The organism is Photobacterium alginatilyticum (genome assembly GCF_009910675.1).
In the GTDB taxonomy this organism is placed as follows: Bacteria; Pseudomonadota; Gammaproteobacteria; order Enterobacterales; family Vibrionaceae; genus Photobacterium; species Photobacterium alginatilyticum.
The window spans coordinates 57672-115342 of the sequence record NZ_RSEJ01000017.1; the positions used below are offsets into that span (position 1 = coordinate 57672).

At 45.8% G+C, this 57671-nt stretch carries 59 protein-coding genes and 1 tRNA gene (2 of these 60 cut by a window edge); 28 read left to right on the forward strand and 32 right to left on the reverse strand.

The window, feature by feature from the left end:
- The 5 genes in view from EIZ48_RS16055 to EIZ48_RS16075 are tightly spaced (at most 54 nt apart) and all read right to left on the reverse strand, a layout consistent with a single transcriptional unit that may run on beyond the window.
- A protein-coding gene (locus EIZ48_RS16055; RefSeq protein WP_160653422.1) for an ABC transporter ATP-binding protein crosses the window boundary here: on the reverse strand, positions 1–908 show its 5' portion. It extends 70 nt beyond the left edge of the window; the window shows 908 of its 978 coding nt (coding positions 1–908); it begins with the start codon at positions 906–908; its stop codon lies off the left edge, out of view.
- Positions 909–919: 11 nt separating this feature from the next.
- Positions 920–1876 carry an ABC transporter ATP-binding protein gene (locus tag EIZ48_RS16060; protein WP_160653425.1) on the reverse strand — a complete coding sequence of 319 codons (957 nt, stop codon included), beginning with the start codon at positions 1874–1876 and terminating at the stop codon, positions 920–922.
- Positions 1873–2820 carry an ABC transporter permease gene (locus EIZ48_RS16065; protein ID WP_240152993.1) on the reverse strand — a complete coding sequence of 316 codons (948 nt, stop codon included), beginning with the start codon at positions 2818–2820 and terminating at the stop codon, positions 1873–1875. The genes EIZ48_RS16060 and EIZ48_RS16065 overlap by 4 nt, the downstream gene beginning before the upstream one ends.
- Positions 2821–2862: 42 nt before the next feature.
- On the reverse strand, positions 2863–3837 hold the full coding sequence (locus EIZ48_RS16070; RefSeq protein WP_160653431.1) for an ABC transporter permease: 975 nt from the start codon (positions 3835–3837) through the stop codon (positions 2863–2865).
- A 54-nt stretch (positions 3838–3891) separates the two neighbouring features.
- A complete protein-coding gene (locus EIZ48_RS16075; RefSeq protein ID WP_160653434.1) occupies positions 3892–5529 on the reverse strand; it encodes an ABC transporter substrate-binding protein in 1638 nt (545 codons plus the stop codon).
- Positions 5530–5914: 385 nt separating this feature from the next.
- Here EIZ48_RS16075 and EIZ48_RS16080 point away from each other — a divergent pair, with 385 nt between their 5' ends.
- Positions 5915–7048 (forward strand): ISAs1 family transposase, encoded by a 1134-nt coding sequence (locus EIZ48_RS16080; protein ID WP_160653436.1) that lies wholly within the window; start codon positions 5915–5917, stop codon positions 7046–7048.
- A gap of 269 nt (positions 7049–7317) precedes the next feature.
- On the opposite strand, the gene EIZ48_RS16085 is transcribed toward EIZ48_RS16080, so the two are convergent.
- The 4 genes from EIZ48_RS16085 to EIZ48_RS16100 all read right to left on the reverse strand — a co-directional run bounded on the left by EIZ48_RS16085 (position 7318) and on the right by EIZ48_RS16100 (position 12011).
- Positions 7318–8508, reverse strand: a complete 1191-nt coding sequence (locus tag EIZ48_RS16085) for an MFS transporter (RefSeq protein ID WP_160653439.1) — start codon at positions 8506–8508, stop codon at positions 7318–7320.
- Between the two features lie 665 nt (positions 8509–9173).
- Positions 9174–9248, reverse strand: a tRNA-Gly gene (locus EIZ48_RS16090).
- Positions 9249–9471: 223 nt separating this feature from the next.
- Complete coding sequence (locus tag EIZ48_RS16095) at positions 9472–9654, reverse strand: hypothetical protein (protein WP_075767743.1); 183 nt, start codon at positions 9652–9654, stop codon at positions 9472–9474.
- A 158-nt stretch (positions 9655–9812) separates the two neighbouring features.
- Complete coding sequence (locus EIZ48_RS16100; protein WP_160653442.1) at positions 9813–12011, reverse strand: glycosyl hydrolase family 18 protein; 2199 nt, start codon at positions 12009–12011, stop codon at positions 9813–9815.
- 571 nt (positions 12012–12582) lie between these two features.
- Here EIZ48_RS16100 and EIZ48_RS16105 point away from each other — a divergent pair.
- From EIZ48_RS16105 to EIZ48_RS16115, 3 genes are all read left to right on the forward strand, one after another.
- A complete protein-coding gene (locus EIZ48_RS16105) occupies positions 12583–13482 on the forward strand; it encodes a chemotaxis protein (RefSeq protein WP_089153720.1) in 900 nt (299 codons plus the stop codon).
- 130 nt (positions 13483–13612) lie between these two features.
- Positions 13613–15094, forward strand: a complete 1482-nt coding sequence (locus tag EIZ48_RS16110) for an FMN-binding glutamate synthase family protein (RefSeq protein WP_160653445.1) — start codon at positions 13613–13615, stop codon at positions 15092–15094.
- Positions 15078–15488 (forward strand): hypothetical protein, encoded by a 411-nt coding sequence (locus EIZ48_RS16115; protein ID WP_240152990.1) that lies wholly within the window; start codon positions 15078–15080, stop codon positions 15486–15488. The genes EIZ48_RS16110 and EIZ48_RS16115 overlap by 17 nt, the downstream gene beginning before the upstream one ends.
- 63 nt (positions 15489–15551) lie before the next feature.
- On the opposite strand, the gene EIZ48_RS16120 is transcribed toward EIZ48_RS16115, so the two are convergent.
- Complete coding sequence (locus EIZ48_RS16120; RefSeq protein ID WP_160653448.1) at positions 15552–17987, reverse strand: response regulator; 2436 nt, start codon at positions 17985–17987, stop codon at positions 15552–15554.
- 79 nt (positions 17988–18066) lie between these two features.
- Here EIZ48_RS16120 and EIZ48_RS16125 point away from each other — a divergent pair, with 79 nt between their 5' ends.
- Complete coding sequence (locus EIZ48_RS16125; RefSeq protein ID WP_160653451.1) at positions 18067–18825, forward strand: substrate-binding periplasmic protein; 759 nt, start codon at positions 18067–18069, stop codon at positions 18823–18825.
- Between the two features lie 76 nt (positions 18826–18901).
- On the opposite strand, the gene ribA is transcribed toward EIZ48_RS16125, so the two are convergent.
- Positions 18902–19954: a GTP cyclohydrolase II gene (gene ribA / locus EIZ48_RS16130; RefSeq protein WP_160653453.1), complete on the reverse strand. Its 1053-nt coding sequence runs from the start codon at positions 19952–19954 to the stop codon at positions 18902–18904.
- A gap of 290 nt (positions 19955–20244) precedes the next feature.
- Between ribA and yjjG the strand changes: the two genes are divergently transcribed.
- Both yjjG and brnQ read left to right on the forward strand, forming a co-directional pair.
- Complete coding sequence (gene yjjG / locus EIZ48_RS16135) at positions 20245–20928, forward strand: pyrimidine 5'-nucleotidase (protein ID WP_160653456.1); 684 nt, start codon at positions 20245–20247, stop codon at positions 20926–20928.
- Between the two features lie 399 nt (positions 20929–21327).
- Positions 21328–22620, forward strand: a complete 1293-nt coding sequence (brnQ, locus tag EIZ48_RS16140; protein WP_160653459.1) for a branched-chain amino acid transport system II carrier protein — start codon at positions 21328–21330, stop codon at positions 22618–22620.
- Positions 22621–22713: 93 nt separating this feature from the next.
- Here brnQ and EIZ48_RS16145 read toward each other — a convergent pair whose 3' ends face one another.
- From EIZ48_RS16145 to hdfR, 3 genes are all read right to left on the reverse strand, one after another.
- A complete protein-coding gene (locus EIZ48_RS16145; RefSeq protein WP_160653461.1) occupies positions 22714–22896 on the reverse strand; it encodes a restriction endonuclease subunit S domain-containing protein in 183 nt (60 codons plus the stop codon).
- Positions 22897–22957: 61 nt separating this feature from the next.
- The gene (locus EIZ48_RS29080) at positions 22958–23119 is read right to left on the reverse strand and encodes a hypothetical protein (RefSeq protein ID WP_192928598.1); all 162 of its coding nucleotides are present in this window, start codon (positions 23117–23119) and stop codon (positions 22958–22960) included.
- Between the two features lie 276 nt (positions 23120–23395).
- Positions 23396–24256: an HTH-type transcriptional regulator HdfR gene (hdfR, locus tag EIZ48_RS16150; protein ID WP_160653464.1), complete on the reverse strand. Its 861-nt coding sequence runs from the start codon at positions 24254–24256 to the stop codon at positions 23396–23398.
- 159 nt (positions 24257–24415) lie between these two features.
- Between hdfR and EIZ48_RS16155 the strand changes: the two genes are divergently transcribed.
- The 6 genes from EIZ48_RS16155 to EIZ48_RS16180 all read left to right on the forward strand — a co-directional run bounded on the left by EIZ48_RS16155 (position 24416) and on the right by EIZ48_RS16180 (position 31177).
- Positions 24416–24763, forward strand: a complete 348-nt coding sequence (locus tag EIZ48_RS16155; protein ID WP_160653467.1) for a MaoP family protein — start codon at positions 24416–24418, stop codon at positions 24761–24763.
- Positions 24764–24898: 135 nt separating this feature from the next.
- The gene (gene gshB, locus EIZ48_RS16160) at positions 24899–25927 is read left to right on the forward strand and encodes a glutathione synthase (protein WP_160653470.1); all 1029 of its coding nucleotides are present in this window, start codon (positions 24899–24901) and stop codon (positions 25925–25927) included.
- Positions 25911–27893, forward strand: coding sequence for a flavohemoglobin expression-modulating QEGLA motif protein (locus EIZ48_RS16165; RefSeq protein ID WP_160653473.1), 1983 nt, complete (start codon positions 25911–25913; stop codon positions 27891–27893). The genes gshB and EIZ48_RS16165 overlap by 17 nt, the downstream gene beginning before the upstream one ends.
- 208 nt (positions 27894–28101) lie before the next feature.
- Positions 28102–28467, forward strand: a complete 366-nt coding sequence (locus EIZ48_RS16170) for a hypothetical protein (RefSeq protein WP_160653475.1) — start codon at positions 28102–28104, stop codon at positions 28465–28467.
- Between the two features lie 64 nt (positions 28468–28531).
- Positions 28532–30634, forward strand: coding sequence for a protein-disulfide reductase DsbD family protein (locus EIZ48_RS16175; protein ID WP_192928599.1), 2103 nt, complete (start codon positions 28532–28534; stop codon positions 30632–30634).
- A 3-nt stretch (positions 30635–30637) separates the two neighbouring features.
- The gene (locus EIZ48_RS16180; RefSeq protein WP_160653478.1) at positions 30638–31177 is read left to right on the forward strand and encodes a protein disulfide oxidoreductase; all 540 of its coding nucleotides are present in this window, start codon (positions 30638–30640) and stop codon (positions 31175–31177) included.
- 96 nt (positions 31178–31273) lie between these two features.
- On the opposite strand, the gene EIZ48_RS16185 is transcribed toward EIZ48_RS16180, so the two are convergent.
- A complete protein-coding gene (locus EIZ48_RS16185; protein ID WP_160653481.1) occupies positions 31274–31795 on the reverse strand; it encodes an aminoacyl-tRNA deacylase in 522 nt (173 codons plus the stop codon).
- Positions 31796–31891: 96 nt separating this feature from the next.
- Positions 31892–32419, reverse strand: a complete 528-nt coding sequence (locus EIZ48_RS16190; protein WP_338046925.1) for an NlpC/P60 family protein — start codon at positions 32417–32419, stop codon at positions 31892–31894.
- Between the two features lie 204 nt (positions 32420–32623).
- Here EIZ48_RS16190 and EIZ48_RS16195 point away from each other — a divergent pair, with 204 nt between their 5' ends.
- Together EIZ48_RS16195 and EIZ48_RS16200 are read left to right on the forward strand one after the other, a co-directional pair.
- On the forward strand, positions 32624–33106 hold the full coding sequence (locus EIZ48_RS16195; RefSeq protein ID WP_160653484.1) for a GNAT family N-acetyltransferase: 483 nt from the start codon (positions 32624–32626) through the stop codon (positions 33104–33106).
- 464 nt (positions 33107–33570) lie between these two features.
- Complete coding sequence (locus EIZ48_RS16200; protein ID WP_075767725.1) at positions 33571–34326, forward strand: 1-acylglycerol-3-phosphate O-acyltransferase; 756 nt, start codon at positions 33571–33573, stop codon at positions 34324–34326.
- A 76-nt stretch (positions 34327–34402) separates the two neighbouring features.
- Here EIZ48_RS16200 and EIZ48_RS16205 read toward each other — a convergent pair whose 3' ends face one another.
- The 3 genes from EIZ48_RS16205 to EIZ48_RS16215 all read right to left on the reverse strand — a co-directional run bounded on the left by EIZ48_RS16205 (position 34403) and on the right by EIZ48_RS16215 (position 36789).
- Entirely contained in the window at positions 34403–35248 is an 846-nt protein-coding gene (locus tag EIZ48_RS16205) for an alpha/beta hydrolase (RefSeq protein ID WP_160653487.1), read from the reverse strand.
- A gap of 65 nt (positions 35249–35313) precedes the next feature.
- Entirely contained in the window at positions 35314–35904 is a 591-nt protein-coding gene (locus EIZ48_RS16210) for a TetR/AcrR family transcriptional regulator (protein WP_160653490.1), read from the reverse strand.
- Positions 35905–36435: 531 nt separating this feature from the next.
- Positions 36436–36789, reverse strand: coding sequence for a DUF2750 domain-containing protein (locus EIZ48_RS16215; protein ID WP_160653492.1), 354 nt, complete (start codon positions 36787–36789; stop codon positions 36436–36438).
- A gap of 256 nt (positions 36790–37045) precedes the next feature.
- Between EIZ48_RS16215 and EIZ48_RS16220 the strand changes: the two genes are divergently transcribed.
- From EIZ48_RS16220 to EIZ48_RS16240, 5 genes are all read left to right on the forward strand, one after another.
- Positions 37046–37642: a class I SAM-dependent methyltransferase gene (locus EIZ48_RS16220; RefSeq protein ID WP_160653495.1), complete on the forward strand. Its 597-nt coding sequence runs from the start codon at positions 37046–37048 to the stop codon at positions 37640–37642.
- 123 nt (positions 37643–37765) lie between these two features.
- A complete protein-coding gene (gene rarD / locus EIZ48_RS16225) occupies positions 37766–38677 on the forward strand; it encodes an EamA family transporter RarD (RefSeq protein WP_160653498.1) in 912 nt (303 codons plus the stop codon).
- A gap of 87 nt (positions 38678–38764) precedes the next feature.
- Positions 38765–39115, forward strand: coding sequence for a nucleotide pyrophosphohydrolase (locus tag EIZ48_RS16230; RefSeq protein WP_160653501.1), 351 nt, complete (start codon positions 38765–38767; stop codon positions 39113–39115).
- Between the two features lie 114 nt (positions 39116–39229).
- Positions 39230–39631 (forward strand): globin, encoded by a 402-nt coding sequence (locus EIZ48_RS16235; protein WP_160653503.1) that lies wholly within the window; start codon positions 39230–39232, stop codon positions 39629–39631.
- Positions 39628–40413 carry a ceramidase domain-containing protein gene (locus EIZ48_RS16240; protein WP_160653506.1) on the forward strand — a complete coding sequence of 262 codons (786 nt, stop codon included), beginning with the start codon at positions 39628–39630 and terminating at the stop codon, positions 40411–40413. Before EIZ48_RS16235 ends, EIZ48_RS16240 begins: the two co-directional genes overlap by 4 nt.
- 42 nt (positions 40414–40455) lie before the next feature.
- Here the strand turns inward: EIZ48_RS16240 and EIZ48_RS16245 are convergent, their stop codons facing one another.
- The 3 genes from EIZ48_RS16245 to nrdD form a co-directional block, all read right to left on the reverse strand.
- The gene (locus tag EIZ48_RS16245; protein WP_160653509.1) at positions 40456–40719 is read right to left on the reverse strand and encodes a DUF2960 domain-containing protein; all 264 of its coding nucleotides are present in this window, start codon (positions 40717–40719) and stop codon (positions 40456–40458) included.
- A gap of 207 nt (positions 40720–40926) precedes the next feature.
- A complete protein-coding gene (nrdG, locus tag EIZ48_RS16250; protein ID WP_160653512.1) occupies positions 40927–41409 on the reverse strand; it encodes an anaerobic ribonucleoside-triphosphate reductase-activating protein in 483 nt (160 codons plus the stop codon).
- An 86-nt stretch (positions 41410–41495) separates the two neighbouring features.
- Positions 41496–43616 carry an anaerobic ribonucleoside-triphosphate reductase gene (nrdD, locus tag EIZ48_RS16255; RefSeq protein WP_160653515.1) on the reverse strand — a complete coding sequence of 707 codons (2121 nt, stop codon included), beginning with the start codon at positions 43614–43616 and terminating at the stop codon, positions 41496–41498.
- A 465-nt stretch (positions 43617–44081) separates the two neighbouring features.
- On the opposite strand from nrdD, the gene EIZ48_RS16260 reads away from it, so the two are divergent.
- Positions 44082–45071 carry an endonuclease/exonuclease/phosphatase family protein gene (locus EIZ48_RS16260; protein WP_160653517.1) on the forward strand — a complete coding sequence of 330 codons (990 nt, stop codon included), beginning with the start codon at positions 44082–44084 and terminating at the stop codon, positions 45069–45071.
- 133 nt (positions 45072–45204) lie between these two features.
- On the forward strand, positions 45205–45339 hold the full coding sequence (locus EIZ48_RS29760; protein ID WP_275690375.1) for a hypothetical protein: 135 nt from the start codon (positions 45205–45207) through the stop codon (positions 45337–45339).
- 70 nt (positions 45340–45409) lie between these two features.
- Here the strand turns inward: EIZ48_RS29760 and EIZ48_RS16265 are convergent, their stop codons facing one another.
- From EIZ48_RS16265 to EIZ48_RS16290, 6 genes are all read right to left on the reverse strand, one after another.
- Entirely contained in the window at positions 45410–46753 is a 1344-nt protein-coding gene (locus EIZ48_RS16265) for a sigma-54-dependent transcriptional regulator (protein WP_160653520.1), read from the reverse strand.
- A 277-nt stretch (positions 46754–47030) separates the two neighbouring features.
- A complete protein-coding gene (locus EIZ48_RS16270; RefSeq protein WP_240152992.1) occupies positions 47031–47486 on the reverse strand; it encodes a hypothetical protein in 456 nt (151 codons plus the stop codon).
- A 62-nt stretch (positions 47487–47548) separates the two neighbouring features.
- Entirely contained in the window at positions 47549–48223 is a 675-nt protein-coding gene (locus EIZ48_RS16275; protein WP_160653526.1) for a C39 family peptidase, read from the reverse strand.
- A 159-nt stretch (positions 48224–48382) separates the two neighbouring features.
- Complete coding sequence (locus EIZ48_RS16280) at positions 48383–48955, reverse strand: hypothetical protein (protein ID WP_160653529.1); 573 nt, start codon at positions 48953–48955, stop codon at positions 48383–48385.
- A 213-nt stretch (positions 48956–49168) separates the two neighbouring features.
- Entirely contained in the window at positions 49169–49501 is a 333-nt protein-coding gene (locus EIZ48_RS16285; protein ID WP_075767707.1) for a carbon storage regulator, read from the reverse strand.
- A gap of 41 nt (positions 49502–49542) precedes the next feature.
- Entirely contained in the window at positions 49543–50142 is a 600-nt protein-coding gene (locus EIZ48_RS16290; RefSeq protein WP_160653531.1) for a hypothetical protein, read from the reverse strand.
- 416 nt (positions 50143–50558) lie between these two features.
- Between EIZ48_RS16290 and EIZ48_RS16295 the strand changes: the two genes are divergently transcribed.
- The 3 genes from EIZ48_RS16295 to EIZ48_RS16305 all read left to right on the forward strand — a co-directional run bounded on the left by EIZ48_RS16295 (position 50559) and on the right by EIZ48_RS16305 (position 52606).
- On the forward strand, positions 50559–51596 hold the full coding sequence (locus EIZ48_RS16295) for a transporter (protein WP_338046927.1): 1038 nt from the start codon (positions 50559–50561) through the stop codon (positions 51594–51596).
- 113 nt (positions 51597–51709) lie between these two features.
- Positions 51710–52108 (forward strand): DUF2750 domain-containing protein, encoded by a 399-nt coding sequence (locus EIZ48_RS16300; RefSeq protein WP_160653534.1) that lies wholly within the window; start codon positions 51710–51712, stop codon positions 52106–52108.
- Between the two features lie 147 nt (positions 52109–52255).
- A complete protein-coding gene (locus EIZ48_RS16305; protein ID WP_160653537.1) occupies positions 52256–52606 on the forward strand; it encodes a HopJ type III effector protein in 351 nt (116 codons plus the stop codon).
- Positions 52607–52668: 62 nt separating this feature from the next.
- Here EIZ48_RS16305 and EIZ48_RS16310 read toward each other — a convergent pair whose 3' ends face one another.
- Positions 52669–52986 carry a hypothetical protein gene (locus tag EIZ48_RS16310; RefSeq protein WP_338046926.1) on the reverse strand — a complete coding sequence of 106 codons (318 nt, stop codon included), beginning with the start codon at positions 52984–52986 and terminating at the stop codon, positions 52669–52671.
- A gap of 297 nt (positions 52987–53283) precedes the next feature.
- Between EIZ48_RS16310 and EIZ48_RS16315 the strand changes: the two genes are divergently transcribed.
- From EIZ48_RS16315 to EIZ48_RS16325, 3 genes are all read left to right on the forward strand, one after another.
- Positions 53284–54066, forward strand: a complete 783-nt coding sequence (locus EIZ48_RS16315) for a RelA/SpoT domain-containing protein (RefSeq protein WP_160653543.1) — start codon at positions 53284–53286, stop codon at positions 54064–54066.
- Positions 54067–54304: 238 nt separating this feature from the next.
- Positions 54305–55084, forward strand: a complete 780-nt coding sequence (locus tag EIZ48_RS16320) for a nucleotidyltransferase family protein (protein WP_192928604.1) — start codon at positions 54305–54307, stop codon at positions 55082–55084.
- A gap of 201 nt (positions 55085–55285) precedes the next feature.
- On the forward strand, positions 55286–55546 hold the full coding sequence (locus EIZ48_RS16325; RefSeq protein ID WP_160653549.1) for a Rho-binding antiterminator: 261 nt from the start codon (positions 55286–55288) through the stop codon (positions 55544–55546).
- A 71-nt stretch (positions 55547–55617) separates the two neighbouring features.
- On the opposite strand, the gene EIZ48_RS16330 is transcribed toward EIZ48_RS16325, so the two are convergent.
- The 3 genes from EIZ48_RS16330 to EIZ48_RS16340 all read right to left on the reverse strand — a co-directional run.
- Complete coding sequence (locus EIZ48_RS16330; protein WP_160653551.1) at positions 55618–56904, reverse strand: L-cysteine desulfidase family protein; 1287 nt, start codon at positions 56902–56904, stop codon at positions 55618–55620.
- 162 nt (positions 56905–57066) lie between these two features.
- A complete protein-coding gene (locus EIZ48_RS16335; RefSeq protein WP_160653553.1) occupies positions 57067–57399 on the reverse strand; it encodes a PM0253 family protein in 333 nt (110 codons plus the stop codon).
- A gap of 148 nt (positions 57400–57547) precedes the next feature.
- Positions 57548–57671, reverse strand: partial view of a methyltransferase family protein gene (locus EIZ48_RS16340; protein ID WP_160653555.1) — the end only. It continues 329 nt past the right edge of the window; the window shows 124 of its 453 coding nt (coding positions 330–453); the start codon falls outside the window, past its right edge — the gene reads right to left on this strand; the stop codon is at positions 57548–57550.

The window sequence follows — 57671 nt, forward strand, 5'->3', positions numbered from 1 at the left end:
CGTTCGCTTGCCCGAGGACAGCGCGCTGCAAACGGACAGCCATAACTATCAGGTTTCCAAAGCGGAATTTCGCCCTTCTTGGCGCTCAACTCACGACGACCAGACTTTCCAGCTTCTGGTACTGCAGACAAAAGCAACTGGGTATACGGGTGCTGCGGAGTCTGGGTAACCTTATCGCTATTCCCCCACTCCACCATATGACCAACATACATCACCGCTGTTTTTTCAGCGAAATAACGGGCTGTCGCAATGTCATGGGTAATGTACATAAAGGAGATACCGTGCTTGTCTTTCAGATCTGACATCAAGTTCAGAATCCCGAGCCGAACAGACACATCAAGCATCGAAATCGGTTCATCGGCCAAAATGACTTCCGGTGAAACTGCAATCGCACGAGCAATTGCCACCCGCTGGCGTTGCCCGCCGCTAAGCTGATGCGGGTACTTTTCTGATGTTTCTACCGCCGGGTTCAGCCCTACCATTTCCAGCAGTTCATAAACCAGTTTCTGCACATCTTTCTTGCCTACTCGATTATGAATAAGCAGAGGTCGGGCGATATGATGATAGATATTATGTACGGGGTTAAGGGAACCAAACGGGTCCTGGAAAATCATCTGAACCTGACGGGCGTATTCAAGGCTACCATGCTCATCGGTATACTCATGTAACGGCTGGCCTTTGAAATAAATGTCACCGTCGGTTTGATCATAAATGCGTGTTAAGATACGGGCTCCCGTACTTTTACCTGATCCTGACTCACCTACAATCGCCAATGCTTCTCCTTTGCACAGTTCAAAAGAAACATCATTTACGGCCCGCATGTACTGATCTTTACCACTTCCGATCGGAAAATCTTTAACCATATTTCGTACAGAGAGTACGACTTCTTTATTCTCTATCGTATCCATCACTTAATTCCTTATAACCGGTGGCATGCAGCCTGGTGGCGTTCGTTTAGCTGCAGCAACTGAGGCTCCTGCTGCTTACACTTAGCAAAGCACTGGCTGCAACGCTCTTGAAAATTACAACCGACAGGGATTCGGAGCAGATCAACCGGATTACCCGGAATACCGTAAAGTCGCTCTTTAGGGCCATGGATAGTAGGGAACGAGGCAATCAAGCCTTGTGTATAAGGATGCGATGGTTTGCCAAATACCGTCTCTGCGTCACCAATTTCAATCATGTTACCTGCGTACATCACACCAATGCGGTCTGCGATCTCACCCATCAGACTCAAATCGTGGCTAATAAACAGAATTGAAAACCCAAACTTCTCCTTTAAGTCGTATAACTCATTGAGAATTTCCCGCTCAACCACAACATCAAGTGCTGTTGTCGGTTCATCCATAATGATCAGCTTAGGCTCAAGGGCCAGTGCTACAGCAATAACAACTCGCTGTCTCATTCCCCCGCTCAGCTGATGGGGAAAGCTCGCCATTCGATCACCATGAATACCAACAATCGCCAATAGCTCAACGGCTTTCTGATGGGCCTCATCGTACTTCACTTTTTTATGAGCAATAATCACATCCACCAGCTGCTCACCGATAGTGATGACCGGGTTTAAAGAGTTCATGGCGCTCTGGAACACAACTGAAACATCTTTCCAGCGGTAATCTCGTAGTTCCCGGTCCGACATTTTCAGCACATCACGCCCTTTATATAGGATCTCGCCTTCTGAAATGAGTGCGGGAGCCTTGTGCAAACGCGAGATAGCAAAGGCCAGAGTACTTTTACCGCAACCTGACTCACCGGCTATACCGAGTGTTTCACCGGGGGCGATACTTAGGCTGACATTGTTAACAGCGCGGGCTACTCCGTTAGGGGAAACATAATCGACACACAGATCATTAATCTCTAACAGCACATCTTTCATAACAAACCTCGGCGTTGATCAGCTTCTTTTTTCAGTTTTTTCCACAGCTTCATGTGTGGGCCCGTTTTAAGTTTTGGATTGCTCACCTGATCAATCGACATATTGACCAATGCCAACGCTCCCCCTGTTACCGCCAGAGCAGCGGCAGGCACAATCATTTCCCACCATGCGCCGGTATAAAGTGACGATGAAGTCTGTGCCCAATAAAGCATCGATCCCCAGCTCACTTCGGTAGCATCACCCAGGCCAAGAATACCCAAGCCTGCTTCAGATCCCATGGCATAAATGACCGTTCCCAGGAAGCCACCAAATACGATTGAGACAAGGTTTGGCAGAATTTCGACAAGAATAATCCTGATCTTTGATTCACCCATAACTTCTGCTGAAATTATGAATTCTTTATTTCTGATTGCCATGGTTTGCGACCGGATCACTCGCGCTCCCCAAGGCCAGGAGGTAACCCCAAGCAATATTGTTATCACAACAGAGCCGACCTGCCCCAGAAATGCAGCCAAGACAATAAGTAATGGGAGTTGAGGGAAAACCAGAAACACATTAGTGACAAAGTTTAGCCACTCATCGACTTTGCCTCCCATATACCCTGATGTCACACCAATTGCTACCGCTAATGTCATTGCGATAAGACCGGCTGAAAGGGCTACAGTCAGTGACTTACGCGCTCCATATAACACCTGACTATAGACATCGCGACCACTTCGGGTGGTACCCAGAACATGCTCGGCATTAGGGGCGACATGTGGACGTGCAACACGCTTGTTCGGATCATGGCTGGCCAGTACCGGGGCCATGAGGGCTCCAATCAATACTAGCGAAATCAGCAAACTACCAATAATTGCTGGAGGATTACCATGAAAAAAAGCGTGCAACGTAGAAGCAATGTTTTTGCAGCTCTTCAAAAATGAATTTGATTTCTGAACAGACATATTATTGTCCATCGATTCAATTAACTTGCTCATATTCAAACCTTATTTAGAAATCCGAGGGTCAAGCCAGACATAAAGAAGGTCTGCTACGAAGTTGGCAGTCAGTACCGCAGTTACCAGAATCAGCAAGATGGCCTGAATTAACGGGTAATCCCGGGCAATGATGCCTTTCAGAAGAATATTCCCCAATCCCTGATAGTTAAATACGACCTCGGTCATAATGGACCCAGCAAAGGAAAAACCGATGGCCATTGCAATGGCGGTTGCGACAGGAAGAATAGCGTTTCTTCCGGCATAGCGGTACATAACACGGAAGCTACTCAACCCCTTGGCTTCGGCCATTGTGACGTAGTCTTCACCAAGGACATTGATCATCGCGTTACGCATATTAAAGACCCAGGTCGCAATACCGACGACAATCATTGAGCCCATTGGCAACACAGCGTGTTTAGCTACACTGCCAATAAATTCCATGTTGAACCCCGGATCCAGAGCAGGATCGTAAGTATAGGCAAGCGGAAGCACTTCAAGCTGCAAACCAAAGAAGTAAAATAGCAATAGTGCCGTTACGATATAAGGAAAGTTGCTGATGAAGGCCAGTGTTGGCGGAACAATCTGGCCAAAAAGACCTTCACGACGATATGACGCATAGGTACCGATAGAAACCCCGATAATCAAGGCAACAATCAGAGAGCCCAATGCAAGAAACATTGTCCATGGCAGAGCCTGACCAATGACCTCAGTAACGCTCACAGGGAACATTAATACTGAGGGCCCGAGATCCAATGTAAATACACTTTTTATATAAGCAATATATTGTTCAAATACAGAGCCATCCACAAAACCGTACATCTCTCGAACTGCATCCATCTGAGCTGGATCCATACGGCCTTGAGCGGCAGCAAATAAGGCGTCGACCGGGTCTCCTGGCATCAACCTTGGAAGTATAAAATTAAAAGAGATTGCTATAATGAAAGCAACAAAATAAAAACTGAGTCTGCGTAATAAAAAGCTCATAATAAGTCCCAGAATTTAAAGAGCCATAAACTGGCTCTTTAAATTGATTTGCAATTACTTAAGGTGAAGATTATTGAGAATTAATACTCGCTTACCGCCATCATACCAAACAGGCTGAACATACGGATTCTCTTCACTCGGCCAGCCTGCAATTTTCGAACTGTTATACTGGAACCATGTTGGATTAGAGAATAGCGGAATAAACGGCAGATTTTCGGCAGTAAAAACCTGAAGCTCATCGAGGATCTTCTTCTGCTCAGCCGGAACCTTTGTCTTACCGAAACTATCGATCAGGTTATCAATGTCTGGAGAATTCACCCCATGTCCTGCGTGCCAGGTTTTACCGATACGGGATGTCGAGAAGTACTCCTGATAAGCAAGAATCGGGTTCGTCGCAACCATCGACCAGTTAATTGACATCTTGTATTCACTATCCTTTAAGGACTTGTCATATACAGCCCAGTCAACTGTCTTAACATTCGCTTTAATACCGATTTCTTCATAGTACTCAGTGACCATCTGAACTACCTGAATCCAGTCGGTCCAACCATTCACAACCTCGATATCAAATTCAATGGTTTTGCCATCAGACATATCCCTGAAACCATCACCATTAAGATCTTTGTAGCCTGCGGCATCAAGCAACTGTTTCGCTTTGTCTGGATTGTATTGGGTTAGCGCCTTGTACTTGTCTGTAACGCCTTGGCTGATATGGGTACTATATAGCTCTCCGATACCACCGGCATTAAAGTTAGGTGTCGGATAACCGTACGCGGCTATGTCGACAATAGCTTCACGGTCTAGTGCCATGGACAGCGCTTTGCGAACTTTCAGGTCATCAAACGGCTTTTCTTTCGTATTCACATAAAGGTGAATCGCATCATTTGCAGGATACCAATAGTGGTTATTTTTAGGATCTGCGGCAACAAATGTATTATCAATATCAGCGATAAAGTTTGAGCCCCATTCAATCTCACCTTTCATTAATGCAGGTTGAATTTGAGAGTTATCGTTATAAGAACGATAAGTCAAACAATCGAGATATGGGCGATTCTCAATATAATAATGCGGGTTACGGCAAAGCTCCATTTGCTGTGACTTCACATATTTTATCGTGGTCATAGGACCACTACCGATAGGACTAGGGTTAGTAAACGTTGTTAGGTCTTCAACCTTACTCCATACTTTCTCTGGCACCACGTGATAGGCAGGTAGCGACCAGATAAATGTTGAGTCAGGCTTCTTGAGATCGAAGACAACTGTCGTCGCATCTTTGGCAGTTACACTTGTCAGGTTCCCACCACTCCAGATTCCCTTCTGGTCAAATGCAGGCGCATCTTTGGTCATATTAAAACTGAAAGCCACGTCTATGGCTGTCAAAGGGGAACCATCTGACCACTTAAGCCCATCGCGAAGCTTTACCGTAATACTCTTCAGGTCATCAGAATATTCAACTGACTCAGCTAAACGATACTCCGTTTTACCTGTCATGTTGTTAAATACTAACAAGGGTTCAAACATCACCCCATGAAGCAAGTCTTTGGTCGTATATGGGTTAAAGTTATCAACAAAACCCGTACCGATAATTGGCACTGTCAATGTTCCACCTTGCTTGATCTCGTCAGCAACTGCAGCATTTGCGCCTAACATCAAGCCGCATACTAAGGAAGCTAATACCTTTCTACTATGCATTACATAATCCTTCACATTTGGAAAATTCAAAACAGAAAGCGCTTTCTTTTCTGGTAGACAGTGTTTAATTGGGACATTCTTATAAAAACCATCACGGTAAATCACCCAAGAAAGCGCTTTCTTTGGTGGATACTATGTCAGTGAGGCATGGCGAACAACAGGATTAAGTTGAAAGCTATACCTCGATCACATTTACACTATAGATGAGGAATTTCCGTGCTAGGAGACTTTTTAAAGTGATTTTATAAAGTCATTGCTAATCAACAAGATAGCCTATAACCCAAAAAGGGCAGGGTGAGATCGCGAACGTTATTTGACCAATTCCATCTTATTTGACCTGCAGATCGAGTTGTGATCTTATACTCTCTTTTTCGAGAGTATCACAATGAGCATCGATGCCTTTTCTCTTCATTTTGGCGATCTAAAAGACCCTCGTCAGTCAGCGAAAATCAGTTATCCATTATTTGATGTTCTATTCCTGACTATTTGTGCAGCGATAGCCGGTGCAGAAGGATGGGAAGACATTGAGGATTTTGGAGAAATCCATCTTGACTGGTTTCAAGATAAGGGCTTATTCAAAGATGGTTTACCTGTTCACGATACCATTGCCAGGATCGTCTCGCGCCTTGACCCTACCGAGTTTCAGCAGTGTTTCATCAGCTGGATGGAAGCAGTATCAGCTCGCTCTGAAGGCGAACTGATCGCTATTGATGGCAAAGTCTTGCGTGGCTCCTATGATCGTGAATCCCGACAATCGACCATTCACATGGTCAGCGCATTCGGCACTACAAATGGTGTTGTTCTCGGCCAGCTAAAAACAGATGCTAAGTCGAACGAAATCACGGCTATCCCGGAGCTCATTAAGCTACTGGATATCAAAGGCTGTTTGGTATCTATTGATGCCATTGCATGCCAGAAAAATATCGCTTCAACCATCGTCGATAGCGGTGGTGATTATCTGCTTGCAGTTAAAGGTAACCAAGAGACACTGGCTAAATCCATTCAACAAGCACTGTTAGAAAGCGTAAAAGCTTCGAGCTTACGGAATAACGTCACTATCGAACAGGGCCATGGGCGTGTTGAAGTCCGTGAATATCATGTACTTCCTGCAGGTGAACTTATCCAACAGTTTCCAGACTGGAAAGGCTTAAAAAGTATCGGGGTTGCTATTGGTTATCGCATTGATAAAGCAGGTAAAGAATCACTCGATTATCGCTATTATATTTGTTCTGCAGAACTCGGTCTGGAACGTTTCGCAGCTGCTGTTCGTGGTCACTGGGGCATAGAAAACAGTCTACACTGGGTTCTGGATGCATCTATGAATGAAGACGCTTGCCAGATTTACCGTGGCAACGCGGCTGAGATCATGGCTTGTATGCGCCATATAGCTATAAACATGCTGCGTGCAGAAACGACTAGAAAAGCCAGCATCCGACGTAAACAGAAAATTGCAGCTATGAGTAGTGGCTATTTGGATAAGGTGCTGCTGGCTGGTTTCAAAGGGATGAGTAAAAAGTGAGCATTCATGCTCTCACCCTGCCAAAAAGGGTGATCATTATTCGCCTTTCATGGAAGAAGTTGATTACTCTTTAAAGGGAGCTATAGCGGCAAAACTCTTCAGATCATTCCATTGGTATTCAAAGCTATTTTTGCTCCATCCTAATTGAATTTAAATGCCAAGCCTGAATACAATTTGAAACTAACCTATAAGCATTTTTAATAAAAAGGAAGATAAGAACATCAATCACACCATCAATCTTTTTATTCACAAGTTCTCAAAACGCCAGGCTATACCAGCTCTTCAACGACATTTTCCCGGCTAAACCTGACGTAAATTAACGCGATAACAAGGAGTAATAACAACACGCTGTAGACCCAGCTACCAATCTCAGCATACAGTCCGGCTCCGATAAGCGGCCCGGCAATGAACCCCAGTGACATGGCGGCCTGAAGAGCGGCTGTCACCTGCCCCTGAAACTCTGCTGAAAACGCTAGGGAGGCTTTGCTGATAATGCCCGGATAAGCAAAACCAAAACCGACACCCAGCACAGCGAAGGCAACCATTACCCCAACCAGACCTTTGGCCAGGAAGAAGATAGCCAAAGCCACCAGTATCGAAGATAAACCTATCGTAATTAACTGGCTGCCACTGAACGTCCACTTCTGGATAACGACACCTTGGCAAATAACCGAGGTAATCGCACAAATCATGAAGGCAATACCGACCCACTGCGCCGTGGTTACAGCATCAAATGCGAGCAAATCCTGAAGCGAGAAGGCAATGGTTTGCTGAATTGCCGAGAATATCGCGTAAACAGTCACCATTAAGATAAAATATGACCGTATCTTAACGTCGGTAAAGCGGAGTTGCTCTATCGGGCCAGGCTGGCGTTGCTGCAGTGGTGTCCCGCAAATCTGACGAGCCGCAAACGGAAGCGGCAGCAGCATAATAAGCGCACTAAATACAATCGGAACCAGTATTCCTGCCGATACCATTGCACTCCCCGCGGCGGGGCCAATAATCATACCGAGACCAAACATCATCCCTATCATTGCCATTTTCGCAGGCCGCTCTTCGGCACTGGTATGGGAGATCAAATAGGTCTGTGCTGCTGGCATTATCGCAGCGGTAAAAAAAGCAAACAGGCATCGTGTTAATACCAACAACAAGAAAATCGTTATTACTGATATTTCTGAATCAATCGCCGCCCATAGCACATAGGCAAACGCCATGTTGAAAATGGCATAACCTGCCACCCCGAGCACTAATGATTGCTTACTGCCAGCCTTATCGACACGACGCCCCCAAAAAGGCGAGGAAATAAACGAAACAAACGCAGCCGCACTGATCACCAGTCCGGTTTGCAATTCTGTCATCATCAATTCGCGGGCCAATGCCGGAAAGATTGCAAAGACAATAGACTGCCCGGCACCGACCATTAATAAAAAGAAATATATAAAACCAAATTTATTACGCATATATCTAGCCTTAACTATGAGTTAATTTGTTTATGGCCTGACTGATCACATTGCTTCGCTGACTCATCAACCTTCCACCGGCACTAGTGTCTACAGGTTCAAGAGACGCAAATTTTGATAAGCGGTGCGTGAATAATATTTGGATAATTCATCATAGGCCTACTGAAGGCATTGCATACTAGCATCGCACCAACAACAAGACTCTACATGATAATGGTTTGCATTTACAGAATGAGTAATAGGAATACTTCGTGTTACTGGTTCTTTATTACATAAACGAGAACTTGTTCTCAAATATATAGTCTGAAGTTATCTTAATTCCGTCTGCAATTAACATTTTGTTAATTAATGATAATTCTATTTTTATTCACCATCCTGTATTACTTAGAGATTTTATTCTTGTTTCAGCATCTCTTTTTCGTAGCTTTTCGAAGAAAAAACCACTAATAAAGTTTTGTACTATTAAATACTGAAAAACTTTTTTAGGGATGATTATAATATGAGCCTTATCAATTAATAGCGATTCAACCTTTTCCTTTGCATTAGATGATATATTGATAAATCCAAGCTACCTCAAGATGCAGGATTCATCACTTCTGAGCTGTTGCACAAACTTAGATACAGAAAAGCCCACACCGAAGTGTGGGCTTTTCTTGAAGAATTCTTGGAGCGGGCAGCGGGAATCGAACCCGCATCATCAGCTTGGAAGGCTGAGGTAATAGCCATTATACGATGCCCGCTTTATTGATATCACTAAACTAAGTGTAGTGATGTTCTGCATCGAACATGTTCATAATGTCCAGAATGCGCTTTGAAATAAAGCATTGATTTTTAAAATTTGACACTCATCACAAAACACCTTGCCAGATGCTTATTAAACAACCACATAGCTTCATTTTTACTATCGTGCTAACCAACAAAAGCTGGCATGAGGCCAGCTTTTGTAAATACATTTCTGTTCATCTATTTACTTGAAGGGTATTCGCCTTCTTTGCCCTTTTGTGCCTTGTTGCTTACTGTCCAGTGCTCATTAGGATCATAGCTCTCGTCGCAGATATCCAGAGAGAACCCCATATCAACAATCTCTTTTAATGTCAGGTTATCAGCAAGCTTAGCAATATCTCCTGACTTGTTACGTAGCTCCATAGTCGCCTACCTTCATCAAGTGTCCAACGCCCAAGTGACATCTTAAATATAGTGCTGCCTATTACATTTGTCCTGCCGTCGGTAGTTCAGGCAATGCAAATAGCCCTGCATTTGCAGGGCTATCATCGGTTAGTGACTATTTACTTTAGAGATTGGCTTCAGATTTGCTGCCAAACCATGCTTTGATCCGGGCGCTCACCTTTTGTCCACCACTTGGCTTTATATTTCACGCCATTGTAGGTAACAATATCGCCACCAACGTAGACGGCATTAGGATCCCAAGTCGTTGCTGCATCTACCGTTACTTTCACAGCAATCGTTTTACTTGATTCTGCCTGACCGTCAGACACAGTCACAACAAGATTAACCACGGTCTCTGCTGATACTGTTGGAGCTACGAAGGTAATATCAGCACCTGTTGCAGTCGTGGCCACTGTGCCACTTGAAACTGTATACGACAACGCGTCACCTTCAGCATCATCTGCCGCAACAGAGATCACGACTTGTTGGCCACTGGCTACTGTAGCCGTTGCTGGTGCCGTCAGTACAGGAGCAGTATTACCACCCACTCCGGTTCCTTTCACATTCACCGCCACATTCTTCGTTACACTCTTACGGCCATCTGTCACTTTGACGGCTACGACTTCTTGCAAATCGGTGGCCGTATTTGGTGCCTGGTAGGTAACCGTTGCACTACCATCGCCATTATCGACAACGGTGGCATTTGTCGCACTGAAGGTCAGCTTATCACCGACATCCGCATCTGTTGCAGAAACAACAAAACTGATCACCTGGCCGGAGTTGGCTGACTGGGCAGCAGGGACAGTTAGTACTGGTGCGTTATTTGGTACTGTACCAGCGCTGAATACACGATCCACAGCCTCGGCAAGTGGCGAGCTTAACTTAGTACACTCCTTAAGGTTGGCGCCATGATTAATAAAGGAGCCCTCACACTTAATATCGCCATGGACCTGCCAGACAATCACCCCGCCCAAGTTGTTATCGACAATGTACTGGGCTTTCTTCTCGATAGCAGGTACATCATCGTAGCTCAGGAAGTATTTGCCTTTCACCGCATACGGTACTTCGGCATTGACATCCCACTTATGCTCCCAGCCAGGCTTGTTCATGATGTAGTTATAGTTCGGCTGCCCTTCGAAAGCTTTCCAGTTATCCATGTCTGCCGCTGAGTTAGTCGGACCATCGACACTGAAGTTGACAGTACGTTTCTCGGTCGGGGCGCCGACATATGCCACTGGCTCAGTGGTTTGTACGCCACGGCCATAGAACGCGGCTCCAAAGTTGATTTTGTTTGAAGGAACGCCTTTGGCTGCCATCCAGTTACGCAGGTAATCAAGGTTGAATTCTGCGAACTCTTCCTCCGGGTATCCATATAGCGGCGAGTTATGCCCGGCTACATTTGACCATCCCCCGTTAAGGTCGTAGGTCATCATGTTGAAATAATCCATGGAAGCAACAAGGCGGGACCAGTTATACCCTTCAAGTTTATTTGGTGCGGCCGAGAAAGCGGCTGTCAGCAATTTGTTCGGGCCAATCCGCTCACGAATATCTTCCATCAACTGTTCGAAATCAGCAAAATCTCGCGGGCTACCCGGGAAATTCATACCGCCGCTTCCCGGGAATTCCCAGTCAATATCAATTCCGTCAAAACCTAATGCCATCAGTTTATCGACATCAGCAAGGAAGCGCGCTTTCTTGACTGGGTCTTGCGCCGTTTCAGGAAAGTGTTTCGACATACTCCAGCCACCCAGAGATGCCATGACCTTCACGCCTTTAGAATGGGCAAGATCGATAAGGCCTGGTGCACCGCCAGCTTTTTTCAGAGGAATTGGGAACTGTCCTGTGATGCCTGTCGGCTCATGTAACCAGCCATTGCCATGCTGAACAAAACCTTGGTTTTTAACCTTGAGATATTGCTCTTGATTCCATGGTTCGTTAACCGGGAACTGGTGAACATACTCAAGCTCACCCCAAAGAATATGGAAATCCCAGCTAGAATAAACATCCGGGTGGAGCAGAGGTCCGGGTTCCTGAACAGCTGTCGGTTGATAGATATTTTTATTTCGTAAGTCACCACTATGCAGTGAACCGTCTTTAGCAACACCAAAGAATGAGAAGTTGAGGATAGAGTAAATATCCATATTTACGTTCAGGTGGGTGGCCTCACCTTTGACACTGAATCCTTCGTTCGGCCCTTTCCAAGCCTCCCACTGGGTGAGGTAACCGATCACATTCTTATCATGCGTCGGCGCCGCCTGAGCGGTACTGGCTACCCCTGTTAACAACATAGCGGCAACGGCGCCGGCAACTTTGCTCAGGTTCAATCCCTTTTTCATGTTTTACTCCACGTCATCATTACTAAAATCATTCGGGTACGATTTGTTTGTTATCGTGACCCATAAGTGACTCTTTGTTAGCTGCATTCAGGCATGGTTTACGTTTACACAATCAGAAGCTATTTGCCCTACAACAAAGAAACCATCGTCCGAAAGCCTCTCTCCTAAGAGTTCGTAATCATTGTTAGTGAAGTTTTTTTGTTTCGCGAAAATTATTGAAGATTTTTAATAATACCTCTAGGAAATATGTGCAATTTTTGTAAACAAAATAGCATTCGTTCAAATTACATTCCAAGTAGCCAGATATTTAGCTCCATAATCAGATAAAAGCGACAAGATGATTCATAAAACCAAATAAGATCCATAAAAAGTATGACAAAATGATGATAAAGTAATTTAAAACACAGCATTCCATAAATGAATCACCGCTATTGCTCTGTATTCACTATGCCTCACAGTTCTCATAAATTTACAACAAACTCAATAACATCAATTCCTATTAACGTCATAAAAAGCTACTATAGTGGATTATATATCTGAGTAATTTCTCACGCGCTTACAGGGATTGAAAATGATCAAAACCGCAACGAATCAATCTCAGGGAATGCTGCTTTTTCAATTAACATCGCTCCAGTCTTTTGCTATTGGAACGCTGAAGGTAAAAGAAATTGTCCCTTATACACCTTTGACGGCTATTCCGCATTCACACCCGACAGTATTAGGGGCTGCCAATTTGCGAGGCGATACATTGCCAGTGATCGACATGGCTAAGGCCGTAGGTTACCCGCCGCTCAGCAAAGAGGAATTGAAAGACTGCTACATTATCATTACTGACTGTCGCCGTATGCTAGTCGGTTTTTTGGTGCGCGGCATCAATAAAATTACAGAATGTAACTGGCACAACATTGATGCGCCGCCAAGCGCGCTGGGAAGCAATGTATTTGTCACTGGCGTTATGAAAGTCGATAACAAGCTTATTCAGCTGCTCGATGTCGAGCTACTGCTCTCGAAAGTTTTTCCTGATACGCCAGACAGTCTGCATCCAGTGCTAACTGATGTTCAGCGCGAGATCCTTCGCCCGCTCAAAATATTGCTGGTTGATGATTCCGCTGTGGCACGGCGCCAGCTATCTCAGGCGCTTGATAGCATTAGTATTCCCTACTTCATTGCAACCAACGGCAGTGATGCACTAAGTATGCTTGAGCATGCGGCTGATGTTGGCAGCCCGTTCGACATTTTGGTCAGTGATATTGAAATGCCGGGGCTCGACGGCTATGAGCTTGCTTTCGAGGTCCAGAATAGCAGCAAACTCAACCATGCCTATATTATTCTGCATACTTCTCTATCGAGTGAGATCAGTGTTTCCCAGGCTCACCAGGTCGGTGCTCACGAAGCACTCACCAAGTTTGAAGCCAATGAACTCATTCATGCCATGCTGCGCGGGGCAGAAAAAGTCAGCGCGACAGCATAACGCTGCTTCATCAAAATTCGGCTAATACGATGAGGGCACCCTTAGTGCCCTTCAACTCTTTGTGAAATTATCTCTTCCTCACCCGTTCTTTATCTAAATTCGGCTAGGGTTAACAGTAAAGGGGGAAGCTATGGCTGACTTTATTTTACTAAGTATCGATTTTCTCTCCGGTCTGTTCATCTTCATCCTTGGGCTAGGCGGGCTGCTTGTTGTCTATATGTATATTGTCGATATTAGACAGCATAAGCACGCGATTCGACACAACTATCCCGTTATTGGTCGGTTCCGCTACCTATTTGAAAAACAAGGCGAGTTCTTCAGGCAGTATTTCTTTGCCATGGACCGAGAGGAAATGCCCTTTAATCGCGCTGAACGTAGCTGGGTCTATAAAGCTGCCAAGAATGTTGACCGCACCCTTGCCTTTGGTTCAACCCGCAACTTGGATCCTGCTGGTACGATAATGTTCATGAACTGTGCCTTTCCGACCCTGGAAGAAGATGCTGTCGTGCCTGCCGCCATAACCATAGGCGAACATTGCCGTACTCCCTACACCACCAGCTCGATCTTCAATATCTCAGGTATGAGCTACGGCGCCATATCCAAGCCTGCTGTCAGGGCACTGTCGAAAGGTGCACGAATTGCCGGTTGCTGGATGAACACCGGAGAAGGAGGCCTGAGCCCATACCATCTGGAAGGTAAGGCCGACATTGTCTTTCAAATTGGTACGGCCAAATATGGTGTTCGTGATGAAAATGGCGACTTAAGCGAGGAAAAACTCCGTGAAATAGCTTCCCATCCAGAAGTAAAAATGTTTGAAATCAAAATGAGTCAAGGAGCCAAACCGGGTAAAGGCGGTATGCTCCCAGGCAAGAAAGTGACGGCGGAAATCGCCCTAATTCGCGGTATTCCTGAAAGACAGGATTCTATCAGCCCCAACGGCCACAAAGATATCCGTAGCGTTGGCGATCTTCTGGACAAGATCAATCAGATCCGGGAAGTAACCGGCAAGCCTGTCGGGTTTAAGGCTGTGTTCGGTTCATTAAAATGGTTCAACGATCTCCTCGACGAAATCGAACGCAGAGGAGCAGAAAGTGCCCCCGACTTCATCACCATCGACAGTGCTGACGGTGGAACAGGAGCCGCCCCACAGCCACTGATGGACTACGTTGGTTTACCGCTAAAGGAAAGCTTGCCGTTGGTTGTCAATTTGCTAAAAGAAAGGCAGCTTAAAGAGCGCATCAAGATCATCGCGTCCGGCAAGTTGATCACCCCATCAAAAGTGGCTTGGGCAATCGCACTTGGCGCCGATTTTGTTGTATCTGCCAGAGGGCATATGTTCGCCCTAGGCTGTATACAGGCACTGCAATGTAATAAAGATACCTGCCCGACAGGGATCACGACCCATAACAAGCGGCTGCAGCAAGGCCTCAATGTCGAAGACAAGACACAACGGGTGGCCAACTACAATAAATATATCCACTATGGTATCGGGTTGATCGCCCATTCCTGTGGCGTAAGCAATGTCAGGCAGCTGGATAAATCCCACATCAGGATTGTTACGGAAAACGGCCTATCGGTCGCGCTGGAAAAACTTTATGAAACGCACCGTTAAACATGGACTGTTTGACGGTTTTCTGACATTAAAAAAATCCTGTTATGGCAAAGTAGTCCTACAGGCAAGCAACATTTGTAGGTTCTCCATGATCAGGCACGCTATCTTAACTCTTCTCCTTCTGGGAGCATCAACCAGCTCATTGGCTTCACCTGAGCTACTCTCTCCATCTGAAATTCAGTTCGGCCAGTTTGAGCTGATCGAAACGATAGAAATTCAAGGTGACATAGAAGACAGCTTGTTACGCTTAGTGGATAAGAACCTGCAATACAAAGATTCAGATTTCTACGTTATTCAGGATATCTCAGAAGATGCCCGCAAGGATACGCTGACAGTGGTCGTTAACTTATACAACCAAAGCGCCAATTACAGTCTTTCCCAGCATCCCGTATAACATAAACCAAACAGGGAGTGATATCCGCTCCCTGTCTGATTCGAACCTGATAACACTTCTCTGTCAGGATGTCTGCAAGTACTTTTTAAGCATATTTGCCAACATCTGCTGGCTAACTGGCTTCGAAACAAAATCATCCATCCCTGCGTTAAAACATTTATCCTTTTCCTCTTTCACCACGTTGGCCGTCAGAGCAATAATCGGTATTCGCTGCTCTTCTGACTCTAATTCACGAATTGCCCTCGTTGCTTTAAACCCGTCAAGCACCGGCATCTGGCAATCCATGAAAATAAGATCAAAATGCCCCTTACGATACTTAGCAATCGCAACCTGACCATTATCGGCAATATCGACCTTAGCCCCTAACTTCTCCAGCATCATTTGGGCAACTTTCTGATTTACAATAGTATCTTCTACAACTAATACGTTAACCTGTGCCTGTTCATGGTTATCCTCCTTTTCCTGCAAAGTCATCAGATCAGGCGCAGAAGCAGTTTCTGACGACACATCTGAATTACCGGCAGTCTTAAAGCGAGATGATTGCCGGGTTGCACGTAAATAGGCCTCTGGCATTGTTTGCATCGGCTGAATTTGCTGTTGACTATCAGACACTGTAAGCAAATCATGATCAACTTCTGTAAGCTCAACATCATTGCTACGGACAACCTGCTGCACAGTCCATTTCAAGTTGGCTTCTTTATAGGGTCTTGCTAAATACGAGCGAATGCCTGATTTTCTGGCTCTTTCTTCATCCCCGACTTCCGGCCCGGCCGAAATCATCATCATTTTCGGGCAACGTTCTGCAAACTGGATCCTAAGTTGCTTGGCTAATTCAAACCCATTAATTTCCGGCATAATTTTATCTATCACGATCAAATCGTAAGGCGCTTTGCCGCGGATCGCCTGTAACACAAAATCAGCCGCCTCGGTGGCATTCTCACAACATGTCGATTTTGCCCCGAAATTACTCAACTGGGCTGATGTGATCCTCATATTGAGCATACTGTCATCAACGAGGAGCACCGATAAATCGGACAGTAGCTTAATGTCACTACTGGACGCCGCCGGTAATATATTTTTCTCAAGCGTTAGCACGAATGAAAAAGTACTGCCTTTTCCAGGTTCACTGTCTAGTTTCAGCTCTCCCCCCATCAACCGAATAATCTCGCGGCAAATGGCGAGCCCCAACCCGGTTCCGCCGTATTTCCTGGTGGTACTTCCATCGGCTTGCTGAAATTTTTCGAAAATAGCATCGTGCATTTCTTTCGGGACGCCGATGCCGCTATCTGACACTTCAAACCTCACAGATACGGATTTGTGATCCTCTCCCTCACGCTGGATAAAGAGGTTTACAAACCCCCTTTCAGTGAACTTTATCGCGTTGCTGATCAAATTATTCAACACCTGGCGAAGCTTGGTGGCATCACCCAGCAGCATCGGGCTAATATTTCGGTCAATCGAACAGCGAAAAGATAAACTTTTCTCAGCCGCCCTGACCAAAAAGACAGATTCCACTTCTTTGTTCAGCTCGAATAAATTCAATATGTTATGTTCTAGCTCTAACCGACCTGCTTCTATCTTTGAGAAATCCAATATATCGTTAATCAGATCCAGCAAAGAGAGCGAGGAGGTATTGAGCATATTCACATACTCTTTTTGTTCCTCTGGCAAGTCCATCTCTTTCATCAGACTCGACAGGCCGATGATCCCATTCATCGGGGTACGAATTTCATGACTCATATTGGCCAGAAACTCGCTTTTCTTACGGTTGGCTTGTTCTGCGTACTCCCGCGCCTCTTCGAGCTGATAATAATGCTCTCGGATTTGTTCTACGGACTGGTTATAGCGATTCGACAAGATGGACATTTCATCTTCAAACCAACGTTCTCGCAGATGAATCGCCTTAGGCACCTTATCCGAGTCAAACTCGCTCACAGTACGAGACATCTGGGTCAGCGGCTGAACAACCAGCCGGTACATGATCAAGATGATAAAGACAGAGATCACGAAAATTTGTACTGCCTGACTCAGCAGCAGCAGAATAAACTTGTCTATCAATCCCTGATAGACAACATACAAATCAGACTGAACAGTTAAAGTCGCCAGGTTGTACTCTTTATTACCAAGTTTATAAACCATGTCCCAAGATTTCTGGTGCATGTATTTTGGCAACTCCGAGCCAATCCGTATAATGGCACCTTCACTATCTGTAATTTCTAAATAATGCAATCCGGGCAAATGCATTATACCTTCAGCCTGGGTGGCCAGTTGTTCACGGTCCTCCACCCACAAACTGGATACCAGACTTGATAGATAGCTTTCTTCTATTTGGACAAATCTTTCTTCGATCGCTGCCAAGTCCTGCTTGTAATCAATGTATAGATTCAGGCATGTCGTAAACAAGGTAAAGAGTGAGCTAATTAACAAAATTGAAAATAGTATTTGCCTAGCTATACCCATTTTCCGTTTGGGCTTTATTTCTTGATACGTTTTATTCATCCTTAAACTCGCATCTTATCCTTCTTCTACTAACATAATAATAGCTTCTTCAACTGGATAGTTAAGGTAAGGACACAAAATGAATAAATTTTTCCCTATTGCAACCGCATTAACGTTATCTTGCTCAAGCTTTGCAATAAATGCCGAGTCTATAAATTATTACGTCATCGCCAAGCAGGCCAGTCCATTCCAGATTGAAAAAGGTAACAATAATCACAGTGGTATTGTCACAGACATCGTAAGAGCTATTTTCAAGGACAGCCAGTACGACATTAACTATCATACATACCCTTTCAACCGGATGATTTCGCTACTTGAAGCAGGCGGAAAACCCAACTGGATCACCTACGGTAGTCCTGGCTGGGGAGGCGTTCAGGCTGAAAACTTATCCGACATTCCAATTTATAACGTTAAGCATGTACTAGTCAGCAGCAACAAGGATCCATTTAAATTCAACTCAATGCAAGACATGAACGACAGGGTTGTCGTATTACTGCATGGCTTTGACTATCCACAGCTGACGCCTTACTTCGAATCTGGAAACGTCGAAGAGCTAAGAGTTAAAGATTACAGCGCAGCATTTCGTGTGATCAAAAAGCTTCCGGGTGATACAGCCTTTGTCGAAATGGAATCACGGGTAAAATATAACCTGTCACAGCAAAATCAGAACTTATCTCAATATGAAATACAACCCTTCAGCGCTGTCATTCCTGACTACCCCATTTACCTCGCTTTTGATCCAAAAATGGACAAGAATATGCAGCGGTTTATAAATTCAAAACTAAAAGAATTAAAAACCTCAGGAGCTATTGAAGATATTGTTAAAAACTATTTTTGATAGATTTTAATTCATCGCCACAATCATCACAAAATAAAAAACGCAGCTTACGCTGCGTTTTTTTAGACTTTGATATCTATTTTATAAACTCTTCATCAAACATGTGGCCGAGTTTCGACGCCTTTGTTTTTAAGTAGTTTTCATTGTGAGGGTTATTACCTTCCTGCAAAGGTACTCTTTTTTCTATATTAATACCTGCACTAGTCAATGCTTTCACTTTTCTCGGGTTGTTCGTCATCAACTTAACTGATTTAATATTTAGAAAGCTCAACATTCCCCGACAAAAAGAATAATCACGCATATCGGCAGCAAAGCCTAATCGCTCATTAGCTTCTACCGTATCTGCACCGTCATCCTGGAGGTGATAGGCACGAATTTTATTAATAAGGCCTATGCCACGTCCTTCCTGACGCAAATAAAACAAGACGCCGCTTCCGGCATTGACGATATTCTCCATTGCTCTGGATAACTGGAAGCCACAATCACACCGGGCACTAAACAGGGCATCACCGGTCAGGCATTCCGAGTGCAAACGGATCAAAGGCGGCGCATCCGGATCCAGTTCACCATAAACTAGTGCCAAGTGCTCCTTGCCCGTTGCCTGCTCGATAAAGCCGTACATCTGAAAGGTTCCCCACTGTGTTGGAAGCTTTGCACTATCAACAAAGTGGACAAGATTAAACGGCTCCTTCTTCGCAAAATATTCGCGCACATCCATCAGGATCTTGCCAAGCTCATTGCGGCCGCTTCCGTCCCCGCCATCTCCCCAGAAGTCATCTTTATGCGAGTGCTCTTTAATTACACTGTCGCCCGTACTGACAAGCAAATGCGCCAGACGAGGGTTTTGGCGGAACTTCTCAAATACAATGAACCGCATCACCGCCGTTCGAACGTCCATCCAATCTTCTTTTACCTTGTCGGCATATTGGCGGCTTAAGCTAAATGCCTGATCAGGTGTTTCCGCTTTTAAAATCTGCTGCTGAATCTCAGGTTCAACAAACTTCTGTGCCTGATAGTAATGCTCACTTGTTGGCCATACAATATCACTTAATGTAATAGGACTAGACGCGAAGTTTGATAAGAATCCGTGGCTTTCAGTTGGCTCATAGAACTGTATTTCATCAACCATTCAATGTTACTCCTTAGCATTAGATTAAAGAAACAATTGCAGATTAGCGGAGGCTCTCCTTGCCTTTATTTCCATACTCCCAAGTATAGTTAAATAATCAGGATAGCAAGCAAGACATTGTAATTAAGCATATATAACCACTTATAGGTATATCCAAAAAGACAGGCGGATTAAGCTTACAGCTTCATATTCAACTGGCATTTATGCAATTAAGAGAGAAAATAGAGTCTTAATTGCGGTATCATCTACCCACACCAACCTGAGGTGAACCAAAGATCGGAAGAAAATAAATGAAATATAAGTGGATACTCTTTGATGCAGATGAAACCCTTTTTCACTTTGATGCATTTCAAGGACTGAAATTGATGTTTTCGCGTTTAGGTATCGAGTTTACCCAAGACGATTATGCAGAATACCAGCAAATCAACAAACCTCTCTGGGTTGATTACCAAGATGGTGTCATTACAGCTCAGCAACTACAAAACATCCGCTTTCAATCGTGGGCAGAGGAGCTCAAGGTTACAACACAATTTATCAACAGCGCTTTTCTGACCGCAATGGCCGACATTTGCGCCCCACTGCCCGGCGCCAAGGAGTTGCTGAACAGCCTTCAGGACCAGGCACAGCTGGGGATTATCACCAACGGATTTACAGAACTCCAGCAAGTTAGGCTCGAGCGCACCGGCTTCCAAGACTACTTCTCGACATTGGTCATCTCAGAGCAAGTCGGAATCGCGAAGCCAGATCGCGGTATCTTTGATTTTGCCCTAGCTCAAATGGGGCACCCGAACAAAGATGAGGTCCTCATGGTGGGTGACAACCCGCACTCAGATATACTGGGAGGAATAAATGCCGGTATTCATACTTGCTGGCTTAATACCCATGGTCATCAGACTCCTGAAGGGATCAAGCCACATTACCAGGTTTCCACACTGAACGAGCTCAACAAGCTGTTGAGTCACAAATCAGCCTAATGCCTGGCAGCAAGTGGCATGTTATCGGCATGCCGCACCCTTCCTCACAATGACTTTAATATCAACAACTTACATTAAAAATCGAAATGAGCAGAATAATAGTCTGGGTTATTAGTGCATATGCAGTACAAAATAAATCTTTACATCAATCAAAACCCACATTATGTTAATTCCACTTATCCAAACTCCAGGTGTGTAGCATGCGCAACTCAATGACTAATAATCAGTCCGATTGCCCGCAAGTATTATCTTGTGCAGCTTCCTGCGCACTTGTCTCTGTCGTCGTCGTCATTTCCTGACGCTGACGGCTTTTGTTTTTCGTCAGCCTGGCTGGCGAAACAGAGCACCCAACCACTCTTTTCTAACCACCCAGCTGACACAAGACTGAAGGTGGTTCCATTGAAAAAAAGAGATATCACAGCCATTGGCTTTACAACTTTTGCACTGTTTCTCGGTGCCGGTAACCTTATATTTCCCCCAATGATGGCCCAGCAAGCCGGTGAGAACTGGCTCAGTGCGATGCTAGGCTTTCTGATCTCGGCTGTCGGCCTGCCTGCACTGACTATTGTCGTTTTGGGACGGCTATCTTCTGCCAACAAACTCACCCAAGCTCTCCCGCCGTGGTTGGATCGCACATTCTGGCTTATGGTTTTCATCACTTTAGGTCCGGCTTTCGTACTACCCCGCGCGGTTACTGTCGCCTATGAAATGGGCCTCAAGCCATTTGTCAGTGAAAGTTACCTTCTGCCTTTCTCCGTCATCTTCTGTGCTATATGCCTGTTACTGGCACTTAAGCCAGGCAGGCTCGTAGACATCATCGGCAAGTTTATGACACCGGCTCTGATAGCCATGCTGGGCATACTGGTTATCACAGCCATTTATAACCCCCAGGGTTCGACGACCCAGGCCGTTGCTGCCTATCAGCAGGCTCCGCTGGTCAATGGCCTGCTAGAAGGTTATATGACACTGGACGCAATAGCAGCCGTGGCCTTTGGCTGGGTGATCATCCAGGCTATCAAGGGAAAAGGCATCACAGACCAAGCTGGTATCCAGCGCTACAGTTTTTTCATCGCCGGTATCTATATTCTCCTGATGAGCACTTGTTATCTGGCAATGGGCTACCTGGGAGCAAGCTCTTCATCGATAGCCTCTGGTGCCAGCAACGGTGGCGCAATTCTGACTCTCTACTCAGCGGCAATACTCGGCCCTGTCGGCCAGGTACTACTTGCCGTTATTACCCTGACTGCATGCCTGACTACCGTCATCGGGCTGACAAATGCCAATGCCGAGTACTTTAAGAAAACCTACCAGTTGCCATTTACAAAAACGGCCACTGCCGTGATCGTTCTGACCGCTCTTGTGGCCAATGTCGGACTTGAGCAGCTTATTTCGTTCAGTCTGCCTTTGATCCTCGTTCTCTGCCCTATCGCAATAGCCCTTGTGCTTGCAGCTTCTTTATCACTCTCAGAGAACCATCACTTGAAGTACCTGGTGTTTACAGCCTTTCTATTTGGCAGTATCGACACTGCTGCCGTACTCGGTATGGTGAGTGGCTCGATTGACCAGATTCTGCTTCAATGGTTGCCTCTTTATAGCAGCCACCTAAGCTGGCTGTTACCTTGTACTTTGCTGCTAGGCTACCAGTCTTTCAGTTTGAAATTGACAAAAAGCCAGCAACCCGCTTTTCGATAGGCCGTCAACACAATAATCTTCCGAAAATGAAGCATAAAAAACGGCCCCTCTTAACAGAGGGGCCGTCAGTCATTCAGAGTTCCAGTATCGATATTAGCTATCTTCGTCGATAGCTCGCTTACCCGTCATGTACTCTTCAAGCAATTCGGGTGTTAGCTCACCGGCTTCTTCCAGGCGCTTCAACGTTTCAACGATGCGCTTTTGCTCTTCGATGGAAGGGATCGCCAATTCTGGCTCTTTTTCGATATCGGTCGGGATATTTAGGTTCTCTAGCATTGCACAGCTCTTTGATGATTCATATAACTGTCGCCATTATACCGCAATCCACCAGCATTAATTAATAGTTATAATCATCAAGCTCTGAATACTCTTCGCGCTGCCTAGCAATACGGCGCTTTTTCTTCTTTGACTGCTGGTTGAAGTCTTGAAAGTCATCATCCAGATCGAGTTTGTGTTTGGACTTAGATCCTTTGCTGAATTTTTGATCTAACTTTGCCATGTTCGTTTCCTGAAACATATCCAGAGTATAAAAAGTTCGGGGTTGTCACTGGTAACAATCTGCATATCTGTTGCTATCGCCACCAAGATTTACCGAATAATAATAGTCGTTTATGACAGTCATGCTAAAAAAAAGCATCACAAAGAGAAATCTTCACAGTCAGTTAATAACTTGTGATCCAAGGCACACCTCGCTCTCTCTCCTTGCGCGAAGAGTAGAAAGGATTGTAACCCGTGTACAACAAGAAATTTTGCATGTGATAATCAATAAATTTAATCAGACACTCTCAATCACCTGATTAAACGGTACTGCCAGCATAGTCTGCAGCAAACCCAGCTTGTCATTATCATCCCGCCAGACCAAATATAAAGACTGCTCCATGACGGGCGCTCCTGATACAGAGTGTAATGCTCCTTCTTCAACGCTCTGAGCAATAACAGGAGACGGCAAAAAACCGACAGAATGATTGTTCAGCATATATTCAAGCGCCATTCTGCTGGAGTGGGTGTGCATGACTGGTGTTTTTTGCAGCTCACTGATGCGACTATGCTCGACTGAAAACCGGGTTCCCCAGTCAAGAAACACCAAGGGAAGCGCACTCAGGTCATCCATAGTACAGTCAGGGGCCCTTGTCACAAGCTGCAACTGAAAATCCCGTACTTTCGTCACTTGCAAGTTGTCAATTCTCGGCGGCTCACTGGTTATTGATACATCAATACTTTTGTCTAGCAGGCGCTTAGCCATGCTCTGACGTGACACTGACTCTAACCGCAGCGACAACCCGTCTTCGGCCTCATAGATCCGGTTGATCCAATCAGATATTCCATCAAACTCCCAAAACATCGGTGATGCGCCTATTGTCACCTGTTTCGTCAAGCTATCTGACAGCGCAACGTCCTGCTTTGCCCTGCCCCAGGTTTGCAAAATAGCCTCAGCATAGGGCTGCAGGCGCTCGCCAGCTGCCGTTAGCTGGACATTGCCACGCTGCCTCGAAAACAGATCATTACCCAGCTGAGATTCCAGTTGTCGAATACGAAAACTCACCGCCGACTGGGTGAGAAATAAATTATCAGCAGCTCGACCAAAATGTCGCGTTTTTGTTACTTCCAGAAACGTTCGGAGCAATTCAGTATCCAAATGAGTTCCCAACATCAAAAAAAAGACAAACGGCTATAGTACACCTTCGCTTCCTATTATTTTAATCAAATATTTTTATCGTCACGACGAAAATACTTTGTTTTACAACTTCAGCTTACTGCACGACTATCAGCGAAAATCTCATCAGGAAGCAATAATATGAGAAGTGAAGGCAAATTTTACGACGATAAAAATTTCCCACGCGGCTTCAACCGATCTGGTGTTTTCACTATCAGCGAAGCAGCATTATTACTAGATTATGGCCGAACCATGAAAGGGCTGACAGAAGGTACTCTTGAAGCCATAAGCGAGCCCGAACGTCAGTTTCTCGCTGAAATCCAAGGGCAACTCGAAGTGCAGTCTGACTTTGCGAAGTGCTGGCTCAAATATACCAGTAAAACAACCCAGAAAGTAAGAAGCTATACCTTATGTGTTTCCCAACGAAAACAATACAACCAGCACGATGATGATAACGAGAGCGACATCGAGAACGACCTCGACTACTGATGCTCTTCTAATAAAGTAACCGAACACCGGTTGCTCACCACCCGAACACTAAATATCGATTAAGCCATCCACACTGTGCGATGGCTTGGTCCCTTACTGCCTGTTTTCCATAACAGTTCACTTGGTAATACTTGTATGAAAATTTGTTTTGTAATGTATCCGTGGGAAAGAGTAGAAGCTGAAACAGATTCTACTCTTCGCCTTATTCATGAAGCGGCTAGCCGTGGTCATACGGTTGCGATTACCACCCCAAATAACCTGACGATGCGTCATAGTACCGCAATTGCGTTCTGCAAAGTCTTAAAAAAGGGTGAGGTATCAAACAATATTCCGAGTTTTTACCGTCGGGCTGAGTTTCGCAAAGCACAGCTGCCACTGGCAGGCTTTGACGTGATATTTATGCGTGCCAACCCACCGCTGGACACCATGGCGCTGAACTTTCTCGACTCGGTGCGCGATGACACCTTCATCGTAAACGATATCGACGGATTGCGTGTCGCCAACAACAAGCTTTATACCACCTCGCTGCCGGATCCGAATAACGAGTTTATTCCAGTTACTCACGTTTCAAAGAACCGTGAGTACCTAGAGCGAGTCCTGGACGAAAGCCCTAACGAGCGAATGATTATGAAACCTCTCAACGGGTATGGCGGCAAGGGGGTCATTCTGGTTGAGAAAAGCGCGAAATCCAGCGTGAAGTCTCTGCTCGATTTCTACATCGGCGAAGACAAAAACTACGTCATTCTCCAGGACTATATCGAGGGTGCCGAAGAAGGTGATGTGCGCATCATGATGCTCAATGGCGAGCCTATCGGTGCCATGCGCCGGGTACCGGCAACGGGAGATGTGCGCTCTAACATCCATGCTGGCGGCAAAGAGGTCAAACATACACTGAGCAAACAGGAATTGCGGCTTTGTAAGCATATCGGCCCCAAACTGGTTCGTGACGGCCTGTATTTTGTCGGCCTTGATGTCATCAAAGGCAGACTGGTCGAGGTGAATGTACTGAGTCCGGGCGGGATCACCCGTATCAACCGCCTGAACCGGACCAAGTTGCAACGCGAGGTGATCGACTTTGTAGAAAGCGTGGTCGCCGCCAAAGAAGTTAGTATTGCCAGAAAAAATGAATACCGCCAGGTGATTGCTGATGCTGCAACTTACTGAAGCTGAAGTACTGCTAAAGATCCGACAGCGTATTCCTTTTGAAGCACGGCTTAGCGACGGTAGCCTGGTTATCCGGATCAGTGAGTATCAGCCTTATATTGCGACTGCGATTCATCACGGTCATCGCCTTCGCGGTGACCTTGCAGGCAAATGCAACCTGAGCGAAGCAGAGCGGTACTATGAAGAAGACCCCTATACCGGTGACTTTATCTCCTCACTGCCGATTGTGCTGCAGGGAGAAGACTCCCGGTACGAGTATGATCTTAACCGCCCGATCGAGAGCTGCATCTATGAGACGGCCTGGGGTAAATCAGTCTGGTCGGACAGCATAACCGACGATGAGCGTGCCGTGTCTATCAGCAAGCACCAATGTTATTACCGCATACTGGGGTGCTTGGTCGATTCTCTCGAGAGTCAGTTTGGCCTGTGTTTGCTGTATGATATTCATTCGTACAACTACCAGCGCATTGAACAGGTGACACCGGTGTTTAACCTTGGCACCAGCCAACTTAACAAGCGTAAGTGGCGTAAAGAAATTGATCACCTGCTTGGACTTCTTAATGATGTCGAGCTGCCAAACATTGAAGTGAATGCCGAAGCAAATTCAGTATTCAAAGGCCAAGGCTATCAGGCAGCTTTTATAAAGGAGAATTATGCCAACACGCTGATTTTGCCCATCGAGGTCAAGAAAGTTTTCATGAATGAAATAAGCAGCGATGCGTTCCCGCTGGTTATCGAGAAGCTCAAAGAAGCCATGAAGACGGTGATCACCGAGCATGCAGCGGCAACATTACAGCGTCGAACTAAAGTCAAGCGTCTAACTGGCAGTCATGTATTGTCCTCACGGTTACCGCGCGAGGTGATCAAACTTGACAGGCAGCTGTTTACGTTAGCCAGGGGTATCAATACACTGAGCTATATCAACCCGACTAACCTAAAACAGGAAAAGCGGCGGTTTCTTCATCGGCCACATGACTACCAGCCAGAGTTTACCTATCGGCAGCTTGATATTGATCCCTATAAGTTCAGGGAGCAATTATATCGGTTGCCGGTAGATGAGATCCGCGATGCCGATATCCAAAAGATGTATCGCCGGGTTATTGACCAGCTGGCGGTCAGGATAGATCTGCTGACCAGCATCGGCCATGAGGAGTTCTTGTATAACTCACTGAAATATTATGGCCAGCCAGATCAGCAGGATATTGCCAATGCGAACTTTATTCTCCATGCCAGAGAGTATCAGGTGCAAGAGAGTCCCTGCATCAGCGCGTCCGACGCGATTGGCATGTTCAAAACGGCAGCGGAAGAGTATGGGATCTCGTGCAAGATTGTCGGTTCAAAGCAATTAATTGCACGGGCTATGGTGAGCGGGCGAAACATCAAGGTCAACATGAGCTGCCAGTTCTCTCCAACCGATCTTAATGCACTGATCCATCACGAGCTCGGTGTCCATATGGTGACCAGCGTCAATGCCGATAAACAACCGCTGAAGGTACTCAAACTCGGGCTGCCGGGTAACACCCATACGCAGGAGGGACTGGCTATCTTGTGCGAGCACCTGTCGGGCAACTTCCCGTTGCACCGACTCAAAACACTCGCGTTGCGGGTGGTAGCCGTAGATAAAATGGTACGAGGCGAGAGCTTTAACGAAACATACAACAGTCTGGTGACAGAGCACGGCTTAAGTTCGGGTGATGCATTCACTATCACGGCAAGAGCCTACCGGGGAGGCGGTTTTACCAAAGATTACCTCTACCTGAAAGGACTCAGAGATGCGCTGGCCTATTATCGGCAGGGAGACTTGACCTCATTATTTGTCGGCAAAACAGGATTTGAGTTCAAGCCTCTGCTAGACGAGCTAATCACCCGGGAGATATTACAGAGGCCGGATTATCTTCCCAAGGCACTGACACAGGTTGATAACAACGATCCAGTTATCAACTTTATGCTCAACAGCATTAAGTGAGTACCCGCAAACTCATACGCAGCAACGGTTTGGTAACCGTTGCTGCGTATACCTAACTCGCGACAACTACCTATTCAGCCCATACACACCGCACTATGGGTTTCTGATCCCAACTTGCAGTCAGGCAGTAAAACAAAGAAAATGTGCCTGAATCGAAACTATGACCAACTTGTACGGTCATAGGTTCATTGCAGCGCAGGGGATCTATATGGGTCGCAAGGTAAGTCGTCACCAAAGTGCTAAGTGGTCATTATGGTTAGTATTACTGGTTGTCTTTGTCTGTTCCGGACAAAACACCGGGATGGTTTCCTCGTGCCCGCTTTATACCCAGACAAACCTGGACTCTCACCATGATTTGGAGACTTCCTCCCACGCCGTAGAAAAGAAGTGTGATTTAACCGACCATCTGCTCCAGCTTCACCAGCAATCGCTGGATCATGCCCTGATCAGCATTGGAATTCTGTTGCTGCTGATAACAATGTGTATCGGTAATCCATTTCGCGTTCCGCTGCTGACTGAACCTATAACGCCCTCCAGGCGACGGCACCTTACCCTGTGTGTATTCCGAGAATAACGCCGATCTCCCGTCGACATTCGTCGCTAAAAATTGGATATCAGATTTATTTGGAGTACATACATTGAAAAAACAGCTTTCTTCTCTACTCGCGTCTATAGCACTGCTTGCCACGCTAATAGCATCATTACTGCCCCTTTCGGCACAGGCCGTCGAATACAATACCGGCTGGCTTTCGAACCCGCAGCACCCGCCCGTAGAAGTCAGATACATGCTAACGGGACAAAGCGACCCACAGGCAAGCACCGTCGAGGCCTTGCTTGAAGTCAGGCTCGACACCGGCTGGAAAACCTACTGGCGAAGCCCCGGCGAAGGCGGCGTCGCACCCAGCATCGACTGGGATCTGTCCAACAACCTCGAAAACGTAGACTGGCATTGGCCGATGCCAAAACGCTACGAGTTTCTCGGTGTCGAAACGCTCGGTTACAAAGAGCACATCGTGTTTCCAATGACACTCCATGTCGAGGATATGAGCAAACCTGTCTTTCTGTCAGGCAAGCTCACCATGTCATCATGTACCAACATCTGTGTGCTAACTGATTATGAGCTAACGCTGGACTTCACCCCGTCCAAGCTAAGTGCCTCCCAGGAAGCTATGCACCTATATAATCAGGGCATGAGCCAGGTGCCTAAACAATCAAGCGTCATTTCACTGGATCAAATCTCCTGGGATGCCGGCAGCCGGACCCTGTCTGTTGTCGCCACCAACTCGCAGGGATGGCAACAGCCGGACGTATTTATCGACGGTAGCTCACAGCAGGCCATGGACTCGTCATTTCGTACCCCTTCAATCCGTATTGACGGCAATCAGCTCATTGCCCAGCTGGAAGTCACCAGCTGGTTTGGTACACCGGACCTGCTCAATCAGACATTGAATGCGACCATCAGTGACAATGACATCGCCGTAGAGATCCCCGGCCTCGTCACAGATTTGCCGATCCCTGTAAACAGCAGCGCAAGCCTGCTCGAAGTTATTGCCATTGCATTGCTGGGCGGACTTATTCTCAATGTCATGCCTTGTGTCCTTCCGGTACTCGGCATGAAACTCAGCACTGTGATTTCAGCCAAGACACTTCAACAGCGTCAAATCCGTACTCAGTTTCTTGCATCGGCAGCCGGTATTCTTGTCTCCTTCTGGCTGCTCGCCGGCTTTCTGATCGTATTGAAACTCTCGGGCCAGACGCTGGGCTGGGGAGTGCAATTCCAGAGTCCCTACTTCATTGCGGCAATGGTACTGATCACTGGCTTGTTTGCGGCCAACATGTTCAGCCTGTTCGAAATCCGCCTGTCCAGCAATACCAATACCTGGCTAGCCTCACGCGGTGACAGCTCCTATGCCGGTCACTTCATTCAGGGCATGTTTGCCACCTTGCTGGCCACGCCCTGCAGCGCCCCGTTCCTGGGTACTGCCGTGGCATTTGCGCTCGGCGCCGATATCATTACGCTGATCGCAATATTTACCGCACTAGCTATCGGTATGGCGGCTCCCTGGCTGGTTATTGCCGCTTTCCCGACAGTTGCCAGACTACTGCCTAAACCCGGCCCGTGGATGAACAAACTGAAAACCCTGTTCGGCTTTATGATGCTGGCAACCAGCCTGTGGCTGCTTAGCCTGATGGCTAATTTCTTTAGTCTCTGGCTAGTCTCTGGTATCGGTGTCGTACTCGTTATTGCTCTGCTGTGGCGGCTGGGCAACGTCAAAGGCCGCAAACCTGTTATTCTGACCCTCGCATTTCTGCTCTTTGGTACTGCTGGCAGCTTGATCCTGGGCAGTGTGACCGCCGACCAATGGGCCAAGCCTCTTCGTGCGGATCATGCCTGGCAGCCATTAGACACCAAGCAAATTGCGCAGGCGGTCAATCAGGGGAAAACAGTATTTGTCGATGTGACCGCCGACTGGTGTATAACCTGCAAAGCCAATAAAGTTGGTGTTTTGCTGCAGGATCCTGTCTACTCCGAACTCGATGAAGATAACATCGTTCTAATGCGTGGTGACTGGACCAGGCCGTCTGATTACGTCACAGGCTACCTTCAGTCCAACGGACGTTTCGGTGTACCGTTCAATATTGTCTATGGCCCAAGTGCACCACAGGGGATCCCGCTACCGGTTATTTTAAGCAGCGAAGAAGTCATACAGGCGATAAAATCCGCTGGCGGACAGGAGTAATTAATGGACGAGCAACGAACATCGCCTCATAAGCCAGCAAAGAAAACACGGGAGGCCAGACACTGGCTAAAAGAAGCCGTGTTGGTCATTACTATGTTTGTCGCCTTCAGCACCTTGATGGACTACTGGCGAAGCCAGGATATGCCGGAAGGAAACATTCCTCAGCTTGTTACCCAAACGACTCAGGGCGAGGACATCGACCTGATTACCTTAAGCCATGAGAAACCTGTGATGGTCTATTTTTGGGCAACATGGTGTCCGGCATGTAAGTTTGTCACCCCGACCGTTGACTGGATGAACGATTATTTCGAGGTCATCACCATTGCCCTGTCATCCGGTGACAATAGACGGCTCAATGCCTTCATTGAAAGCCATGACTATTCGTTCAGGGTGATCAATGACAACCGCAGCGAGCTGGGACGCGAATGGGGAATAACGGCCACTCCGACAGTCGTCGTCATCAAGGAAGGTAAAATCACTTCTGCCACCACCGGTTTCAGCACACCACCAGGGCTATGGCTCAGAATGTTGCTTAACCAATAAGCGACACAATAACACCCGCGAGATTGATCAATCTCGCGGGTGTTTTCCTATTCACAACACGTACACTATCTTGTCAGCCAGCTAACAGCTTAATGATTATTCCCAATCCCAGCCTCTTCGGCTCTCCTGTTCTTGAGAAAACATCATTCGATATCCACTGATATTTTCGTGCGGAATATCATGCATAACTTTATGGAACTGCTTGTTATCCAAATGGATCAAATTTTCATGATCCCCAGACTCGATGTAGAGTTCATCTTGCTCAAGCAATAGGTCATCTACCAACATATTTACCTTGTAAGCTTGTCCTAATGAAGGGACAGCCCCAGGATCGCAATCCTGAAAGATCTGAGGTAGTTCGTGCTCGCCGATCAAGAAATACTGTTTACCCATCATCCGGCCAATCTTGTCAATCATCACCCGTCGGTTAGACGGAACAACTGCCATCAGGTATTCACCATTTTGGTCCTTGAGCATGACAGCTTTCGCCACCTGCGAAGTCGGGACATGCGCAGAGATAGCAGAACTGAAAGATGTGTCGGTATGACGGTGTTGGGTAAGGCTAAAATCCACATTATGACTATTGAGGAATTGCCCTACTGTAATTGCCATGGCCATAATCACCTCCAGGAAATAATTCCTACAGCAAAAGTATGGGAGGCGTTGGCCGTTTTTGCGAGAACACGGGCTCACTTTTACGTGTAAAAACGCTTATTAGTAAATCGCAACCCTTCGCACCTGCCAAAAAGTGCGGCGCCAATAAGGATTAGCCAGGCTTGAAATCATCACCCCCTGCGACGTGGATGCATGAAGAAACTCGGCATTACCGAGATATATCCCGACATGCCTCAGGCGTCGGCCTGTTTTAAAAAATACCAGGTCACCTTCTTTCGCATCAGCCAACGGGATCCACCGCCCCATTCTCACCTGCTCCCCTGTCGTTCTCGGCAGTATCTTGTTAAACACATCATAATAACCCACCTGAACAAAGGCCGAGCAGTCTATCCCGCGCCGGCTCTTTCCACCCAAGCGATAGGGGGTTCCCTTCCAGCTTTCGTACACCCGGTTAAAGGTCGGGGCAGGAGACGTAACAGTTTCAGGTACTGCACGCACCTGAGGACGTTCCAGCGTACCGGCATTGACAGTCTCAGCGGGCTCCCTTTCCACCACAGAATTAGAGCTACAACCGGAGAACACAACCAGTGACAAAATAACAATCAAAAAATAAGAATAAATATTCACAGCGCAATGTTATTAGATACTGCCGATATCTGACGGAAAGCCTGCGAAATATCCCGCAACTTTCCGTTGTAATCAGCATTTATTAGTTTCACTATAGGTTATACCATTCCACAGTTTTGAACAGAGGCCCTACCGAATCCTGACATTAATTGTTATAAAAACCGCCAACTTGACCTCCAGCCATAACAGGGAAGATGTAGTTCCATGAATATTTATCCACTCAGAGCATTTATCAGTGATGATATCCACGCGGTTGCCAAAATCTATCACCAGGCAGCGTCTGTGCTTGGGCAGCAACATTACTCCCCTGAACAAGTTTCAATCTGGGCCGACTACCCTCAAGCACACTTTGATGAATTTGAAGCACTCGTCTCCCAAGGGCATACTTTGGTTGCGGTTGACAGCCGCAACCAGCCGATTGCTTTTGGCCAGCTTCATCCTGTAAACCACCTTACCCTGCTCTATGTCCTGCCCGAGTATTCGCGCCAGGGGTTGGGAAAACAGCTATACACTGCCCTTGAAGCGATAGCCTCGGCAAATGAGCAAACCAGCCTGAGCGTAACAGCAAGCAAAGTGTCAATAGGCCTATTTGAACAACTCGGGTTCGAGCTGATAGAAAAAGAAGTGTCGCTCAGAAATAACGTACCTTTCGAGCGCTATAACATGGTAAAAGTACTCAAGTCGTAAACGGCAGATAAAAAAAGAGGCGAAGCTCATGGCTCGCCTCAAAAACTCCACACAACAGAAGAGATTTCGCACAGCAGACCCAGCAATTTCAGACAGGACTGGTTATACCGTGCCAAAACCACGCTCTTTATCTCTTGAATTATAAAGAGTTTCCAGCACTTTCTTGACTCATATTACCCCATGCGATTGACTTCACACCTTGTCTGCTTATTTACATCCATTTGTCTGCTTTTATGCGCTTTTAAGTGTTAATTAACGATAAAACTATCACCTAAAATTGCGAGCTTAATACGCTTCAGACAAAAATATATTTGAAATAAAAATGTTCTCTAAGCATGTCTGAATCATTTATCTTTTGTCTGAATTCCTGTATTTTTTGTAGATCTGTTTCTAAAGCTCCTCTGACCTCTTCTGTGTAATCTCAACAGCGTCAGACAGAGTACTAACAATACAAAGGAGTGATTGTGCTTTCTGTTATCCGCCTGTTTTTAGGGGCGATCTTCATCATTTGTACCACGCTTTTTGCTTTGGTTTACTGCTTGCTGAGTCCACGTGATCCTAAACACGTACACTTTTTCTGCCGCGGGTTCGATCAACTCCATAAACTGGTTGGGGTTGAGCTGATTAAGCGAGGCAAAGAAAATGTCGCTCAGATTGGAAACAGTGTCTATATCTCTAACCACCAGAATATTTTCGACTTTGTTACTTCTCCGGGAATGCTTGAGCCGAGAACTGTCTCAATCGGCAAGAAAAGCCTGTTGTGGATCCCGTTCTTCGGCCAGCTCTACTGGATCACAGGTAACATACTGCTCGACCGAGAGAACAAGTCGAAAGCACGAAGCACGATTCAACAGGTTGCCGAGGCTATCCACAGCCGTAACCTGTCTGTTTGGATGTACCCTGAAGGGACACGAAGCAAAGGACGCGGACTGTTACCCTTTAAAACAGGTGCTTTCCGCATGGCCATTGAGGCCGGGGTGCCGATTGTGCCGATGTGCGTCAGCTCAACCCACAACAAAATTTCACTGAATCGACGTGATAACGGTATCGTTATTACCGAAATGCTTGAGCCCATTGATGTCTCGCAATATGAAATGAAAGATGCCCGTAAGCTGGCTGATCACTGTCATCAGATTATGGAGAAGAAGATTGCCGAGCTGGACGCCGAGGTGGCCCGTTTGGAGCTCGCCCGCGAACAGGTAGAAGTAAAACCAAGCTAAGCTATTTATCTACCTAAAAACAATAAAAAAAGAGCATCACAGATGCTCTTTTTTTATAGGAAACGAGTGAATGTCTCTAGCTAACCAGTGAGTCAAACGCCTGACGTAGCGGATCACTGTTTAGGATCCGTCCATGCCCCAACCCCTCTGTAGCCAGCAGCTTCACATGATCATATCGCTCCGCCTGCTTGGAGTGTGCAAACGAAGCAAAACGATCGGCCTTGTCATGAACGATCACCGCCGAACCAAGGCGGGCCTTCAGTCTTTCTAGCGGATCTATCGAGTCCAGCGCATATTGATATGTGTCGGCGATTTCACCGACAACCTCATCAAATAGCTTCATCGAATAGCCAGAACGCCTAACAGTGCTGACGAGGTTTTCTGTATAGTTGAGCACCGGTGCCACCAGCAGTACTGGCTTTCCCTCCAGCAATGCATGGCGGCTCTCCAGAACCATTGCCCCGCCCATGCTGTGTGCGATAACGCCAGCAATGCTGGCTTGCTGATCCAGCACTCCGTCAAACGCTTTCACAAAACCAGGCAGATGCCCGTAACGGCCTTCACTCTCACCATGGGCCGGATTATCAAATGCCAGTGCGGTATAACCCGCCGCGGCAATATGCTCCATCAGAGAGAAAAACTGGCTTGATGAGCCTGACCAGCCATGGCCGAGGATCCAGGTCGGCCCTTCACCCAGCTGATAAGTCATGATCTTACCTTCAGAGGTGTCAATCTGGCGTCGAATCAACCCGGTTGGTTCTTCAATATGGCGCTTGCTCCGATCCGGCGTCAACAGCAAATTCTTCGCGACTTTTCTGGCGTGGCCCGGGGCGATAGTGTGATGCAGACGTGTTGTCAGGTTAATCATACCTCTACGAAGGTCAAAGCCTTTGCCCTGCCTAAAATATATCTTGCTGCTCATTGAGCCTCCAAAAAGTACGGTCGTGCTTTTTTAGTTCAAACAAAAACACATCATAACTGTGATTATTACACTCGCCACTCGTTCAGTAACTCTTCAATACCAAGCCAGAACCGCTGGTGTTCATCGGTTTCCAGCGACAAGGAACGAAACAAATGACTGCTCAGATAGACGCCATAGAGACGGTATACAAATTGCCAGGTATCAAGCTCCGGTTTTAGCTCACCGTTTTGCTTCGCTTTGTCTACCTGTCGGCATAAATAGTCCAGCCAACGACGGGTGATAACCGCCAGGGTCTGACGAACAGGGCTGTCAGCATCACTACTGTCTCTCCAGGCATCAAGAAACATGCAACTACCCTGAAAAGACTGATTCCACTCTAGCCAGTTCTGCAGCAATAACCGCAGCTTCTTTTCTATGGTCTCAGGCTCAGCAACCCGTGCCGGCTGAATAACCCGCTCAGTAAAATACTCACCGGTATATTCCAGCACCGCAATCTGTAGGTTCTCTTTCGAGTTAAAATGAGAAAAGAGGCCGCTTTTCGACATCCCTGATGCTTTCGCCAACTGACCTATTGTCAGACTGTCCAATCCGTCTTTACTGGCCAAGCTAAAAGCGGTTTGTAAAATGTGGTCTCGAGTAACGCGGCCTTTGCTCATTTTCTTCTCAATAACTAGCGTTTTATCCTTTTTAGCACGATCGTACTTTTTAATGCAATGTATATTTTGTTCTTCTACCCTCGTCCATTTACCGTGTCAGTAAACGTCTGCCGTTAACGTTCAGCAAATCTGAACAGACTGTCAATCATAATAGGGCAATCCCCTACCTGATGAACGACATCTTCTGCCTGCTTCAAAGAGTCATAGCTACACGGAATTCCATAAGTGTCAGTAATAGGGTAATCATTTCCCTCAGAGTCTCTGAAGTTAATACTCCAGCCAGCACTTAGAAAATCATGCACTATACGAGCTTCAACGAGCGTATGCTCTGCCATCATTTGGCGACATTCAGAAAGCACCATAACAACACCCTCATGTTTGATGACTCTCTGTAAATATAGATGATATCTCTACCAGTAATAATCCCAATCTGTAACTATATTGCGCTCGCGCAAATACAACAAAGCCGTATCAATAAGATACGGCTTTTCAATGATGCACAATGGAGCCTGATGCTACATCACAAATGCATTACAGGTAGAGCTTGGCTACATCTGAAGGCTCTTGTTCGGCACCTTCCAGCTCGGCATTCCAGTTCAATCCAACCAGCACGCCATCTTCCGCCAAAGTGATCATCCAGTCCTCGACAAAAACATCCAATGGGATCATTGTGGCAGTAAACTCTTCCCACTCGTCAGCACAATGAAGTTTTGCATCTTCTTCGTTCGACCAAAAAGGCATTACTTCAGAGTCTTCAAACTCACTAGATGCAACAGATAGCCAGTCACCTTCTTCGTTACAAAGCCCCCAAACTACCTGGGTCTCTTTCGTTTCGGCAACAAATAGCGCGCAGTTCGCTTGAATATCTGCGGTTAGCTTAGTCATTCTATTCTCTCTTATCATTGGCCTGGTGGCTTACAGTCACGTCAAACGCATAATACAAGTTATTATCAAGCGCCTGATGTCCACTAATAATACCAAACTTATAACCACTCGCGTGATTAAAATCTTATCAATACAGGCATTACGGGCAGCTAGATCATATCCGGTCATCTATATTCTAATAATTGGGCGAATATCGATGTTCGCAATCGTTAGACTTTACTCGTCAGTGTAATTCGGAGTCGAAGAGGGTATGGGCATGGCAACTGTTGATTGGCTGGATTACCTAAGTAACCAAAAGCTGTTACCCCCTCGTGCTCACCTTATCGAAGCTCACCAGTTTTTGGGCAATGCCACCAAAGACCGGATAGCTGTTGACTGCGGCTGCGGAACAGGGCGAGATACGCTTTATCTGCTGGAACAAGATTATCAGGTCTATGCTTTTGATATTAACATAAAAAGTCTGGAAGCCCTGTCAGAGCACCCACTGGCCGCTTCAGCCCCTGCCCTGGATGTTCAGCTAAGCAGTTTTTCAGACTATGAATTTCCCCGTACCCACCTGATCAATGCCAGTGCCTGCCTGTTTTTTTGCTCCCGTAACGAGTTTTACCAATTGTGGCCGAACATACAGCAAAGCCTGTACAGCGGCGGTGTATTCTGCGGACATTTTCTCGGTGTTGACGGTAACTGCAACCATGAAGATCTACCGGTGCTGACCCATAGCAAAAACGAGCTAGAGCAGCTATTCTCATCCTTCTACGTCGTTTCATGGAAAGAGAAGCAAGAGTACTCAGCCCAGCTCACCGGCGAGCGGCGAGCCTGGCTTGTCCATACCATTATTGCGATGAAGAAATAATTTTACCGCAATCCATTTCACTAAGTTATTTGTCATATAAATTACTTTATTCAACGCAGTTTCAGTGACAAAATAGCCCTGATTTCTTCTTTTCTCTGTCCTTGATACCGTTGGAACATCTGTATGCGATCTCACCGTGCCGGAAATGCGTTAGCTGCTTTTTCATTTGTACTCTGGGGCATCTTGCCGCTGTATTACCAATTTCTTCCTCAGGCTAATATTGATGAACTACTTGCCATGAGGATCATTTTCTCGGTACCAGTTATGCTGATTGTCATAGCCATTCTGAGACGCCCCTTTCCTTCCCTGCATACAATATGGGCAGATAAGCGTTCGTTGGTTGCCACGACCATTGCCGCAGCAATCATGTGTATATCATGGTATGCATTCACCTGGGCCATTACCCATGACCAGGTCCTTGCCGCAAGCCTGGGTTTCTTCATCAATCCATTGTTTGCCATCGCACTCGGCGTCCTTTTTCTCAAAGAGCGATTGTCACATGCTCAGTCAGCCGCGGTCGTCCTGGCTATCGCCGGAATTGGCTACCAAGTCTGGCACTACGGTGAACTGCCGTGGATTTCATTAATCATGGGGAGCTTTTTTGCCCTATACGGCTTATGTAAAAAATACATTCGCTATGATGCTCTGACTTCCGTTACGCTTGAAGCAGCTATCCTCGCCCCATTCGCCTTGTGCTTTATCATCGCCCAGGGCATATCCGGCAATAGCGTAGCCCTGTTATCAGGCTTATCGACACTGTTTCTATATATCGGATCGGCTCCTGTCACACTGGCACCACTGATTTTCTTTGCCTTGGCTATCAACCGTACCAGCCTAACGATGGTCGGTTTAATGCAGTACATAGAGCCAACGCTACAGTTTCTGCTTGCCGTATTCCTGTTCGGAGAGGTTTTTGATGAGGTCAAAGCCATTAGCTTTAGCCTGATTTGGCTCGGTTTGTTTCTGTGCACGCTAGAAGCTTTACAAGGTATCTATAAAAATAAGTATGTTCATGCCGAGCAATCCGGCGTATAACGACTGCGCTAGCCTTATAGCCTTTGCAAGAGCACATAAAGCATCAGCTAAGGCTCGCTATCTCACCTGATACCCAAAGAGAACACTATGACATCCGAGATAAAACAGCTTCAGCAACAGCTGGCAAAGTTTGCGGCAGACCGAAACTGGGAGCAGTTTCACTCGCCTAAAAACCTGGCCATGGCATTAAGCGGGGAAGTAGGCGAACTCACTGAAATTTTCCAGTGGTTAACCCCCGAGCAAAGCGAGCATCTGCCAGAAGCCAAGAAAACACACCTCGAGGAAGAGATGGCCGATGTACTGATGTATTTGCTTCGTTTGGCAGACAAATGCGACATCGACCTTATGGCAGCATGTCAGAACAAGCTGATCAAGAACGAGCAAAAATACCCTGTCGATAAATGTTTCGGCAGTGCTAAGAAGTACAACGAGCTTTAGGAACCTACCATCGAGTTTGCTCTCAATTCTATGTAAAATGAGTTGCTTACGTTATTTTAGGAACCATACTCATATTATAGGCTGCCTTAAAATATCTATATCAAAGGAGATGGCATGGATATCCACGAAGTTTTTAACGACAGTTATGCAAGGTGCAACCAGCATCCTCACTTCTTTGATATCTTCTATAATCTCTTTTGTCAGAAAGACGACAGGTTCCGAGAGATGTTTGCCAATGTCGATATGCAAAAGCAGATATCAATGCTTAAAGCCTCGATCGCGATCATTTTACTGGCTCCCGTATCAGAGTCGGCCCGAGAGTCTGTTCGTTTTTTTGGCAAACGTCATGGCCCTCAAGGGATAGGAGTCAGCCCGCTGGACTTTGAAACCTGGCTTGACTGCCTGATGGAGACCGTCAATCAGTGTGATCCCAGCTATACGCCTGAGGTCGATCATGCATGGCGAGAATGCTTCAGGTTAGGCCTTGAGATCATGAAGACAGAGTGCGAAACATGACGGGTATTAGCTACGCGAGCCGACTTAGGCTGCTCCTTATCATTGCCATAACCCTTGCGATACTCGCCTTTTATTTCTCACCCATTACCCAGAGCAGAAACTTTTACGATTATGCCGATCAACGCACCTTCCTGGGTGTGTCCAATTTTTTCAATGTCATTTCCAACCTCCCTTTTCTGCTAGTCGGGTTACTGGGCCTCAAACGATTTCGCACCCATCACCTTAATGCAATCGAACCGAGAATCCGTTTGCTCTATCCAAGCTTCTTTATCGGATTAGTCGCCGCTTTTTTCGGCTCCAGCTACTATCACCTCGTCCCCAACGCATTTACCCTGATGCTGGATCGCATTCCTATCACGATTGCCTTTATCACCCTTTATTGCATTGTTCTGAGTGAATATATAAAACCGGCTATCGGATACCGCCTTGTTATTCCAGCGACACTATACGGATTGCTCTCTGTTGTGTATTGGTATGCGACAGATGTTATTAACGGCCGAGGGGACTTGTCCGCCTATGTATTAGTACAGGTGATCCCCATCATTCACTTGCCGCTGATAATAGGCTTGTTTACATCGCCTTTTAGTCACGGCAGCTACTACTTGTACGCGCTATTGGCTTATGTGCTTGCTAAGTGGGTGGAGTCAAATGACGAACAGCTATATGCGCTGTTAGGTGGCATCAGTGGTCATAGCGTCAAGCATCTGCTGGCCGCGCTCGGTGGATATATGATCTATCTAGGCTGGATTAAACGCGTGAAGAATACAACAGCGGGGAGCTAATGCCAGCTCCCTCGAACTTACACAAGGTTAAGAATGGCGAGACTATTTTTCGCCGATTCCCCGGTGCTCTTTTTTAGCCAGGGTAATTTTGCCAAAACCCAGCTTCTTAAAATGGTTGTCTCTAAAATCTCTGACCGCCTTGGATCCAGAAGATACAGCTTCTACTTGCTGCTCCATTCTTAGAAACTCAGTCAGGTCAATACCTTCCGCAGCCGCAACGGCCTCATGGATAGAACGGTATTGATCATAAGAGAATGCCAGCTGTTTCTCTTGTTTCTTGTAGGTATAGATAATGGTGCGTGACATAACGCCTCCGGCAGCAAAAAAATAGGTTGGGAATTTACCTTAACTCAACCGATGATGGAAGAGGGACGGCGATATTCAGCCAGTTTTCAGTATGAATCAGCATGGCTATAACGCCATTATCAAAGATTCATGCACTCCCTTTTCCCAAAGTTATACACAGAAACAGTGGATAACTCACATAATTCACACCGATTTGATCACAAAAAATTAACAATCAAGCTCATCTGATTGAAAATAGTGAATAACTTGATTAGCACTCCCCCGCCAAAGCAGCGACGGATCATGTTGTTCCTGGACAAACTTCCCGTCGACCAATGCGTCAATCAGGGCGACTACCTCACGCTGCGCGTCCGTTAACTCATCGAGTACATAACCAGTCCATAGCCAAATATCTTTACCTGCACACTCTTGCCGAACACGCTGAACAAGCTTTAACACCGCTTCAAGGTTGGCCGGATGCAATGGATCACCGCCGGATAATGACAGTCCGCGACGCTTGATTCGGGTATCGTTCAAATCCGAGATGATCTGATCTTCCATCTCCTGGGTAAACGGATGACCACAGTCCAGTCGCCAGGTGTTTTTGTTATAGCACCCTCGGCATTGATGCTCGCAGCCGGAGACAAACAACGTACAACGTGTCCCGGGGCCATTGACAACATCAACAGGATAATAGTTAAGGTAATTCATTATCTATCTCGCCAAAAAAAGAAGTGCCACTCATGGCACTTCTGCATTCGTCGTCTTGAAACGCTTAGCCTCTTAGGGCTCCGCGATTACATGTGCTTGACGCGACGCTTCACTTCTTCCTGCTTGCCGAAGTTAAACGGACGTGCATCCGGACTTCCCAGGTAGCCACATACGCGACGAGTTACGGAAACTTTCGACGGGTTGTGGTTGCCACACTTCGGGCAGGTAAAGCCTTTGCTGGTACAGTCAAATTCACCCATGAAGCCACATTCGTAGCATTCATCGATCGGCGTATTGGTGCCATAGTATGGAACACGGCTGTAGCTGTAATCCCATACGTCTTCCAATGCCTCGACATTGTGCTGAATATTCGGGTATTCGCCGTAGCAGATAAATCCACCGCTGGTGATTTCCGGGTACGGCATTTCGAAATCAATCTTGTCGTACGGGTTTACTTTCTTCTCAACATCCAAGTGGAAGCTGTTCGTGTAGTAGCCCTTGTCAGTGACACCTTCTACAACACCAAATTCTTTGGCATCGATGGCACAGAATCGGCTACATAGGTTCTCGCTCGGAGTACTGTAGAGGCTAAAGCCATAACCCGTTTCTTGTTTCCAGCGGTTCGTAGCTTGTTTCAGGTGCTGAACAATTGCGATGGCTTTTTCACGCAGTTCCTGGCTGTCAAATACGTGCGTTTCCGTTCCGTAAAGGGCATTAATCGCCTCATGAATACCGATGTAGCCTAGAGAAATCGATGCACGGCCGTTCTTGAAAATTTCAGCAACATTATCATCCGGCTGCAGTCGTACGCCACATGCCCCCTCCATATAGAGAATTGGCGCAACACGTGCCTTCACGCCTTCAAGACGGCTAATACGGGTTTCCAGAGCACGTCGTGCCAACGCCAGTCTGTCATCTAGCAGGCTATAGAAGCGCGCTTCGTCACCATTGGCCATCAGGGCAATACGCGGCAGGTTCAAGCTAACAACACCCAGGTTGTTTCGGCCTTCATGAACAAGCTCACCGTTCTCCTCGTAGGCATCCAGGAAGCTACGACAACCCATCGGTGTTTTGAATGACCCAGTCACTTCAACGACCTTGTCATAATTCAGGATATCCGGGTACATGCGTTTTGACGCACACTCAAGCGCGAGCTTCTTGATGTCATAGTTCGCATCACCGGTTTTGTGGTTCAGCCCGTCTTTGATAGCAAACACCAGCTTAGGGAAGACCGCGGTTTTACGGTTTTTACCCAGACCCTCAATACGGTTTTTCAGAATTGACTGCTGAATCATGCGAGATTCCCATGATGTGCCCAAGCCAAAGCCAAAGGTCACAAACGGCGTCTGGCCGTTAGCAGTATGCAGTGTATTGACTTCATATTCCAAAGACTGGAACGCATCGAAACACTCTTTCTCGGTACGGGCCTTGGCAAAAGCTTCTGGCTCGGCAATGCCCCACTCCTGAGCGATCTCAAGATGCTTGTTAAAACTGACTGTCACATAAGGAGCAAGCACTTCGTCGATACGGTTGATGGTGGTACCGCCATAGATATGGCTGGCTACCTGGGCAATGATCTGCGCAGTAACCGCAGTGGCCGTCGAAATCGATTTCGGCGTATCAATCTCGGCATTCCCCATCTTGAAACCGTGCGTCAGCATACCGTTCAGATCAATAAGCATGCAGTTAAACATCGGGAAGAATGGCGAATAGTCCAGATCATGGAAGTGAATATCACCCACTTCATGCGCCTTAACAATATCACGAGGCAACAAATGCTGCTTCGCATAGTGCTTAGCCACAATCCCAGCCAGAAGATCACGCTGAGTCGGGATCACCTTGCTGTCTTTATTTGCATTTTCGTTTAGCAGAGAAGCATTGCTTTGCTCAATCAAGCCTCGGATTTCGCCGTTAAGCAGGCTTTTTTTCTCACGAGCAATATCGCGATCATGACGGTATTCAATATAGGCACGTGCGACCGCCTTGTGCGGGCCTACCATCAAGTGATTTTCGACCGCATCCTGAATGACGTGAATGTCAACTTCTTCAACAGACATAAACTGAGAGAGCACACCGTCAGCCACCGACGCAGCATACGCCTCGTTCATCGCTTCTACTGATTCGGCTGCGCTTAGCACCGCTTCTTTAATACGCTTGGTATTAAACGGTACACGGCATCCATCACGCTTAATCACAACAGGTTTCACACGGGGCTCCTACGAAAATGACACTGTCACTTAAACACAAAATATAGGGTCTAGTGATTGGGCTAATACAAGATGTGGTGTATTAGGCGAGAAATCCGAAAAACAAACATTGATCTAAATCAGTTTTATTAAAGGACAGTACAGGGAACAACCGATGATTTTGAGCTAGTGCCAAAAAATGAATGTAAGCTTTTTTCTCAGCCTTTTTGTCAACAAATTTATTGCTTTCAATGCCGCTTTTTTAAAAAAATAGTCCTTGCAAATCGACAAATTTGGCGGGCTGATTTTCTGCCTGACTGGATTGTCTCGTTACCCATTTCTGATCACCGTGTAACTAACAAGTATGACAACACCCTCTTCTTTATCGCTGCCTTCCAACATCACTCAAAATGCCAAAATAAACCTCGCTTGTTACCTCCGCCGCCCCTCTAATCTTCATATCCGATAGTGACCCAGGTAAAACTCTTGCAGCGACGACTCATCAACATCGCCCTAATCATGATCTTAATGCTGCCTTCAGTGGTCTCCAGTGATGCACCCAATCACCAGGTCAACCCTTTTCCCCCTCTCAGTATTGTCAGCTGGAATATGCAGTGGCTAAGCACCGGCAGTAATAAAGCGATAATCACCCGGACGGCTCCCGACTATCGTCAGCTTGCCGGAATTGTCAGAGCGCTTTCTCCCGATATCCTTGCCTTCCAGGAAGTGAACAGCATTGATGCCATACAGGCTATACTGCCTCCCTCCGGCTATAAAATCTTTCTCTCGGACAGACGTCACTCCCCGACGGAAATTTTCTCTGATATCAACCAGTACACCGGATTTGCCATCAGAAATACCCTTCCAGTTGATGACCCACAGGATCTCAGCACGCTCAATGTCGGGAGCTATATCAAGGGCAAGACGAAACACGGACACAGGGCAACCACCAGGAAACTCAGATACGGTAGCTACATCGTTATCCACAAAGGAACCGATGCTGAGCTGCACTTACTGAATGTTCACCTGAAATCAGGTTGCTTTACACGAAAGTCGAAGAAAACTAGCAAGCCATGCCGTACCTTAAGACGTCAAGCCTCTGCCCTTGCTGGTTGGATACAACAACGTCAGGACAATAACGAACATTACATTGTGGTGGGTGATTTCAACCATCGACTAAACAGCCGATATCAATGGCTGTTAACTGCATTGAATCAGCAACTGTCATCCCCTGTATATAATCTCACGGAACATGTCGATGCCGCATGTTTAGTGTCGTACCGCAAGCGTGACGGAAGCCGGACAAATCGCCTGTACCGCTCTCTGATTGATCATGCCATCAGCTCTAAAGTAATCGCCAAGGCTATCGCCACCAACGGGTTAGTCTATCAGCACCACTTTACCGCAGGCGAGGTAGAAAAATACCAATTGTCTGATCACTGCCCATTAGTCATCTCGTTTTATAAAACAGGGTGATTTTTGAACAGTTCGATGTCGTTCATGAGATCATGATCGCTCTTTCATAAGAATGTCATTTAATCTTTGTAACGTTAGCTCTATAGATAAAGACCAACGACACATAAAGTGTGAGATAGATAATAGGACTAATATGGACGCGTTAAACCAATATACGTTTGTTGCGCCAACCGAAGATGAGCTCATGGTTGAGCAACCTGATACGCTATATCTCTCAGTTGACTGCGATGACGAGCAGGCCAATGACATAATTGTACTAGGCGAGTAGCTTGATTTAGTGCAATAGACTTGAACAAACCATAAAAAAAGCCCGATTTCTCGGGCTTTTTTTATGGTGCTTATTCTCGCGCATAACCATTATTGTAGTGCCTGACGTCTGGCACTATATTGTGCTTATTGAGTAATCGATACATGGTTGCCCTTGACACGCCAAGGTCCTTCGCGGCTGATGCTACCTGTCCTCTGTGTGTTTCCAACACAGCGACCAAAACATCCTTCTCCGCCTCATCCTTAATGTTTCTCAAGCTTTGCTTAAGGTTCGCCTTACTGGGCAAATCAAAGTGCTCAGCCCGAACTTCATTGCCTTCCGCCAACAAAGCAGCACGCTTGACCTGGTTAATAAGCTCACGTACGTTGCCAGGCCAGCTGTAACGTAACAGTAATTGTTTGGAATCTTCGGAAAACGATGCCGCCATCGTACTGTATTCCCTGGCAAACTTGGTCAAAAAAGTTTCAGCCAGCAGGAAGATATCCGAACCACGCTCTCTCAGGGTCGGCACTTTGATGTGGAAAACATTCAGGCGATAGAACAGCTCCTTGCTAAAGTCTCCGTTAGCAACGGCAGCCTCTAAGTCCGCGCTAGAGGACGCAATGATGCGGGCATCGGAAGATGCGTCATCATCAAGCGACTCCCCTGCCGGGATCTGGAGATATGTAAGGAGTTCATCTTGAAGCTCTTTGGACAGCTCTTCGACATTGTCCAACAAAATAGTACCGTTGAACTGGGAACCATCTTCGTTGGTATAACTGCCGTCAAGAAAGGCCATCTTCTCGTCGTCTCTGGTTAACGAACCGCAATTGACAATCACAAAAGGGGCATTCTTTCGCTTAGACAAATTATGGATTGATTTTGCTATCAGCTCTTTGCCGGTGCCGTTTTCGCCGGTCAGAAAAACATTAACTTCTGTTAACGCCACACGGCGCACCATGTCTCTTAACTGCTTGATAGACTTAGAGTCACCAAATAGTCCCATATCATGCTGAGACGTTATCTCGACCCACGAACTTGATTCAATATCGAGCATACCCAGTTGATGGCCAACAGTATCAAGTAAGTGGCTGCCAGGAATAGGTACTGAGAAATAGTCGACACAAAAGTTATTAATAAACTGACAAATCGCATCAGTTTTTAATTGCTCTTTTTTGATAATCGCAATCCATTTCACTTGCTTGGTTTTATTTGCCCTCAAAGAAATGCTGTTTAAGCTAAAATCATTATTGCTTAAGTCAACAATACAAATGCATGGGCTGAACTCTTCCAGGATTGAGTCAGCCGTCCGTAGGTCATAGCAGCAATGGGTTTTCCAACCAGATTGTTCAAGAAGCGCAATCCAAGGTTCATAGTTACATCCAATTGCAACCAGTCGACCATTAATTGATTTATTTTGACATTGAGCCACCATCGAAGTCACCTTCTATCAATGTGCATATTATTATTGATGTCTTAAAAATATAGGCAATAAACGACAGTTTTGCAGGGTATCAGTTGTAAGAAATGTATTGAAAAGTTATTACTTCATAGTATTGCGAAAAAGAGTCAATATTAATCAACAAGTTATTAATAATAAAAACGGCACTTAAGTATAAGTTTCTGTATTCAGTTCAACTAATGAACAACAAAAAAGGTACAGCTTTTATACTGTACCTTCCTAAATGACAAATTATTACTATGAAAACGGTTTAATAACCATTGTGAAGGATAGAGTTCTCAAGCCTATTCCTATAAATGGATTGCTGAATGAACCCATTAACATCAGCTTCGATATCCATAATCATCTGAGTATTTATTCTCGTACCGTCATTTGAATTTTGAATAATAAAGCCTGTACTATTAGGACTTGTATTCGCTGTATTAATATTATTATCACCTATATCAATTACATATAGAGGATCTTGAAAATCTAGAGATTCTCCACCTGACGGGTCAACTAATTTGCCATTGTTAATGGTAAAGTCAGCAATACGCGTTGTCAGAACTTCCTCTCCATTAATTGCCGTACTCATCGTCAAACCAATATTTATGATATTGTCATTTATAGAGACAAAACCACCTCGTATAGATGACATATCACTATCAGATAATGATGTTAGCCCTAGCTCATCAATAGAAGGGAAGCTGATAGAAGCATTAGCCATAATAGCTACACCTCCTATCGTCGATGCGACGAATATACGAGTTAATTTATTCATGCTAGCCTCTAATAATCGTTTGCACCAGGTAGTGTAATACTAAACGTTGCAAGTGAGTCTCTAGCTATCGCCTCTGATGACGGCGACGGCGTATAGACGTTATAATTTTCAGCAGTGATAAAGCTCTCACGGCCTTTTACTGCTTGGTTTTTAACCAACAACACAGACCCCTTATAGTAGGTCTTAAAATCATCGATTGGCATTACGACAGTTCCCCGTGATGGATCGCCAAGGATAACTTGACTGCTATTCATTCCTTTAATAACCACAAAGTGCATATAGCCATCAAAGTTGACGATAGTAATTGCAGGAATCCTTATTTTACTAAACTTATCGAGGGGAATGTTGTAGCCATTAGCATCTAACCCTATCGAAACAAGATAGTTTTTCATATCTAACATAGAAAAACCTTGTTTCTCTATTTTTTCTTTATTTCCATGTTTGAACATATATTTGAAAACATCATTTTCTGATGTTTCAAGATCATAGTGGTAAGTAACCAGAGATGCGACAGCAGCAGAACCACAACTAAAATCATATTGTTGTCTGAAAACATCACCAAATAACTGCTCTTGATAACTTTTCACTTCAACATTATACGCCCCCCTATTAGGGAAATAATCCAGCGCATAAATACTACTACTCGCAAGTAGACCAGTGGTAAACAATATTGATCTAATCATAATCTATACCGCTTTGGTTTCTCAGCCTTGATACCGCAGCATCTATATTCGAACATGAATAAAAGATAGTACTTTTGATAAACCAATAATTATCAAAACTAATAATTGCTGGCTAACAAGCAGAATTAATGAAAGGGCCCTAAAGGCCCTTTATCCAGCCTAGTAATCACCACCAGGACTTACTACGCCTCCACCTGTGCCAACAAGCGCTGCATTTGTAGCTGTTGTTTGCTGTACCATAGAGTTGTTACCGACGTTCTGACCAGCAATACTGATACCTGAAGCATCACCAAACGCTCTGTTCATGCTGTTGGTCTGCATCACTGTCACGTCCGATCCGTTTTTGCCCTTACAGCATGCACCACCATAGGTGACTTCCGCATCCATAATGTGACCATACAACTTTGAATCTGCCAGATAGGTATTGATCTCAACGTCGAGTTCTTTCTCTAAAGAATTATCAATATCTTTGTTATATGTTTCGGTTACCTTGTACAGATTTCCTACATCTTTGAGTTCAAGGACATCATTATCCTTGTTACCAACATTGCCGATATAGAGATCTTTCGTAGCTGTGAGCTCTACATCTTTTGTAACATCCAGATTACCGCTATCTTCAATGGTGATGTCACCATCGTGACCATAGTATCCATAACCACTATCATGGTCATCTGCAAGGGCCATCGGTGAAGCCACAAGTGCCGCAATCAGCATAATATTATTTTTACGCATGATATTACTCCAAAAATTATCAGTTCTTATTTTAATATCCGTGCATTTTAGTTATACCATCGCCTTTATTTATAATCCTAATATTAAGCGATGGTACAATCATATAACAAAAGAAGTATTGTTCTTTATCCTGCGAAACTAAACATTATTCCATTTTAGTTTTATGGGTCGCTGACATATTCATTAATATGTCAGCATAGATAGACTAACAATTTACTTCAATGTCAGGTTAACCACGGTCGCATTCTGAATTAACACATTGTTACCAGAGTTCTGGACTACATTTAATACACCCGATGCATTACTAAATGACCCTGAGTCAATAATATTGTCACCCGTTGTATTATTGTAAGCCCCATTACCTGCAACATCGCCATACATATCTGAACTTGCGTGAATATTATCAATCTTCAGCTCGTATTGACCGCCACGAGACTGCGTCATCATATCCTCACTCAATATTTCAGAGTTTGCTAGAATATCCAACTCATCTGCAATACCCCCACTAGAAAAAAGAGCAACTGCTATCAGTGTTAAATATCTCATGACTTCCTCCTGAGAGTTGATAAACAACCCTCAGTTATGTGTTATTGACTGGTTAACATTGCATTTGTGCTAGCACTTTGCTGAACCAACGAGTTATTACCCGCATTCTGACCAGCGATATTGATACCGGATGCGCCTGTAAATGCATCCTGCATGGTGTTACTTTGAGTGACATTCAATGTATGCTGAGCTGGGTCACCATAACCGTCACCATAGTAGCCATGGCCATCACAGCAAGCACCACCGTAAGTAACTTCACTATAAGTAACTGCACCGTCTAAGGTTGAAGTTGCCATATAATAGTTTTCTTCAATATCAATAGTAATATGCTTACTGTTGTCATATTCACTATTATCAGTGAGTTCGTAGATATCTTTGTTATTTACATCATACAGTAACATGTAGTCACTATCATCGTTGTAACTGTCTTTAATAGAAACATCTTTTTCTAGTGTTACTGTTAGATTTTTTTCAACATCAGTGTTGAATGAATCAGTGATTGTTTTGTCATTATCACTGTCACTGCCAGAACCATAGCTTGAACCACCATATGGATCATGACCGTAATCATAAGGGTCATTTGCTAATGCTAGAGGTGAGCTAACAACTGCTACTAATAGTGCGATATGTGTTTTACGCATGATCCTACTCCAAATATAATGAGTCGTTATTTTTTATAATCACTCGCATGACTTCGCGAGATAACTTAATCATAGTTTTCGCCACTCGTACTTTTGTATTATTTTTAATAAACACACAGCTATTTGAATATAAGTTTTTTGCTTTAATCACCTTACTTTATAACGCCTTAAAGATAATAAACCGTCTCAACTTTAGAATGACAGATTTGATTTTTTGAGAAATTTTCTTACCTTTAATTAAAATAATAAAGTAGCGTAAATATCTCAGTGATAAGACACTTATTTAAGATTCTCAGGTGACAACTTTTTCTCATTTATACTACTCTTTTCTTATTAGCTTGTATGAGTATAAACATACAACTTCATATGATTTTTTTGGGGCATACACTTGTTATCTAAGTGAGGGAATCGTGAGTATTATCAATAAAATAAGCTATATTGCGCTTCTTGCTTTATTTCCAATAACCGCTCCGGCGGAAGAATCAAAGGCGTCCAAGGAAAGTGAAAAGCCCAAGCGAGTACAAACCGTTGCCGATATTCTCGAGCAACCTGGTGTTTTGACGCCTAAAGGCTCTTTCGTTCTTGATACTTCTTTGTCATATACCCAGAACTCTTCTAACTCGGTATCCGTTGTCGGCTATACCGTTCTTCCTTCGCTTATTGTCGGGTTAATACGAGCCAGTGATATTGACCGAACAACCTTAACCTTCGGGCTAACCGGGCGTTACGGCATCACTAACCGACTAGAGGTTGAGGCGCGTATTCCATGGGTCTACCGCACAGATTCCATTTCTGAGCGGGACCTGAACAGCGGTTCTAATGCAGCAACCCTGCGTACTGTTGACGGCAACGATATTGGCGATATTGAAGCTGCCTTCAAATACCAGATAAACATGAAAGAGGCACCCTACTGGATCGGTAGCCTGCGCTTCAAGAGCACAACGGGCAAGTCCCCCTATGATGTGCCTATTAATAGCCTGAATGACTTTGAAGAGCTGCCTACAGGTTCCGGCTTCCCCAGCATCGAGCCCGGTATCACCATGATCATGCCTATCGATCCCGCCGTTATTTTCATGAACTTCAGTTATATCTGGAATATCAAAGATGACGTCGAAGTCGATATCGACATCACTGACGACGATAACAACACTGAAAATATCCGCGTCGATACCATCGACCTAGGCGATACCATTGCCTTTAGTGCAGGAATGGGCTTTGCCGTGAACCCCAAATTCTCATTCAGTCTCGGCCTGAGCCACAAAACTATCCTGAAATCCAAAATCAATGGAACAACAGCCAGTGATGCCAAGTTGCTGCAACTTGACTCACTCTCGTTTGGCGCGAACTATGCCATCGACAGAGATACAACCATCAACGTCGGCGCAACAGCCGGTATCACCGCAGATGCGCCAGATTTCCAGCTATCCGTTCGTATCCCATATACCCTGAAATAACACCCTCTCCTATTCACCCCGGCTTATGAAGCCGGGGGACCACTATCAATGACTAAAGTCTAATTTTCCTCTATGCTATAACGCTTAAAATAAGCAGTAACAGGAATGAATACATGTCCAACCCATTAGACTCATCCCAGATCACGGCTATCCAGGCCTACGATGCGGAGAAGCGTTACAAGTACCTGGTGAAAGAAGTTGTTTCTAACCGCCAGATCTGGATTCTGACTGATGAACATGGCTGTGTCATGTTAAATACGGACGACGAGGATTGCGTACCCGTATGGCCGAACAAGGAATTTGCTGAGTCATGGGCAACTGGAGAGTGGGAATCTTGTAAGGCCGAGGCTATTTCTCTGAACAAATGGCACAGTCGCTGGACTCACGGCCTGGAAGATGACGAGCTGGCCGTGGTGATTTTCCCGAATCAGGATGAAGATGGCTTAGTTGTTTATCCTGATGAGCTTGATTACGAGTTAAAACAGCAAGAACGAAAGCATAATCAGCGCTAGTCGACTTTCAGTTCGTCTTGATGCCGAGCGCTCGGCGAATAGATAAAGGGCTGTGACAGCCCTTTTATTCGCTAGCGCTCCTGCTGTTTAGTCCCTACTCGGCTACTATCAATTTCTGACTTTACCAACTGATGGAGATGTACCGCCATGGAAGCGCTACTCAACAAGATCAAACAGTCCCCAGAGCAGGTTGGCTTTGACACTGTCATCGACCTTATCCAGCAACACTACCTTTACACACCTACGGCCTTCTCCAATGGACTTGGCAAGGAAACGCTGGTCAACACGGCTGGCAGCAATGAGGGATCATGCCGTATCTTTGCCTTTGCTCAACTGCACCAACTCTCAGAGGCTGAAACATTAGCGTGTTTCGGGGATTTCTACCGTGAAGATGTCCTTCAGAACCCTGATGGGGACGATCACAAGAACATCCGAAATTTCATGAAATACGGTTGGCAGGGTATTCAATTCTCTGGGCGGGCTTTGTCAGAGAAGTAGCCTGGGTATAGTGAAGCTAGATACTGTCAGGTGAGGGGCAGACGCCCCTCGACATGTCAGGTCTAGTCGTTAAGCGGTTTCTGGCAGTGTGAACATTTCTCGGCCGGTTTCATAAAAAACGGGGCGCGAGTCGCTCTTCCACATGCTGCGCAAAACTTGGTTGCACGAATTGTTAGCCAGGTTAACGGCACCATAAAGGCCAGTAGCCCCAACATCATCGGCATTGGCGGCTGTACATATACGATCACCGCCCCAATAACGACATTGCTAAAGATGGTATACACAGGCCACAATCTTCGCTTGCGCTCGACGTCTGATCCTCGCTGAAACAACATATAACTGCCAACAGACAACCCCAGCCATACAATGGCAAATGTCACTAATAGTTCTTGCTGCACAATCAACACTCACTCAATAAAACTTAACGCCATCAGTCTACCACTCCTGCTGTCCTATCAACTAACTTCGCCACTTTTTGTTACAAATCGATTAGATTTCATCCAAGCCCAAAAACGGATTTTGCTCAGTTTGGGAAGCCAATCACAACCTGAAAAAACGAAGCCTTATTTTTGCGGCGAGCGTCCTTGAAAACCGGGCCTCCGGACAGATATCTTAACTGAGCGGATAAAACGACGATCCGTAACCACTTTCGTTTAGTGGTGATACAAGGAGTTTTAATGGTTGCAAAATCTTTATTGAGAACATGTTTTGTTCTGATGTTTGTTCTTGGCCGAAGCCCGGTTGCTTCAGCCGCGTTACCTGAATATAACAATGCTGATATTGAAAACCCCTCCCCTGTCCAAGGCTCCAAAGAAACATTCCAACGCTCTCTTAGTGGCCTTTACTCAATCCCTAGTTACCGTTCTCCAACCCTGATTCAGCCTCACTCTGACTTCGATGCTCTGTATCAACAAGCAGCCTCTGCCCAAAGCGAGCTTGAAGATGTACTCAGTCAGGTCAGCCTACTCACAGCCGCCCAACCGGTGTTACCCGGCCTGAAATCAAAAGCCCGGGCGCAACAAAAAATCGCAACGGAACTAGAAGGCCAAACTGAACTGCTAACCGATTTAGCACGAGGCTCACTGGTAACCAACAACATTGGTAGCCTTGTTCAGTCATTTGAACTACTGAACAAGGAAGTCACCGTCGTCGAGGTCAAAAACCGCTTCAAGACCCCTGCGCCGTCAGGCTACCGCGATCTGAAGCTACTCGTGCGTCTACCTAAAACCCAGCACATTGCTGAAATTCAACTTCACCTAGAGGAAATTTCCGTAATCAAAAATGGTGCCGAGCACGAGATATATGAACAAATTCAGACCATCGAGCGCAAGGCCACGACAGAGCAGCGAGACCTAAACGATATCGAATTAGCCAAACTCGCATCATTGCGACAGCAGTCCCGGGCGATGTACCAGACCGCATGGCATCAATACCTACAACCAGAGGCTATTGCCAGCTAATTAAACCTCATTATTCAGCCCGAGCAGCATTTCTGTCGGGCTGAAATATCTAAAGCTCAGCCCTTCAGCAAATTCATCTTCCGTTCAGATTACTTTGTTATTCTACAGTCCAACAAAGAGAAGCTCTTAACAGCCTGATACGTCACTTTTCCAAACCTTCGGTTTGAAGGCCACCGTTTTACGTATATCGCTGAAGCCGAAAGGCTGTACCCAGCATACCAGGAGTTGCTTGATGGATATGAAATCTGTACTTCGTACCTGCTTTATTCTTCTATTTGTTCTTGGTCGTGGCCCGGCAATGGCTGCTCCGATGACAAGCTATTCTGAATCAGACCATGAGCTGCCTTCCAATCGCTCAGAAGCCAGTAAGAAATCATTCCAGCGCAGCCTAAGTGGCCTCTACAGCATTGATAGCTGGAAAGATGAAGGGGTTGCTCAACCCTACTCAGATTTTGACCAGCTGTACCTTGCTGCTGCCCAAGCACAACAAGAGCTTGATACTGTTATTCGCGAGATCAGCCTGCTGACCAGCACCCAGGCCATTTTACCCGGGGTAAAATCAGAGCAACGAGCCAGAACCAAAGTGGAGACAGAACTTCAAGGCAATACAAACCAGATAACCGACCTGGCACGAGGTTCACTGGTAGCCGAGGATATCCCAAGCCTTGTTCAGGCTTTTGAATTGCTCAATAAAGAAGTCACTGTGGTTGCGGTAAAAAACCGCTTCAAATCACCCACAGACTCAGGCTACCGAGATTTAAAAATGCTCGTCCGCTTGCCTGAAAGCCAGCTTGTAGCAGAAGTTCAGCTTCACCTGGATGCGATATCTCTCGTGAAGAACGGTGCCGAGCATGAAATCTATGAGCAGATTCAAAAGATAGAACGCGTTGGCATACAGCAGAAACGCCCTCTTTCTGAATTCGAACTGGCACAAATCGCTCAGTTGCGAACTGTTTCGAGTAATCTTTACCAGGAAGCCTGGCAGCAGTACCTCCAGCCAGAGGTGTTAGCAAGCTAACAATAACGATGCGCTATATTCAGGGCCGCCTGGCGGCCTCTCCTTCAACATACCTATACTGCGGCGTTGCTCAATACTAAGACAACAGTGTTAATGTTGACTATTCTTTATCAAACTACGTTCAATGTGCACGGTTTAGCGTAAACCGGCACCTTCTTGTAGCTTGGGTATAGTATGAACACGTCGCTAGGAGGATCCACGATGACCCATCGTTATCAACCTATCGACTGTACCCTTCACGACTATTTCGAAATGGCTTGTGTTTACCACTATCAGGTAAAGCTTGATTTACGTGACGAGAGTTCAGTCGAAGGAAAGTGTATAACCACGGAAACTCACCCAGACAAATCTGAGTGGCTGGTATTCAAAACTGAATATCAGTATACGAAGATTCGTATGGATTGTATTAAGCGGATGTCTGCCCTTTCACCAGACGCACAATTCTCGGTCATTAACTGCTGACGAGTAAAAACACAAAGAGCGCCTAGAGGCGCTCTTTGAACCAAGATAGCTTGTAACCAAGAAACAATGGCTTACTTATGAACCATGATATCCAGGATCTGGACATCAGTCTGAGTCATCGCACCATTGGCAAGTGCCGACATATTGCGGATAGACGCATCAACATCATCAGCGACAATGCCTTCATTACCCGTTACCCGGATACCATCCAATGCCATTAGCGCAGCCTTTACTGCAGCACTGGCCGATGATGAGACTTTCATTGCACAGCTTGTTTTTGCCCCATCGCAAATGATCCCGGTAATATCACCAATCATGCTGTTAATCGCAGCACTGATTTGCTCAAAACGTCCACCGAGCAGCCAGGTCATTCCCGCAACAGCTCCCATAGAAGCCGTTGTGGCACCACAAAGCGCAGACAGTTTATTCTGATAGCTCTTGATATAAATCGCCATCAAATGAGACATCATCAATGCTCGTGCCATAGTTTCCTGATCAGCGTTCACATGCTCGGCAACAACAGCTACCGGCATTGTTGCAGCAATACCCTGGTTACCAGAACCAGAATTGCTCATCGCGGGTTTCATCGCACCATCCATCCGGGCATCAGAAGCGGCGGAAGTGCGGCAGAGTACATTCGTCAGTAGCCCGCCAGAAAGCAGTCCACGCTCAACATTTCGCTGGAACGTAGCACCTATTTGCAAGCCATAATTACCGGTCAGCCCTTCTTTGGACAGGGCATCATTGAGATCCAGTGATTCAGTAATAAACTGAATATCTTCAACAGGCACATTAAGTGCAAACTCATAGATATCGTGTGCATTCGCCTGAGCAAAAATGTTCTCTGACTGATTATCAGCCGTTGCTGCCGGCTGCGGATCAATAATAAAAACAGCATCACCGTTAACATCAATCGAAACAACGTTGGTGTGCCCGTCAGCAATAATCACCGTCGCCTGATCGGTACCATCACTAACTGTCACTTTGGCAAACAAGATATTAGACACTTGGGCAACACCCACACTAACCTGCTGCTCCAGCATCAGTTTGGCTGCCTCAACATCACCCTTGGTGATATTTTTTAATACTTCCAGCCCAGCATCTGGCTCACCCGCTAATGCGCCCACAGCTGCCGCTATCGGCAAGCCAACCATTCCGGTACCAGGTACGCCAACGCCCATGCCATTCTTCATTAGGTTGGGAGCGACATATGCTTCAACCTGGGTTGGCTTTCCCTTAAGGTGACGAGCGGCAATCGCAGCGGCCAACGCAACTGAAACCGGTTCAGTACAGCCTAATGCAGGAACCACTTCTTTCTTAACTGTTTCAATAAAACCGTTCCAGAGGTGCTTTTTCATTGTTATTACCTTCAGATAAACAGGTGGATGGTAGGGTACTGTTTTATCCCCCTTGTCTTAATATGGTTAATTTACACCTACCTGAAGGGAATTGTTTTGCCAAAAATCCTCTAAAATCAAAATCCGGGAGAAAGTTTTTCTACAGCGGCCAGCTCAAGGAAACTAGCAACCTCCGCAACTGCCACAACGCCAGTCTTCCGCATTCACAGCCTGATAAAAATACCGGAAATTATCCTCATCAATCGGAATATTCTGGGTATCAAAAAGATCCGCCAGCCAATCGATATTGGAAACAATCCATTGATCTTCTTCCTCCCCTTCGGCGTAGAGGGGATCATCCGGATCCATGAAATTATAAATACCGAAGGTACCCATATCCTTTTCAAGCTTTTCTTCCGGAATCGCTAAAAGGCTTCCCTGATATGTAATTTCCCAATGGCCCAGACACAAGGTGTTCCCTACCGATGTCCAGCGTGCTTTGAACGGATTGCCCATAGTGCTTGCTCAGGTATTAACGAAGTGGCACATAATAACCACCGCGCTAATATGGTCAATACCTCCAGAGGCTTAAACAGCCAGCACTGTGACTAGGCATAGCGACAAGGCGTAACAGTTAGGCGTAATAGCTAGGCATAGTTAGTGGTTAGCACCAACGGCGAACTTGCTCGCAGTATTGTCGATACTCTTCACCAAAAATGGCTTCCAACACATCTTCTTCCGGGCCGATTTGGAAGTTATTCATATAGAAAATAAACAGCGGGATCATC

Bases quoted from the DNA above. Each gene is read 5' to 3' on its own strand.
- EIZ48_RS16060 (WP_160653425.1), bottom strand. From the start codon at position 1,876: ATGAAAGATGTGCTGTTAGAGATTAATGATCTGTGTGTCGATTATGTT.
- EIZ48_RS16065 (WP_240152993.1), bottom strand. From the start codon at position 2,820: ATGTCTGTTCAGAAATCAAATTCATTTTTGAAGAGCTGCAAAAACATT.
- EIZ48_RS16070 (WP_160653431.1), bottom strand. From the start codon at position 3,837: ATGAGCTTTTTATTACGCAGACTCAGTTTTTATTTTGTTGCTTTCATT.
- EIZ48_RS16075 (WP_160653434.1), bottom strand. From the start codon at position 5,529: ATGCATAGTAGAAAGGTATTAGCTTCCTTAGTATGCGGCTTGATGTTA.
- EIZ48_RS16080 (WP_160653436.1), top strand. From the start codon at position 5,915: ATGAGCATCGATGCCTTTTCTCTTCATTTTGGCGATCTAAAAGACCCT.
- EIZ48_RS16085 (WP_160653439.1), bottom strand. From the start codon at position 8,508: ATGCGTAATAAATTTGGTTTTATATATTTCTTTTTATTAATGGTCGGT.
- EIZ48_RS16095 (WP_075767743.1), bottom strand. From the start codon at position 9,654: ATGGAGCTACGTAACAAGTCAGGAGATATTGCTAAGCTTGCTGATAAC.
- EIZ48_RS16100 (WP_160653442.1), bottom strand. From the start codon at position 12,011: ATGAAAAAGGGATTGAACCTGAGCAAAGTTGCCGGCGCCGTTGCCGCT.
- EIZ48_RS16105 (WP_089153720.1), top strand. From the start codon at position 12,583: ATGATCAAAACCGCAACGAATCAATCTCAGGGAATGCTGCTTTTTCAA.
- EIZ48_RS16110 (WP_160653445.1), top strand. From the start codon at position 13,613: ATGGCTGACTTTATTTTACTAAGTATCGATTTTCTCTCCGGTCTGTTC.
- EIZ48_RS16115 (WP_240152990.1), top strand. From the start codon at position 15,078: ATGAAACGCACCGTTAAACATGGACTGTTTGACGGTTTTCTGACATTA.
- EIZ48_RS16120 (WP_160653448.1), bottom strand. From the start codon at position 17,987: ATGAATAAAACGTATCAAGAAATAAAGCCCAAACGGAAAATGGGTATA.
- EIZ48_RS16125 (WP_160653451.1), top strand. From the start codon at position 18,067: ATGAATAAATTTTTCCCTATTGCAACCGCATTAACGTTATCTTGCTCA.
- ribA (WP_160653453.1), bottom strand. From the start codon at position 19,954: ATGGTTGATGAAATACAGTTCTATGAGCCAACTGAAAGCCACGGATTC.
- yjjG (WP_160653456.1), top strand. From the start codon at position 20,245: ATGAAATATAAGTGGATACTCTTTGATGCAGATGAAACCCTTTTTCAC.
- EIZ48_RS16145 (WP_160653461.1), bottom strand. From the start codon at position 22,896: ATGCTAGAGAACCTAAATATCCCGACCGATATCGAAAAAGAGCCAGAA.
- EIZ48_RS29080 (WP_192928598.1), bottom strand. From the start codon at position 23,119: ATGGCAAAGTTAGATCAAAAATTCAGCAAAGGATCTAAGTCCAAACAC.
- EIZ48_RS16155 (WP_160653467.1), top strand. From the start codon at position 24,416: ATGAGAAGTGAAGGCAAATTTTACGACGATAAAAATTTCCCACGCGGC.
- gshB (WP_160653470.1), top strand. From the start codon at position 24,899: ATGAAAATTTGTTTTGTAATGTATCCGTGGGAAAGAGTAGAAGCTGAA.
- EIZ48_RS16165 (WP_160653473.1), top strand. From the start codon at position 25,911: ATGCTGCAACTTACTGAAGCTGAAGTACTGCTAAAGATCCGACAGCGT.
- EIZ48_RS16170 (WP_160653475.1), top strand. From the start codon at position 28,102: ATGGGTCGCAAGGTAAGTCGTCACCAAAGTGCTAAGTGGTCATTATGG.
- EIZ48_RS16180 (WP_160653478.1), top strand. From the start codon at position 30,638: ATGGACGAGCAACGAACATCGCCTCATAAGCCAGCAAAGAAAACACGG.
- EIZ48_RS16185 (WP_160653481.1), bottom strand. From the start codon at position 31,795: ATGGCCATGGCAATTACAGTAGGGCAATTCCTCAATAGTCATAATGTG.
- EIZ48_RS16195 (WP_160653484.1), top strand. From the start codon at position 32,624: ATGAATATTTATCCACTCAGAGCATTTATCAGTGATGATATCCACGCG.
- EIZ48_RS16205 (WP_160653487.1), bottom strand. From the start codon at position 35,248: ATGAGCAGCAAGATATATTTTAGGCAGGGCAAAGGCTTTGACCTTCGT.
- EIZ48_RS16210 (WP_160653490.1), bottom strand. From the start codon at position 35,904: ATGAGCAAAGGCCGCGTTACTCGAGACCACATTTTACAAACCGCTTTT.
- EIZ48_RS16215 (WP_160653492.1), bottom strand. From the start codon at position 36,789: ATGACTAAGCTAACCGCAGATATTCAAGCGAACTGCGCGCTATTTGTT.
- EIZ48_RS16220 (WP_160653495.1), top strand. From the start codon at position 37,046: ATGGCAACTGTTGATTGGCTGGATTACCTAAGTAACCAAAAGCTGTTA.
- rarD (WP_160653498.1), top strand. From the start codon at position 37,766: ATGCGATCTCACCGTGCCGGAAATGCGTTAGCTGCTTTTTCATTTGTA.
- EIZ48_RS16230 (WP_160653501.1), top strand. From the start codon at position 38,765: ATGACATCCGAGATAAAACAGCTTCAGCAACAGCTGGCAAAGTTTGCG.
- EIZ48_RS16235 (WP_160653503.1), top strand. From the start codon at position 39,230: ATGGATATCCACGAAGTTTTTAACGACAGTTATGCAAGGTGCAACCAG.
- EIZ48_RS16240 (WP_160653506.1), top strand. From the start codon at position 39,628: ATGACGGGTATTAGCTACGCGAGCCGACTTAGGCTGCTCCTTATCATT.
- EIZ48_RS16245 (WP_160653509.1), bottom strand. From the start codon at position 40,719: ATGTCACGCACCATTATCTATACCTACAAGAAACAAGAGAAACAGCTG.
- nrdG (WP_160653512.1), bottom strand. From the start codon at position 41,409: ATGAATTACCTTAACTATTATCCTGTTGATGTTGTCAATGGCCCCGGG.
- EIZ48_RS29760 (WP_275690375.1), top strand. From the start codon at position 45,205: ATGGACGCGTTAAACCAATATACGTTTGTTGCGCCAACCGAAGATGAG.
- EIZ48_RS16265 (WP_160653520.1), bottom strand. From the start codon at position 46,753: ATGGTGGCTCAATGTCAAAATAAATCAATTAATGGTCGACTGGTTGCA.
- EIZ48_RS16270 (WP_240152992.1), bottom strand. From the start codon at position 47,486: ATGGCTAATGCTTCTATCAGCTTCCCTTCTATTGATGAGCTAGGGCTA.
- EIZ48_RS16275 (WP_160653526.1), bottom strand. From the start codon at position 48,223: ATGATTAGATCAATATTGTTTACCACTGGTCTACTTGCGAGTAGTAGT.
- EIZ48_RS16280 (WP_160653529.1), bottom strand. From the start codon at position 48,955: ATGCGTAAAAATAATATTATGCTGATTGCGGCACTTGTGGCTTCACCG.
- EIZ48_RS16285 (WP_075767707.1), bottom strand. From the start codon at position 49,501: ATGAGATATTTAACACTGATAGCAGTTGCTCTTTTTTCTAGTGGGGGT.
- EIZ48_RS16290 (WP_160653531.1), bottom strand. From the start codon at position 50,142: ATGCGTAAAACACATATCGCACTATTAGTAGCAGTTGTTAGCTCACCT.
- EIZ48_RS16300 (WP_160653534.1), top strand. From the start codon at position 51,710: ATGTCCAACCCATTAGACTCATCCCAGATCACGGCTATCCAGGCCTAC.
- EIZ48_RS16305 (WP_160653537.1), top strand. From the start codon at position 52,256: ATGGAAGCGCTACTCAACAAGATCAAACAGTCCCCAGAGCAGGTTGGC.
- EIZ48_RS16315 (WP_160653543.1), top strand. From the start codon at position 53,284: ATGGTTGCAAAATCTTTATTGAGAACATGTTTTGTTCTGATGTTTGTT.
- EIZ48_RS16320 (WP_192928604.1), top strand. From the start codon at position 54,305: ATGAAATCTGTACTTCGTACCTGCTTTATTCTTCTATTTGTTCTTGGT.
- EIZ48_RS16325 (WP_160653549.1), top strand. From the start codon at position 55,286: ATGACCCATCGTTATCAACCTATCGACTGTACCCTTCACGACTATTTC.
- EIZ48_RS16330 (WP_160653551.1), bottom strand. From the start codon at position 56,904: ATGAAAAAGCACCTCTGGAACGGTTTTATTGAAACAGTTAAGAAAGAA.
- EIZ48_RS16335 (WP_160653553.1), bottom strand. From the start codon at position 57,399: ATGGGCAATCCGTTCAAAGCACGCTGGACATCGGTAGGGAACACCTTG.